This window comes from Nocardioides psychrotolerans (genome assembly GCF_900113685.1).
GTDB lineage: Bacteria > Actinomycetota > Actinomycetes > Propionibacteriales > Nocardioidaceae > Nocardioides > Nocardioides psychrotolerans.
Genome location: NZ_FOQG01000004.1, coordinates 56,833 through 110,468, shown reverse-complemented (window position 1 = coordinate 110,468; position 53,636 = coordinate 56,833). Strand labels below are relative to the sequence as shown.

General features: G+C 70.7%; 55 protein-coding genes and 1 pseudogene (1 of these 56 running past the window's edge). 29 read left to right on the top strand and 27 right to left on the bottom strand.

The features are described 5' to 3' along the window. The first annotated feature begins 100 nt into the window (after positions 1 to 100). On the top strand, positions 101 to 469 hold the full coding sequence (locus BM204_RS06540) for a hypothetical protein (protein WP_143099671.1): 369 nt from the start codon (positions 101 to 103) through the stop codon (positions 467 to 469). Positions 470 to 904: 435 nt separating this feature from the next. On the opposite strand, the gene BM204_RS23185 is transcribed toward BM204_RS06540, so the two are convergent. The 3 genes from BM204_RS23185 to BM204_RS06520 form a co-directional block, all read right to left on the bottom strand. Then, a complete protein-coding gene (locus tag BM204_RS23185) occupies positions 905 to 1,147 on the bottom strand; it encodes a toxin (protein WP_091111417.1) in 243 nt (80 codons plus the stop codon). Continuing rightward, complete coding sequence (locus BM204_RS06525; protein ID WP_246166362.1) at positions 1,144 to 1,377, bottom strand: ribbon-helix-helix protein, CopG family; 234 nt, start codon at positions 1,375 to 1,377, stop codon at positions 1,144 to 1,146. The genes BM204_RS23185 and BM204_RS06525 overlap by 4 nt, the downstream gene beginning before the upstream one ends. Positions 1,378 to 2,095: 718 nt before the next feature. Beyond that, complete coding sequence (locus tag BM204_RS06520; RefSeq protein ID WP_091111414.1) at positions 2,096 to 4,480, bottom strand: ATP-binding cassette domain-containing protein; 2,385 nt, start codon at positions 4,478 to 4,480, stop codon at positions 2,096 to 2,098. 144 nt (positions 4,481 to 4,624) lie between these two features. Here BM204_RS06520 and BM204_RS06515 point away from each other — a divergent pair, with 144 nt between their 5' ends. After that, positions 4,625 to 5,050: an ATP-binding protein gene (locus BM204_RS06515; RefSeq protein ID WP_091111412.1), complete on the top strand. Its 426-nt coding sequence runs from the start codon at positions 4,625 to 4,627 to the stop codon at positions 5,048 to 5,050. Between the two features lies 1 nt (position 5,051). After that, on the top strand, positions 5,052 to 5,870 hold the full coding sequence (locus BM204_RS06510; protein ID WP_091111411.1) for an RNA polymerase sigma factor SigF: 819 nt from the start codon (positions 5,052 to 5,054) through the stop codon (positions 5,868 to 5,870). Between the two features lie 11 nt (positions 5,871 to 5,881). Here BM204_RS06510 and BM204_RS06505 read toward each other — a convergent pair whose 3' ends face one another. After that, positions 5,882 to 6,310, bottom strand: coding sequence for a hypothetical protein (locus BM204_RS06505; protein ID WP_091111409.1), 429 nt, complete (start codon positions 6,308 to 6,310; stop codon positions 5,882 to 5,884). 203 nt (positions 6,311 to 6,513) lie between these two features. Here BM204_RS06505 and BM204_RS06500 point away from each other — a divergent pair, with 203 nt between their 5' ends. After that, positions 6,514 to 6,765, top strand: coding sequence for a WhiB family transcriptional regulator (locus tag BM204_RS06500; protein ID WP_091111408.1), 252 nt, complete (start codon positions 6,514 to 6,516; stop codon positions 6,763 to 6,765). Positions 6,766 to 6,768: 3 nt separating this feature from the next. On the opposite strand, the gene BM204_RS06495 is transcribed toward BM204_RS06500, so the two are convergent. Then, positions 6,769 to 8,244: a sensor histidine kinase gene (locus BM204_RS06495; RefSeq protein ID WP_091111406.1), complete on the bottom strand. Its 1,476-nt coding sequence runs from the start codon at positions 8,242 to 8,244 to the stop codon at positions 6,769 to 6,771. A gap of 43 nt (positions 8,245 to 8,287) precedes the next feature. Between BM204_RS06495 and BM204_RS06490 the strand changes: the two genes are divergently transcribed. From BM204_RS06490 to BM204_RS22555, 7 genes are all read left to right on the top strand, one after another. Beyond that, positions 8,288 to 9,181 (top strand): DUF2785 domain-containing protein, encoded by an 894-nt coding sequence (locus BM204_RS06490; protein ID WP_307725913.1) that lies wholly within the window; start codon positions 8,288 to 8,290, stop codon positions 9,179 to 9,181. A 13-nt stretch (positions 9,182 to 9,194) separates the two neighbouring features. After that, a complete protein-coding gene (locus tag BM204_RS06485; protein ID WP_091111405.1) occupies positions 9,195 to 10,865 on the top strand; it encodes an acetolactate synthase in 1,671 nt (556 codons plus the stop codon). After that, a complete protein-coding gene (locus BM204_RS06480) occupies positions 10,865 to 11,368 on the top strand; it encodes a GNAT family N-acetyltransferase (protein ID WP_091111403.1) in 504 nt (167 codons plus the stop codon). The genes BM204_RS06485 and BM204_RS06480 overlap by 1 nt, the downstream gene beginning before the upstream one ends. Beyond that, positions 11,368 to 11,763: a thioesterase family protein gene (locus BM204_RS06475; protein WP_091111402.1), complete on the top strand. Its 396-nt coding sequence runs from the start codon at positions 11,368 to 11,370 to the stop codon at positions 11,761 to 11,763. The genes BM204_RS06480 and BM204_RS06475 overlap by 1 nt, the downstream gene beginning before the upstream one ends. A gap of 62 nt (positions 11,764 to 11,825) precedes the next feature. Next, positions 11,826 to 11,900, top strand: coding sequence for a 50S ribosomal protein bL37 (locus BM204_RS23635; protein WP_371863162.1), 75 nt, complete (start codon positions 11,826 to 11,828; stop codon positions 11,898 to 11,900). Positions 11,901 to 12,021: 121 nt separating this feature from the next. Continuing rightward, positions 12,022 to 12,465, top strand: coding sequence for an NUDIX domain-containing protein (locus tag BM204_RS06470; protein ID WP_177223715.1), 444 nt, complete (start codon positions 12,022 to 12,024; stop codon positions 12,463 to 12,465). 114 nt (positions 12,466 to 12,579) lie between these two features. Further along, positions 12,580 to 12,750, top strand: coding sequence for a hypothetical protein (locus tag BM204_RS22555; RefSeq protein ID WP_170259212.1), 171 nt, complete (start codon positions 12,580 to 12,582; stop codon positions 12,748 to 12,750). A gap of 98 nt (positions 12,751 to 12,848) precedes the next feature. On the opposite strand, the gene rsrA is transcribed toward BM204_RS22555, so the two are convergent. The 4 genes from rsrA to BM204_RS06450 form a co-directional block, all read right to left on the bottom strand. Continuing rightward, positions 12,849 to 13,145 carry a mycothiol system anti-sigma-R factor gene (gene rsrA / locus BM204_RS06465; RefSeq protein ID WP_091111398.1) on the bottom strand — a complete coding sequence of 99 codons (297 nt, stop codon included), beginning with the start codon at positions 13,143 to 13,145 and terminating at the stop codon, positions 12,849 to 12,851. Further along, positions 13,142 to 13,807, bottom strand: a complete 666-nt coding sequence (locus BM204_RS06460) for a sigma-70 family RNA polymerase sigma factor (protein ID WP_246166365.1) — start codon at positions 13,805 to 13,807, stop codon at positions 13,142 to 13,144. Before BM204_RS06460 ends, rsrA begins: the two co-directional genes overlap by 4 nt. Before the next feature lie 72 nt (positions 13,808 to 13,879). Continuing rightward, positions 13,880 to 14,527 carry an alpha/beta hydrolase family protein gene (locus BM204_RS06455; RefSeq protein WP_091111397.1) on the bottom strand — a complete coding sequence of 216 codons (648 nt, stop codon included), beginning with the start codon at positions 14,525 to 14,527 and terminating at the stop codon, positions 13,880 to 13,882. Next, complete coding sequence (locus BM204_RS06450) at positions 14,524 to 15,288, bottom strand: SOS response-associated peptidase (protein WP_091111396.1); 765 nt, start codon at positions 15,286 to 15,288, stop codon at positions 14,524 to 14,526. The genes BM204_RS06455 and BM204_RS06450 overlap by 4 nt, the downstream gene beginning before the upstream one ends. A gap of 99 nt (positions 15,289 to 15,387) precedes the next feature. Between BM204_RS06450 and BM204_RS06445 the strand changes: the two genes are divergently transcribed. Genes BM204_RS06445 through rsgA form a run of 3 tightly spaced genes read left to right on the top strand, consistent with a single transcriptional unit; the run spans position 15,388 to position 18,255 of the window. After that, positions 15,388 to 15,918, top strand: a complete 531-nt coding sequence (locus BM204_RS06445) for a DoxX family protein (protein ID WP_091111394.1) — start codon at positions 15,388 to 15,390, stop codon at positions 15,916 to 15,918. Between the two features lie 20 nt (positions 15,919 to 15,938). Further along, entirely contained in the window at positions 15,939 to 17,207 is a 1,269-nt protein-coding gene (aroA, locus tag BM204_RS06440) for a 3-phosphoshikimate 1-carboxyvinyltransferase (protein WP_091111392.1), read from the top strand. A 52-nt stretch (positions 17,208 to 17,259) separates the two neighbouring features. After that, positions 17,260 to 18,255 (top strand): ribosome small subunit-dependent GTPase A, encoded by a 996-nt coding sequence (gene rsgA, locus BM204_RS06435; RefSeq protein WP_091111390.1) that lies wholly within the window; start codon positions 17,260 to 17,262, stop codon positions 18,253 to 18,255. Positions 18,256 to 18,260: 5 nt separating this feature from the next. On the opposite strand, the gene BM204_RS06430 is transcribed toward rsgA, so the two are convergent. Continuing rightward, positions 18,261 to 18,710, bottom strand: coding sequence for a DUF2231 domain-containing protein (locus tag BM204_RS06430; protein WP_091111389.1), 450 nt, complete (start codon positions 18,708 to 18,710; stop codon positions 18,261 to 18,263). A gap of 36 nt (positions 18,711 to 18,746) precedes the next feature. Between BM204_RS06430 and BM204_RS06425 the strand changes: the two genes are divergently transcribed. The 4 genes from BM204_RS06425 (at position 18,747) to BM204_RS06410 (ending at position 21,364) form a co-directional block, all read left to right on the top strand. Next, positions 18,747 to 19,646 (top strand): inositol monophosphatase family protein, encoded by a 900-nt coding sequence (locus BM204_RS06425; RefSeq protein ID WP_307725914.1) that lies wholly within the window; start codon positions 18,747 to 18,749, stop codon positions 19,644 to 19,646. 74 nt (positions 19,647 to 19,720) lie between these two features. Next, a complete protein-coding gene (locus tag BM204_RS06420) occupies positions 19,721 to 20,152 on the top strand; it encodes a CBS domain-containing protein (protein WP_091111386.1) in 432 nt (143 codons plus the stop codon). A gap of 119 nt (positions 20,153 to 20,271) precedes the next feature. Then, complete coding sequence (locus tag BM204_RS06415; protein WP_091111384.1) at positions 20,272 to 20,937, top strand: SDR family NAD(P)-dependent oxidoreductase; 666 nt, start codon at positions 20,272 to 20,274, stop codon at positions 20,935 to 20,937. Between the two features lie 58 nt (positions 20,938 to 20,995). Continuing rightward, positions 20,996 to 21,364: an FKBP-type peptidyl-prolyl cis-trans isomerase gene (locus tag BM204_RS06410; protein ID WP_091111383.1), complete on the top strand. Its 369-nt coding sequence runs from the start codon at positions 20,996 to 20,998 to the stop codon at positions 21,362 to 21,364. Positions 21,365 to 21,448: 84 nt separating this feature from the next. On the opposite strand, the gene BM204_RS06405 is transcribed toward BM204_RS06410, so the two are convergent. After that, positions 21,449 to 21,694, bottom strand: coding sequence for an RNA-binding S4 domain-containing protein (locus tag BM204_RS06405; protein ID WP_091111381.1), 246 nt, complete (start codon positions 21,692 to 21,694; stop codon positions 21,449 to 21,451). Between the two features lie 5 nt (positions 21,695 to 21,699). Next, positions 21,700 to 22,989 carry a DUF445 domain-containing protein gene (locus tag BM204_RS06400; RefSeq protein ID WP_091111380.1) on the bottom strand — a complete coding sequence of 430 codons (1,290 nt, stop codon included), beginning with the start codon at positions 22,987 to 22,989 and terminating at the stop codon, positions 21,700 to 21,702. Between the two features lie 68 nt (positions 22,990 to 23,057). Between BM204_RS06400 and BM204_RS06395 the strand changes: the two genes are divergently transcribed. The 4 genes from BM204_RS06395 to BM204_RS06380 all read left to right on the top strand — a co-directional run bounded on the left by BM204_RS06395 (position 23,058) and on the right by BM204_RS06380 (position 26,724). Beyond that, entirely contained in the window at positions 23,058 to 23,468 is a 411-nt protein-coding gene (locus tag BM204_RS06395) for an FAD synthase family protein (RefSeq protein WP_091111378.1), read from the top strand. Between the two features lie 98 nt (positions 23,469 to 23,566). Then, the gene (locus tag BM204_RS06390) at positions 23,567 to 25,141 is read left to right on the top strand and encodes an MXAN_6640 family putative metalloprotease (protein ID WP_091111377.1); all 1,575 of its coding nucleotides are present in this window, start codon (positions 23,567 to 23,569) and stop codon (positions 25,139 to 25,141) included. A 128-nt stretch (positions 25,142 to 25,269) separates the two neighbouring features. Then, complete coding sequence (locus BM204_RS06385; RefSeq protein ID WP_143099670.1) at positions 25,270 to 25,851, top strand: hypothetical protein; 582 nt, start codon at positions 25,270 to 25,272, stop codon at positions 25,849 to 25,851. Between the two features lie 66 nt (positions 25,852 to 25,917). Beyond that, positions 25,918 to 26,724, top strand: coding sequence for a patatin-like phospholipase family protein (locus BM204_RS06380; protein WP_091111374.1), 807 nt, complete (start codon positions 25,918 to 25,920; stop codon positions 26,722 to 26,724). Positions 26,725 to 26,742: 18 nt separating this feature from the next. Here the strand turns inward: BM204_RS06380 and BM204_RS06375 are convergent, their stop codons facing one another. Next, positions 26,743 to 28,452, bottom strand: coding sequence for a hypothetical protein (locus BM204_RS06375; RefSeq protein WP_091111372.1), 1,710 nt, complete (start codon positions 28,450 to 28,452; stop codon positions 26,743 to 26,745). A gap of 97 nt (positions 28,453 to 28,549) precedes the next feature. On the opposite strand from BM204_RS06375, the gene BM204_RS23695 reads away from it, so the two are divergent. Further along, on the top strand, positions 28,550 to 28,852 hold the full coding sequence (locus BM204_RS23695) for a VOC family protein (RefSeq protein ID WP_501037382.1): 303 nt from the start codon (positions 28,550 to 28,552) through the stop codon (positions 28,850 to 28,852). A 113-nt stretch (positions 28,853 to 28,965) separates the two neighbouring features. Here the strand turns inward: BM204_RS23695 and BM204_RS06365 are convergent, their stop codons facing one another. Then, on the bottom strand, positions 28,966 to 30,837 hold the full coding sequence (locus tag BM204_RS06365; RefSeq protein WP_091111369.1) for a GMC family oxidoreductase: 1,872 nt from the start codon (positions 30,835 to 30,837) through the stop codon (positions 28,966 to 28,968). A 390-nt stretch (positions 30,838 to 31,227) separates the two neighbouring features. Between BM204_RS06365 and BM204_RS06360 the strand changes: the two genes are divergently transcribed. The 3 genes and pseudogenes from BM204_RS06360 to BM204_RS06350 form a co-directional block, all read left to right on the top strand. Beyond that, complete coding sequence (locus BM204_RS06360; protein WP_091111368.1) at positions 31,228 to 31,563, top strand: ArsR/SmtB family transcription factor; 336 nt, start codon at positions 31,228 to 31,230, stop codon at positions 31,561 to 31,563. Continuing rightward, on the top strand, positions 31,560 to 33,248 hold the full coding sequence (locus BM204_RS06355; RefSeq protein WP_218031274.1) for a SulP family inorganic anion transporter: 1,689 nt from the start codon (positions 31,560 to 31,562) through the stop codon (positions 33,246 to 33,248). The genes BM204_RS06360 and BM204_RS06355 overlap by 4 nt, the downstream gene beginning before the upstream one ends. Before the next feature lie 15 nt (positions 33,249 to 33,263). Continuing rightward, positions 33,264 to 33,377, top strand: a pseudogene (locus tag BM204_RS06350) (DUF1905 domain-containing protein); the annotation flags it as partial. Here BM204_RS06350 and serA read toward each other — a convergent pair. Next, positions 33,378 to 34,571 (bottom strand): phosphoglycerate dehydrogenase, encoded by a 1,194-nt coding sequence (serA, locus tag BM204_RS06345; RefSeq protein WP_091111364.1) that lies wholly within the window; start codon positions 34,569 to 34,571, stop codon positions 33,378 to 33,380. 275 nt (positions 34,572 to 34,846) lie between these two features. Here serA and BM204_RS06340 point away from each other — a divergent pair, with 275 nt between their 5' ends. After that, positions 34,847 to 35,890 (top strand): zinc-dependent alcohol dehydrogenase, encoded by a 1,044-nt coding sequence (locus BM204_RS06340; RefSeq protein ID WP_091111362.1) that lies wholly within the window; start codon positions 34,847 to 34,849, stop codon positions 35,888 to 35,890. Between the two features lie 226 nt (positions 35,891 to 36,116). Beyond that, positions 36,117 to 36,371 carry a hypothetical protein gene (locus BM204_RS06335; protein ID WP_091111361.1) on the top strand — a complete coding sequence of 85 codons (255 nt, stop codon included), beginning with the start codon at positions 36,117 to 36,119 and terminating at the stop codon, positions 36,369 to 36,371. 47 nt (positions 36,372 to 36,418) lie between these two features. Here the strand turns inward: BM204_RS06335 and BM204_RS06330 are convergent, their stop codons facing one another. The 11 genes from BM204_RS06330 to BM204_RS06285 form a co-directional block, all read right to left on the bottom strand. Beyond that, the gene (locus tag BM204_RS06330; RefSeq protein WP_091111359.1) at positions 36,419 to 36,934 is read right to left on the bottom strand and encodes a sarcosine oxidase subunit gamma; all 516 of its coding nucleotides are present in this window, start codon (positions 36,932 to 36,934) and stop codon (positions 36,419 to 36,421) included. Then, positions 36,927 to 39,668, bottom strand: coding sequence for a 2Fe-2S iron-sulfur cluster-binding protein (locus tag BM204_RS06325; protein WP_170259214.1), 2,742 nt, complete (start codon positions 39,666 to 39,668; stop codon positions 36,927 to 36,929). Before BM204_RS06325 ends, BM204_RS06330 begins: the two co-directional genes overlap by 8 nt. Then, complete coding sequence (locus BM204_RS22545) at positions 39,665 to 39,925, bottom strand: sarcosine oxidase subunit delta (RefSeq protein WP_170259215.1); 261 nt, start codon at positions 39,923 to 39,925, stop codon at positions 39,665 to 39,667. The genes BM204_RS06325 and BM204_RS22545 overlap by 4 nt, the downstream gene beginning before the upstream one ends. Positions 39,926 to 39,936: 11 nt before the next feature. Continuing rightward, positions 39,937 to 41,160, bottom strand: a complete 1,224-nt coding sequence (locus BM204_RS06320; RefSeq protein ID WP_091111358.1) for a sarcosine oxidase subunit beta family protein — start codon at positions 41,158 to 41,160, stop codon at positions 39,937 to 39,939. A gap of 8 nt (positions 41,161 to 41,168) precedes the next feature. Continuing rightward, the gene (locus tag BM204_RS06315) at positions 41,169 to 43,622 is read right to left on the bottom strand and encodes a GcvT family protein (RefSeq protein WP_218031276.1); all 2,454 of its coding nucleotides are present in this window, start codon (positions 43,620 to 43,622) and stop codon (positions 41,169 to 41,171) included. 135 nt (positions 43,623 to 43,757) lie between these two features. Next, positions 43,758 to 44,741 carry an ABC transporter substrate-binding protein gene (locus BM204_RS06310; protein ID WP_091111355.1) on the bottom strand — a complete coding sequence of 328 codons (984 nt, stop codon included), beginning with the start codon at positions 44,739 to 44,741 and terminating at the stop codon, positions 43,758 to 43,760. A gap of 35 nt (positions 44,742 to 44,776) precedes the next feature. Next, positions 44,777 to 46,855: an ABC transporter permease gene (locus BM204_RS06305; RefSeq protein ID WP_091111353.1), complete on the bottom strand. Its 2,079-nt coding sequence runs from the start codon at positions 46,853 to 46,855 to the stop codon at positions 44,777 to 44,779. Then, on the bottom strand, positions 46,852 to 47,913 hold the full coding sequence (locus BM204_RS06300; protein WP_091111352.1) for a quaternary amine ABC transporter ATP-binding protein: 1,062 nt from the start codon (positions 47,911 to 47,913) through the stop codon (positions 46,852 to 46,854). Before BM204_RS06300 ends, BM204_RS06305 begins: the two co-directional genes overlap by 4 nt. After that, the gene (gene betA / locus BM204_RS06295; RefSeq protein ID WP_091111350.1) at positions 47,910 to 49,640 is read right to left on the bottom strand and encodes a choline dehydrogenase; all 1,731 of its coding nucleotides are present in this window, start codon (positions 49,638 to 49,640) and stop codon (positions 47,910 to 47,912) included. Before betA ends, BM204_RS06300 begins: the two co-directional genes overlap by 4 nt. Next, positions 49,640 to 51,136 (bottom strand): aldehyde dehydrogenase family protein, encoded by a 1,497-nt coding sequence (locus BM204_RS06290; RefSeq protein ID WP_091111348.1) that lies wholly within the window; start codon positions 51,134 to 51,136, stop codon positions 49,640 to 49,642. Before BM204_RS06290 ends, betA begins: the two co-directional genes overlap by 1 nt. A 115-nt stretch (positions 51,137 to 51,251) precedes the next feature. After that, positions 51,252 to 52,010, bottom strand: coding sequence for an IclR family transcriptional regulator (locus tag BM204_RS06285; protein ID WP_091111347.1), 759 nt, complete (start codon positions 52,008 to 52,010; stop codon positions 51,252 to 51,254). A 77-nt stretch (positions 52,011 to 52,087) separates the two neighbouring features. Between BM204_RS06285 and purU the strand changes: the two genes are divergently transcribed. Next, the gene (purU, locus tag BM204_RS06280; protein ID WP_091111345.1) at positions 52,088 to 52,948 is read left to right on the top strand and encodes a formyltetrahydrofolate deformylase; all 861 of its coding nucleotides are present in this window, start codon (positions 52,088 to 52,090) and stop codon (positions 52,946 to 52,948) included. A 24-nt stretch (positions 52,949 to 52,972) separates the two neighbouring features. Here purU and BM204_RS06275 read toward each other — a convergent pair whose 3' ends face one another. After that, on the bottom strand, positions 52,973 to 53,636 hold the 3' portion of the coding sequence (locus tag BM204_RS06275) for an aromatic ring-hydroxylating oxygenase subunit alpha (protein ID WP_218031277.1). 506 nt of this gene lie beyond the right edge of the window; 664 of the gene's 1,170 nt are visible here — the last part of the coding sequence; its start codon lies beyond the right edge, outside the window; the stop codon is at positions 52,973 to 52,975.

The window sequence follows — 53,636 nt, the reverse complement described above, 5'->3', positions numbered from 1 at the left end:
CTGCCGCGTAGCGTGCGCTCGAAGACGCACGCTTCTGCCGCGTAGCGTGCGCTCCGGTCGATCTGCGGCCAGGGAACTGGGAGCTAGTAGCGTGCGTCTCATGGTCATGGCAGCGGTCATCCGAATCTCCGTCCTAGCGGCCGCCTCGTTGACTCTTTCCGCGTGCACCAGCGCCAGCACCACAGTGCGGGACGGCGGCGACGGGGGCTGTGTGAGCGGTTACGTCCACGTCGTCGAGGCAGCAAACTGGCGTGGTCTTTCGGAAGCGATGTTGACCTCCACCGAGTGGGGCTCCGTGGCGTCTGTGCGGACCCAAGCGCAGGGGGGCGAAATCGGCTCTGGTGACGTCGATGTGCTTCGAGTGGTTGACCTCCTCGACAAGCGCGAGCGACGCCTGGTGCAAGTGGACGTTTGGCGCACGGAAGAGGGAACGTGGCGTTTCGGCGACTGGGGTCAGTGCATCGACTAGCAACGTGGTCGACGCTCGCTCATGCCGCGAGCTGCGCGGTCGCACCCAGAGTCGCGCACGCGGGCAGCGGCCCGGCATCATGGGCAGATGTCCAAGAAGCGTCAGTCGGCGTGGCGCGTCGCCGTTCGCCGCTCCGACGGTTCGACCCTGTACTACGCCGAGCGGACGTCACGACAGGGTCAGTCGGAGTGGACGCCACGCGTGAACCAAGCCCACGTCTTTGCCACGGAGAACGAGGCAGCTGCGTTCGCTGGCTCGTGCTCAACCAACGCGGACGCCATCGAGTACCTGGTGCAGCGAGTCTGACCAGGTCCGCCCGACCCTGCCGCGATCCGGGCGGCGTCTCACAACCGGCGGCATCGGCCCTCGGGTCTGTTGCACGGTCAGGCGATGAACCTTGGGTGTTCAGTCCGGCGCGGATGAATGCCAGCACTACTAGGGCAGGAGGTCCAGGTACTTCTTGCGAGCTGGCATGGCGTGGATGACGATCACATCGCCGCTGTCGAAGACCAGAACAACCGTCTCCAGGAGCCGGGTCCTGGTGTCGAAACCCAGGCGCAACTCCCGGCGTGGTGGGCCGCCTTCGTCGAGGGGCTCGATCCACAGCGACCACTCTGCCGCCTGGGTTGCGTCCTCCGATGAGACTCCGTGCCTGAGCGCGCTCGGGTGGACCTTCACGCAGCGAAGTGGGCCAGCGCAGCCCGGATCGCCTCGGACCTGCTCATGTCGCTCTTAGCTGCGGCCAGGTCAAGAGCGTCGAGTTCCTCGACGGTCAGCCGCACCGCCACAACTTGCATCGGTTCAGCCCCACGACCAGGACGCCCACGACCCTGACGCTGCAGCTCCTCAACGTCGTATCCCGCTTCGGCCTCGTCGGCCCACTTCTGGATCTGTTCCTCGCTCACCATGCGCATATCGTATAACGAAAATGAGGGCGGTTCCAGAGGCCGAGCTATGTCGATCTGATGGCCGGTGCGGACGCCCTGGTACTACTGATCTGGGGCCACCCTCCCGGCGGGTAAGAGTCCCGGGACGTGGTGGGGTTGGGGTAGGTCGGCGGGGACTCTGCCTCACGCTCCCTGCTGGACACGTCCTTCGTTCCGTCCGCGCCCGGTCGAACCGCTGGTGGCAACAGATTGGCAACACCAGAGCTGTAAACAGCCCGATCGAGCCAACATCGCCCCATCACGAAAAGCGTGTGTGCTCTGCGGTTTCGTCGATTTCCAACTACTTCCGATCGTCGTCAGATGGCTCTCCGAGTGCGGGGTTCAGGAGTGACTCGGTGACTCAATGGTCTGGGGTCATGCTGTCCGCAGAGAGTCCGCAGGACGTCCGTCAGCGGCCATCGGCGGATCACGACCACCAACGCATCAGCGCAGGTCAGCCCGCATGTGCCAACATCTGTCATCTACAGTCGTTGAGCCTGACCTACAAGGAGACCAAGAAGTGAGCCCGAGGGGCGAGCTTGCTCGTCCCCTCGCGGCGAACGCCGCAGGTGCTGGCGCGCAGCGTCAGCAGACCAAGAAGTGAGCCCGAGGGGCGAGCTTGCTCGTCCCTCGGCAGGTCGCTGACCTTCTGATCGTCCCTCGCCCCCGGCCCCGCAAGGAGCCGGGGGCGAGGTGCGTCTCAGCCGGAGACGTAGGCGGCGAGGTGCTGCCCGGTGAGCGTCGAGCCGTCGGCGACGAGAGCCGCCGGCGGGCCCCCGAAGACGATCGTGCCGCCGTCGTGGCCGGCGCCGGGTCCGAGGTCGATGATCCAGTCGGCGTGGGCCATCACGGCCTGGTGGTGCTCGATGACGATCACCGACAGCCCCGACTCCACCAGCCGGTCGAGCAGACCGAGCAGCTGCTCGACGTCGGCGAGGTGGAGGCCGGTGGTCGGCTCGTCGAGGACGTAGACCTCACCCTTCTCCGCCATCTGCGTGGCCAGCTTGAGCCGCTGCCGCTCGCCGCCCGAGAGCGTCGTGAGCGGCTGCCCGAGGCTGAGGTAGCCCAGCCCGACGTCGGAGAGCGTGTCGAGGATCTTGTGGGCCGCCGACACCTTGGCATCGCCCTCGGCGAAGAACACGGTGGCCTCGCTGACCGACATCCTCAGCACCTGGCTGATGTTCTTGCCCCCGAACGTGTAGTCCAGCACCGACGCCTGGAACCGCCGCCCCTCGCACTCCTCGCAGGGCGACTCCACCGTGGCCATGACGCCGAGCTCGGTGAAGATCACCCCGGCGCCGTTGCAGGTCGAGCAGGCACCTTCGGAGTTGGAGCTGAACAGCGCCGGCTTGACCCCGTTGGCCTTCGCGAAAGCCTTGCGGATCGGCTCCAGCAGACCGGTGTACGTCGCCGGGTTGCTGCGCCGCGATCCCTTGATGGCGCTCTGGTCGACCGACACGACACCGTCTCGACCCAGCACGGAGCCGGTCACCAGCGAGCTCTTGCCCGACCCAGCGACACCGGTCAGGACGCAGAGCACGCCGAGGGGGATGTCGACGTCCACACCCCTCAGGTTGTGGGCCGTCGCTCCCCGGACCTCGAGCACACCCGCGGGCGTCCGGACGTCGTCCTTGAGCCGTGCACGGTCGTCGAGGTGCCGACCGGTGGTCGTGTCGCTGGACCGAAGGCCCTCGACCGTGCCCTCGAAGCAGATGGTGCCCCCGCCGGTGCCCGCACCCGGGCCGATGTCGACGACGTGGTCCGCGATCGCGATCGTCTCCGGCTTGTGTTCCACGACCAGGACGGTGTTGCCCTTGTCGCGCAGCTGGAGCAGCAGCTGGTTCATCCGCTCGATGTCGTGCGGGTGGAGACCGATGGTGGGCTCGTCGAAGACGTAGGTGACGTCGGTGAGCGAGGACCCGAGGTGGCGGATCATCTTGGTCCGCTGGGCCTCACCGCCGGACAGGGTCCCGGAGGGACGGTCCAGCGAGAGGTAGCCCAGGCCGATCTCGGTGAACGAGTCGAGCAGGTGCTGGAGCCCGGCCAGCAGGGGGGCGACCGACGGCTCCTCCAGCTCGCGCACCCAGTCGGCCAGGTCGCTGATCTGCATCGCGCAGAGGTCCGCGATGTTCCGGCCCCGGATCTTCGACGACAGTGCCTCCTGAGTCAGCCGGGTCCCGCCGCAGTCGGGGCAGCGCTGGAAGGTGACCGCCCGCTCAACGAAGCGGCGTACGTGCGGCTGCATGGCCTCGGGGTCCTTGGACAGCATCGACTTCTGGATCTTGGGGATGATCCCGTCGAAGGTCAGGTTGATGCCTTCGACCTTGATCTTGGTCGGCTGCGCGTAGAGCATCGTGGCGAGCTGCTTCTTCGTGAACGACGAGATCGGCTTGTCCATGGGCAGCCCTACGCCCTCGAACAGCCGGCCGTACCAGCCGTCCATGGAGTAGCCCGGGATGGTCAGCGCGCCGTCGCTCAGGGACAAGGTGTCGTCGTAGAGGGCGGTGAGGTCGATGTCGCTCACGTTGCCCGTGCCTTCGCACCGCGGGCACATGCCACCGAGGTAGACGGCGTCCTTCACGACGCTCTTCTCGACGCGACCACCCTTGTCGGTCGACATCACCCCGCTCGCCGTGCGCGTCGGGACGTTGAAGGAGAACGCCGTCTGCGGCCCGATGTGGGGATCGCCGAGGCGGCTGAACAGGATCCGCAGCATCGCACTGGCGTCGGTCGCGGTGCCGACCGTCGAGCGTGGGTTGGCCCCGAGCCGCTCCTGGTCGACGATGATCGCGGTCGTCAACCCCTCGAGGAGGTCGACCTCAGGACGCGCCAGCGACGGCATGAACCCCTGCACGAACGCGCTGTAGGTCTCGTTGATCATCCGCTGCGACTCCGCGGCGATGGTGCCGAAGACCAACGAGCTCTTGCCGGAGCCCGAGACGCCGGTGAAGACGGTGAGCCGTCGCTTCGGGATCTCGACGTCGACGTCGCGCAGGTTGTTCACCCGAGCGCCGTGCACCCGGATCAGGTCGTGGCTGTCAGCCACGTGCCGTATCTCCGACGGATCTGCGCTCTGCTGCGTCATGGCGAGGACGCTACCGGCGTTTGTGCGGACCGGTCACCGGGTACAGCCCGGACGTCTCCTGCGGGCTCACCTCGTTCCCCCCACCCACGGCGGCGACCGGCAGTAGGGTCAGCCGACCGCTTCGCACCAACGAAGGACGTAGACATGTCTGTGACGGGCACCGCTCACCCGGGCGGCCACCAGAGCGATCGAGCCGACGTCGAGCTGCGCCTCCCCGCCGACAGCGCCTACGCGTCGGTGCTGCGCACCACCGCGGCGGGACTCGCGGCCCGGCTCGACTTCACCATCGACGACATCGAGGACCTGCGCATCGCGGTGGGCGAGGCCAACGCGATGGTGCTGCCCGAGGCGGACCCGGGCTCGGACCTCACGTGCCGCTTCTACCTCGCGCCCGGCACGCTCACGATCGCGGTGAGCGTGGCGTCGCTCGGCGCGGCGGCACCCGACCGCGACAGCTTCGCCTGGCAGGTGCTGACCACGTTGGCCACCAGCGCGACGGCCGAGTCGGTCGACGACCAGTTCGTGGTGACGTTGACGATGCACTCCTCCATCGCCGGAGTCGGCCTCTGACATGGACCTTCACCCCCCTCGGGACGAACTCCCGGACGATGAGGAACAGCTGACCGGGGTCGAGCTCACCCGCAAGCGCAGTGCCGCGCTCTTCGTCGTCTTCCACGACGAGGGCGAGTCACAGGCCAAGCGCGACGGCGCCCGCGACGGGCTGGTGCACCTGCACCTGCCCCTGGTCGAGCACTGCGCACGACGCTTCCGCAACCGCGGGGAGCCCTTCGAGGACCTGGTCCAGGTCGGCACCATCGGTCTCATCAAGTCGATCGACCGGTTCGACTCCTTCCGCGGCGTGGAGTTCTCCACCTACGCCACCCCCACGATCATCGGTGAGATCAAGCGCTACTTCCGGGACAAGGGCTGGGCGATCCGGGTGCCGCGGCGGCTCCAGGAGCTGCGGATGCAGATCGGCGCCGCGACCGCCGAGCTCACCCAGTCGCTGGGGCGCTCCCCCACGGTGCGCGAGCTCGCCGAGAACATCGGCTGCAGCGTCGAGGAGATCGTCGAGGGCATCGAGTCCAGCAACGCCTACTCCACGCTCTCCCTCGACGCCTCGGACGACTCCGACGACTCGGCTGCGTCCATGCTCGACGCCATCGGCGTCCATGACGCCGGGCTCGAGCACGTAGAGATCCGCGAGTCGCTCAAGCCGTTGCTCGACCGCCTGGAGCCGCGGGAGAAGAAGATCCTGCTGCTGCGCTTCTTCAAGAACATGACGCAGTCGCAGATCGCCGAGGAGATCGGCGTGTCCCAGATGCACGTGTCCCGCCTGCTGACGCGCACGCTCGAGCAGCTCCGTACGTCGCTGGAGCAGCAGGACTGAGCCGCTGGCCGTCACTCCTCCGTGGCGCCGCGCTCCCCGGTCGGGTCGTCGGCCAGCACGTCGGTGGTGGCGGGGTGGACCATCCCCGCGATCACGACCAGTGCCGTTGCCGCCATCACGATCGCGACCGGCCAGAACTCCCGCAGGTTCCACGCCAGCCCCAGCTGGATGAGCTGGGTCAGCAGGACCGGCCCGCGGGCCCACCCCTGTCGGCGGGTGAGCGCCAGGGCGCAGCCCACCATGGCGACGCCGTAGACACCGAAGAACACGCTGGTGGTGACGCCCATCGACATGCGTTGCGAGGACAGGTGGGCGATCTCCAGCAGGGCCAGCAGCACCAGGAGTCCACCCTGCACAGCGGTCAGCGAGGCCGCCACCGTGAGCGGGGGCGGGTTGCCGGGCCGGTGGTCGGGGCCCTCGAGGGGAGCAGGTGTCGACACCCTGGCAGCGTACGGGGCATCCCAGGGCCGTGCCTCTGACATCTCTGTGATCCAACGAACCACCCCAAAGGCTTGATCCGCGGGGCAAATGTTGCAATTCTGTTCAAGCGCTCGTGATCACCTTCACTAATGCGGCGTCCGGCGCGCCCGCAGGCCTGAGAACCCCTGCCTGCACTCACTGCGAAAGAGAGATCCACCACCCCATGGATTGGCGTCACCGTTCCGCGTGCCTCGATGAGGATCCGGAGCTGTTCTTTCCGATCGGCAACACCGGTCCGGCCATCCTCCAGATAGAGGAGGCCAAGCAGGTCTGCCGACGCTGCGACGTGCGCGAGCTCTGCCTCTCGTGGGCGATCGAAGCAGGCCAGGATCACGGCGTATGGGGTGGGCTGAGCGAGGATGAGCGCCGCGCGCTCAAGCGACGCAACGCCCGCTCGCGCGTCCGCACCGCCTGAGCGTCACTCCAGCGGTACGTCGATCCCCGCCCGGGTGCCTGCGCCGTCGGGGCGTGGGCCCAGCGTGAGCTGGCCGCCCAGCTCCGACTCCACCAGCGTCCGGACGATCGACAGACCCAGGTTGGTCGACCCGTCGAGGTCGAAGCCCTCGGGCAGACCACGGCCGTCATCGTCCACGGTCATCGTCAACCTCCCCACCAGGCGCTGCACCGTGACCGTGATCAGTCCGATGGTCGTGGCGTCCTCGGCGTCGTAGCCGTGCTCCACGGCATTCTGGAGCACCTCGGTGAGCACCATGGCCAGGGCGGTGGCGGACTCGGACGGCAGGACTCCGAACGACCCCTCGCGGCGCACCCGGACCCGGCCGCCGGACGAGCCGACGTCGGTCACCATGCTGCCCAGGCGGTCGGCGATCTCGTCGAACGCGACGGTCTCCTCGACTGCCTGGCTCAGCGTCTCGTGCACGATCGCGATCGAGCCGACCCGTCGTACGGCCTCCTCGAGGGCCAGCTTGGCCTCCTCGGAGTCGATCCGGCGTGCCTGGAGCCGCAGCAGCGCCGCGACCGTCTGCAGGTTGTTCTTCACGCGGTGATGGATCTCGCGGATGGTGGCGTCCTTGGTGATCAGCTCGCGGTCGCGACGGCGCAGGTCGGTGACGTCGCGGACCAGGATCAGGCCGCCGATGTGCTCCCCTTGCGGGCGCAGCGGGATCGCGCGGACGATCAGGGAGACCTGGTCGCTGCCGATCTCGGTGTCGCGGTGGGCCCGTCCCCCGAGCACGGCGCTCAGAGTCTCCTCGTCGGGGCGCCGCCGCGGTGGCACCAGCTGGCGGGTGAGGTCGGCCAGGCTGAGGCCGGTCAGGTCACCCGACAGGCCCAGCCGACGATAGACCGACAGGGCGTTGGGGCTCGCGTAGACGACCATCCCTGCGGCGTCCACCCGGAGGAAGCCGTCACCGACGCGGGGTGAGTCGGCATGGTCGCTGCGCTGCCCGACCTCGGGGAAGTGTCCGCCGGAGATCATCTGGGTGAGGTCGGCCGCCGTCTGGAGGTAGGACAGCTCGAGGCGGCTCGGGGTGCGCACGCCGAGCAGGTTGGTGTTGCGGGCGATCACGGCGATCACCCGGCCCGCGCGCCGCACCGGGATGGTCTCGACCCGGACCGGCACGTCGTCGCGCCACTCGGGGTCGCCCTCACGGACCAGCCGGCCGTGGGCCCACGCCTCGTCGAGCATCGGTCGACGCCCCACCGGCACGAACGTGCCGACGATGTCATCGATGTAGGCGGTCGGACCGGTCGTCGGACGCATCTGCGCCGCTGCCCAGAAGCCGTTTCCTCTCTGGTCGGGCAGCCAGAGCACCAGATCGGCGAACGAAAGGTCGGCGATGATCTGCCAGTCGGCCATGATCAGCTGCAGCCAGGTCACGTCCTCCTCGCCGAGGTCGGTGTGGCTGCGCACGAGCTCGATCATCGAAGGCACACCCCTGAGCGTAGGTGTTCACGACCCCGACATCCTCCCCGTCGTGACCTTTGGCAGGATGGACGTCATGTCGGCGGCGTACTGGAAGCAGGTTCACGACGACGACTTCGCCGTCCCCACCGACCGGTCGCTCTCGGACCTCACCGCGGAGCTGACCCGGCTGCTCGGGGACGCCGACCCCGACCTACGCGACGGCCTCGCGCTGCCGGCCCTCGCGACATGGGTGCAACGGGGCGTCTACGACGACCTGCTGCCCGGTCTCGGCGACGGCATGGCCGCCGGCCTGAGGGTCGGCCTCGGCGAGAGCGGCACCGACTCGGTCTTCCGCCGCAGCTTCTCCGTGCTGATCCTGGCGTGCTGCATCGAGCGCGACAACGACCGGCCGCTCGTCCCGGGCGGCAAGGTCCTCGAGTGGGGCGACCGGATCGCGACCTGGATGCTCACCGAGCAGGACCTGCGCGGCCACGTGCCCGGCAAGGGCTGGGCGCACGCCGTGGCCCATGGCGCAGATGCCCTCGGCGCCCTCGCCGCCTCGCCCCACGTCGGGGTCGGGGAGCTGACCGTGCTGCTCGACGTCATCGCCGAGCGACTGGTCGCACCGGTCGACGTCCTCTTCACCGCAGGTGAGTCCGACCGGCTGGCCGTGGCCGCCATGAGCGTGCTGCGTCGCAACCACGTGCCTCTCGACCTGATCGAGATCTGGGTCGACACGCTCTCCGCCGCCGCCCGTCACCAGCACGACGGCACCGATCGTGACCCCTACCTGCGCGCCGGCAACACCGAGGCCTTCCTGAGGGCTCTCTACCTCCAGCTGGCCCTCGGGCAGCGCCCCCCCGGCGTACGCGCGGACCTGCTGCTGCTCCTCGTGGAGGCGCTTCGCTCCACCAACCCGCACTACCTGGGCGCCAGGGTGGCTGCTCCGGCCGGGGAGTCCTGAGTAGCCTGCGGGCATGACTCAGGAAGAGACCACCGACGCCGTCCTCGACGGCCACTCCGGCGCGCTGGCCGTCGCCGTCGCCCGTGCCTACGGCGTGGAGACCATGTTCACGCTGTCGGGGGCCCATGTGTTCCCGATGTACGACGGAGCCGTCAAGGCCGACCCGCCCATGCGCCTGTTGGACGTGCGTCACGAGCAGACCGCGGCGTTCGCCGCGGAGGCAACCGGCAAGCTTACCCGCGTGCCCGGCCTCGCCGTGCTGACTGCCGGACCGGGCGTGACCAACGGCGTGAGCGCGATCGCCCAGGCGCAGTTCGCCGGCTCCCCGATGGTGGTCGTCGGTGGTCGCGCCCCGGCCAACCGCTGGGGCAGCGGCAGCCTCCAGGAGCTCGACCAGCCGCCCATCGTCGCCTCGGTCTCCAAGATGGCGACCACGCTCCACACCGCCGGCGACATCCTCGGCGGCATGGACCGGGCCTTCAACGCTGCCGGCTCCTCGCACCGCGGCCCGGTCTTCGTCGACGTCCCGATGGACGAGTTCTTCAACGCCTCCTCCGGCCCGGCCCCCGTGCGTTCCTCCACCCGTGGTGCGGAGCCCGACGGCGACGCCATCGCGAAGATCGCCGGGCTGCTGGCCTCGGCCGCGCGCCCCGTGCTGATCCTCGGCACCGACGTGTGGGCCGACGGCGCCGAGGTCGCCGCGCTGCGCTTCGTCGAGGCCATCGGCATCCCGACGATCACCAACGGCATGGGCCGCGGCGTGATCCCCGGAGGCCACCGCCTGCTGGCGACCAAGGCCCGCGGCCAGGCCCTGAGCGGTGCGGACCTGGTCGTCGTGGTCGGCACCCCGCTGGACTTCCGGCTCGGCTACGGCATCTTCGGCGGCAAGGACGGCACGGAGCCTGCCCAGGTCGTGCACGTCGCGGACTCCCCCGGCCAGGTCTCCGGCCACGCCACCCTCGCAACATCGGTCTCCGGCGACCTGACATCGGTCTTCGACGGCCTCCAGGCTGCGCTCGAGCGCGGCTCCAAGCCCGACTGGTCCACCTGGGTCTCCTCGCTGCAGGACACGGTGGCCGCCACCACCGCGCGCGACCTGGAGCTGCTGCGCGCCGAAGCCGACCCGATCCACCCCGCCCGCATCTACGGCGAGCTGGTCCCCCGGCTGGCCGAGGACGCCGTCGTCATCGGCGACGGCGGCGACTTCGTGTCCTTCGCCGGCAAGTTCGTCGAGCCGAAGCGCCCCGGCGGCTGGCTCGACCCCGGCCCCTACGGCTGCCTCGGCGCCGGACTGGGAGCGGCGATCGCGGCCCGCCTGGCCCGACCGTCCTCGCAGGTGGTGCTGCTGCTCGGCGACGGCGCCGCGGGCTTCTCGCTGATGGACGTCGACACCCTGGTCAGGCACAACCTGCCGGTCGTGATGATCATGGGCAACAACTCCGCCTGGGGCCTGGAGAAGGGCCCCATGCAGATGCTCTACGGCTATGACGTGATCGCCGATCTCGCGCCGCGAACGGCCTACGAGGAGGTCGTCAAGGCACTCGGCGGAGCCGGGGAGATGGTCACTGACCCGCGCCAGATCGGCCCGGCGATCGACCGTGCCTTCGCCTCCAACGTGCCCTACCTGGTCAACGTGATCACCGACGTGGACGCGGCCTACCCACGCTCCACGTTCGGGATCTGATGCTGCTGCGCCTCGCGACGCCCGAGGACCACGAGGTCGTCGGACGCGCTACGGTGGCCGCCTACTCCCCCTTCATCGGGGGCGAGCGGCCCGACACGGGCTACGTCGAGCAGCTCCGAGACGCCGCCCGCCGGGCCGAGGAGGCCGACCTGTGGGTGGCCTGCTCGGCCGACGGGGCGGTGCTCGGCTCCGTCACGATCTGCCCCGAGGGCTCGCCGTGGCGCGAGCTCGCCCGCCCGGGCGAGGGCGAGTTCCGGATGCTCGCGGTCGACCCGGCCGCACAGGGGCAGGGCGTCGGCCGGGCCCTGGTCGAGCACGCGCTGGCGCACTTTCGTGTGTCCGGGGCGTCGGGGGTCGTGCTGTGCAGCATGGCCGAGATGACCGCGGCCCACGCGCTCTACGGCCGGCTCGGGTTCGAACGGGAGCCCGCGCTCGACTGGTCGCCGGCCCCGGGCGTCGAGCTGTTGTCCTTCCGCCTCACCTTCGCGATGCAGGAGTCCTGATGAGCGATCCGTCGACGGCTGCCCTCACCTTCGTCGTGGGTGAGGAAGACACCGCGCTCGCCGTGGGGTCGGGCTCGCTGCCCGTCCTCGGCACCCCACGCCTCCTGGCCTGGCTGGAGGCGGCCACCTGTGCGGCGATCGAGCCCGCGCTCCCCGAGGGCTCGACCAGCGTGGGAACGCGCATGACGCTCGAACACCTCGTCGCGAGCCCCGTCGGCCAGGAGGTGGAGGTGACCGCCTCGTCGTCGTACGTCGACGGGCGGCTGCACCGCTTCACCGTCGCCGCACGGCACGTGAGCGGCGGGGCCGCCGGGAAGGTCGTCGGGACCGGCGAGGTGACGCGGGTGGTGGTCGACGCGGAGAAGTTCCTGGGGCGGATTTCGCCTCCGTCGTGAAGTTTGGGACACTGTTGCCTGAATGGCCCTCGATGGGTCGCATTGGATTCCAGGAGGACACCATGGGCAAGACCGGACGCAAGCGCCGCGCTCGCAAGAAGAAGGCCGCCAACCACGGCAAGCGCCCCAACGCCTGAGCACCTGCTCGGCAGTTGATGCACTGGACCCCCCGCCTCTCGGCCGGGGGTTCGTTGCATTTCGGGGTGCGGGTCGCCGTGCGGGGTGCGGGTCGCCGTGCGCCTAGGGCAGGCTGACGGCGTGACGTCCTCCACCTCCCCGCTGCCGGTCCGCGTCGCCGCCGGCGTGCTCGTGCGTCGCGACGACCTCCTGCTGCTGCAGCGACGGGGCGACGACGGCACTTGGGGCGTTCCGGGCGGCCCGCTCGAGCCCGGTGAGTCACTGGAGCAGACGGCCCGACGCGAACTGCTGGAGGAGACGGGCCTCTCGGCGGGGGCCCTGACCCTGCTGGACGTCTACTCCGGCCCGGAGTTCCGCGTGCGCTACCCCGACGGCTTCGAGGCCTACGTCGTCGGCGCGACGTTCGAGACCTCGGACGTCACCGGGGCCCTGGTGGCCGACGGCGAGGAGACGCGGGAGCTCGCGTGGTTCCCGGTCGAGTCGCTGCCCACACCCCTGAGCGCCTACACGCGGGCGCTGCTCGCGCAGGTGGACATCGTCACTGCCGGCACGATCCGCGACTAGCACGACGAGGACGGCTGGGGCGTCCTCGACTCCCCTGCCACGCCCGGAGGGTGCTGGTTCCACGTCTCGATCACCCTGCGCGACGGCGCGCTCCGCCCTCTCGTCGGTGACCAGGTGCACTTCACCTACGAGGCGGCGGACCAGGACGGGTGCTCGTGGCGAGCGTTGGTCGTCTGGCTACCCGGCGTCGACCTGGCGCGACGCCCGTCCGAGCCCCTGCCGCCCTCCGATGCCTACCGGAGCGCGCTGACGGTGACCTTCGACGGCCCTGGGCTCGTCGAGTGACGCAACGAGCATGCGCTGGGGCCCTCTTGACCTGCCGGATGCGTCACTCGACGCTCACCCGAGCCGCCGTACGACGTCGAACAGGACCCCTCAGCAGCTCAGCTCTCGGTGATCTGCACCTGGACCGCGCGGAGCTTGAAGAGCACGCGCTCACGCAGGTCGCTGGGTGCGGTCTCGGAGCACGAGCGGGCGACGACGGACTTCACTGTGCGCTGCAGGTCGTACTTGACCAGGCAGGGGTTGCAGGTGTCGAGGTGGAGCTGCACGGCGGCGCAGTCGGCCTCGTCGAGCTCCTTGTCGATGAAGTAGACGATGCGCTCGAGGTAGTCGACGCACTGCTCCTTCGACACCTCGTCGTGGGTGTGGTCCTGGCTGTGGTCCTGGTCGTGGCTCATGACGCGCCTCCGTCGGTGACGACCCGCAGCAGGTCGTTGGTGCGGACGTAGTCGGAGAGCATGTCGCGGAGCTGACGGCGACCGCGGTGCAGCCGCGACATCACCGTGCCGATGGGCGTTTCCATGATCTCGGCGATCTCCTTGTAGGCGAAGCCCTCGACGTCGGCGAGGTAGACCGCGAGGCGGAACTCCTCGGGCAGGCGCTGGAGCGCGTCCTTGACCTGCGAGTCCGGCAGGTGCTCGAGCGCCTCCATCTCGGCGGACTTGAGCCCGGTCGAGGTGTGCGACTCGGCGCGCGCGAGCTGCCAGTCCTCGACGTCCTCGGACATCGACTGCTGCGGCTGGCGCTGCTTCTTGCGATAGGTGTTGATGAAGGTGTTGGTGAGGATCCGGTAGAGCCACGCCTTGAGGTTGGTCCCGGGTCGGAACTGGTGAAACGAGGAGTAGGCCTTGGCGAACGTCTCCTGGACGAGGTCCTCTGCATCGGCGGGGTTGCGGGTCATCCGCATCGCCGCCGAGTAGAGCTGGTCGAGGAACGGCAGGGCGTCCCGCTCGAAGCGCGCGCTGCGGTTGGCCTCGGTCTCCGTGGCCACATCGATGTCGGCGTCCGGGGGGAGGTCTGCGGCGAGGTCGACGTCAGGGTCGACAGGAGTCTCAGTCATCGCCCCCCAGCCTAGCGGGGACGTGACCATGGTCGGTCGTTCCAGCAAGTCCATCACGCTCTACAGAACACGTCATCGCGCAGATGAATTCCCGGTGACCTGGCGGACGATCCACTCCAGCGTCGCCTCGACCACGATCCCCATCGCCTCCTCCTGGCTGATGTCGGCTCGCGCCGGGACCTTTAGGCCGTGGTCGGCAGCCGGCACGACGCACAGCTCGGTGCTGCCCGGGAACTCGTCGGGCCTGCCCATCGTGTCCCGCTCGCCCTGGATCACCAGGGTGGGCAGCCGCGAGCCGCGGAGCTCGTCGACCCGGCTCTTCTCAGGATGTCCAGGGGGGTGGAGGGGGAACGAGAGGGCCAGGCAGCCAACGGCCCCCAGCAGGCGCGCGGTGCGTACGGCGGAACGTGCGCCGGCAGATCGCCCTCCGACGATCAGGGGCACCCGTCCGCGCAGGTTGTCGGCTGCCGATCGCAGGCCGGCGTCCAGGGTGGCCGGTGGAGTGGCGATCTTGCGGCCGGCCCGGCGCCAGGGCTGCTCGAAGCGCACGACGGTGATGCCGTGACGGGGCAGGTGCCGCGCGAGCGCCTCGAGGTCACGCGACTCGACACCACCACCGGCACCGTGGCTCACCAGCAACGTGGCCAGCGTGTGGCGGGCCCGGTCGGTGACCAGGCGACCCTCGCCGTGGGGCGTGGGGATGATGCGTTCGGAGCTCACTCGACCACCTCGTCGATCGGCAGGTCGATCGGCAGAGGCTCGATCAGCTCAGGACCGTTGTTGCGGACGTCGGACACGAGCGTGGACACGGGGTAGGCCTCCAGGTTGCCGGGCGCTGCGGGCACGAGCAGGTCGAGCAGGGAGTCCTGCGGCGCGGCCGGGTCGAGCCACGCCGACCAGCGGTCGGGCTCGACCATCAGGGGCATCCGGTCGTGGATGTGGCCGACGGCGTCCTCGGCCTGCGTCGTGAGGACCGTGCACGTCCACCGGAAGCGCCCCGGGTCGTCGTCGGCGCGGGTCGGGTCGCGCCAGATCTCGTAGAGACCGGCCATGGCGAGCGTCGCGTGGTCCTGCGGCCGGATGAAGAAGGGCTGCTTGCGCGGCTTGCCGGCCGCGGTGAGCTGGGAGGTGGGGTACCACTCGAAGTAGCCGTCGGCCGGGAGCAGGCATCGACGCTTGGCGAAGGCGCGCTTGTAGGCCGGCTTCTCGGCCACGGTCTCCATGCGGGCGTTGATCATCTTGTTGCCGATGGAGGAGTCCTTGGCCCAGGAGGGCACCAGTCCCCAGCGCAGCACGCGCAGCTGGCGCTCCGCAGGCTCCTCGCTGTCCTTCGAGGGCGGCCGCTCCATCACCGCGTAGACCTCCTTGGTCGGAGCCACGTTGAAGTCCGGTGCCAGCGGCGTGTCCACCCGGCTCCGGACGATCTCGAACTCCTCGACCAGGTCCTCAGGTCGGCGGCTGGAGGCGTAGCGACCACACATGGCAGCAATCTAGTGCCCTCGTGCTCCCGCCCGGCAGAGCCTCGACGTCTCACCCCCTCAGGTGGGTGTGGGCGTCAGTGCGTCGGGTAGGAATGAGGCATGACCGTCAGCAGACTCATCGCCCGCCCCATGCTCGCCTCGATCTTCGTCGTCGGGGGCATCACCGCCCTCCGCAACGCCTCGGCCCTGGCCCCGAAGGCCGCACCAGTCACCGACAAGATCGTGCCCGCGGCCAAGAAGGCGGTGCCCTCCCTGCCCCTGACCGAGGACCCCGCCACCCTGGTGCGCATCAACGCGGTCGCCCAGCTGGTTGCCGCCGGGGCCCTCGCCACCGGCAGGGCGCCCCGGCTCTCCGCCGCGGTGCTCGCCGCCTCGCTGGTCCCCACGACCCTGGCCGGCCATCGCTTCTGGGAGGTCGACGACGCGCAGGCCCGCACCCAGCAGCAGCTGCACTTCTTCAAGAACGTCTCCCTCGTCGGTGGCCTCGTGATCGCCGCCGGTGACACCGACGGCAAGCCGGGCGTGGCCTGGCGAGCACGTCGCGTCGCCAAGGACGCCCGCCGCGAGGCCAAACACCTCGCGGGCTCTGCGCGCCGCGAGGCCAAGCTGGCCAAGGCACAGCTCACCTGACGACGCCCTAGAGTTCGGGTGTGACCGTCGCCGACCTGTGGCCTGCCCCGCGCTGCACCGAGCCCGTGGAGGCCGTCGTCTCCCTGCCCGGCAGCAAGTCGCTGACCAATCGCGCGCTCGTCCTCGCTGCGATCGCCGACCAGCCCTCCGTCGTACGACGGGCCCTGCGGTCGCGGGACACCTCACTGATGGCCTCGGCCCTGACCGCCCTCGGCTCGAGCGTCGACACCTCGGGCGAGGACTGGGTGGTCACCCCCGGGCCCTTCACCCGTGACGCGACCATCGACTGCGGGCTCGCAGGGACCGTGATGCGCTTCGTGCCGCCCGTGGCGGGGCTGGCGAGGGGGCGCGTCTCGTTCGACGGCGACCCCCACATGCGCAGGCGACCGGTCGGTGAGGTCCTGGGCGCCCTGTCCACGCTGGGGATCCGCGTCGAGGATGAGGGGCGCGGCTCCCTCCCCTTCACCCTCCACGGCGACGGTCACGTCAAGGGCGGGACCGTGGTGGTGGATGCCTCCGCGTCCTCGCAGTTCATCTCGGCGCTGCTGCTGGCCGGCGCCCGCTACGAGCACGGCGTCGACGTGCGCCACGACGGCAAGCCCGTGCCGTCCCTCCCCCACATCGACATGACGGTCGCGATGCTGCGCCAGCACGGTGTGGACGTCGACGACAGCGACGCCGACCGCTGGACGGTCGCCCCGGGCCCGGTGCGCGGCGTCGACCACCTGATCGAGCCCGACCTCTCCAACGCGGCGCCGTTCCTCGGGCTGGCCGCGCTCTCGGGCGGCTCGGTGACGGTCCGCGACTGGCCCCACGAGACCACCCAGGCCGGGGACGCACTGCGCGAGATCCTCACGCTGATGGGCTGCACGGTGACGTTCGTCGCCGACGGGGTCCGGGTCACTGGTCCCGACGAGCTCCAGGGCATCGACCACGACCTCCACGACGTCGGCGAGCTCGCGCCCGCGGTCGCCGCCCTGTGCGCCCTGGCCACCACGCCGTCGCACCTGCGCGGCATCGCGCACATCCGCGGCCACGAGACCGACCGCCTCGCCGCGCTCGCCACCGAGCTCAACGCCCTCGGCGCCGACGTCACCGAGCACCCCGACGGCTTGTCGATCACGCCGGCACCGCTCCACGGCGGGGTGTTCCACACCTACGCCGACCACCGGATGGCCCATGCCGGGGTGCTGGTCGCCGCAGCCGTCGACGGGGTCCTGGTCGAGGACGTCGCGACGACGAGCAAGACCTTTCCCGGCTTCGCCGACTTCTGGGCCGGGCTGCTGTGAGCACCGGACCGTGATGGGCCAGCGATGAGAGGCCAGCGATGAGGGGCCAGCCGTGAGCGTCCGGGGCCGCTACGACGAGAACGACCAGGAGCACTACGAACGACCCCGCCGCCGCACCCGCCCCCGCACCAAGGAGCGCCCGACCTACGACGACGCCGTCGAGGGGGTCGTGGTCACCGTCGACCGAGGTCGCTACACGCTGCTGGTCGACGGGCGCACCGTCATGGCGATGAAGGCCCGCCCCCTGGGCCGCAAGGGCGTCGTGGTGGGCGACCGGGTGCGGGTGGTCGGCGACGTCTCCGGCGACGACGGCTCGCTGAGCCGCATCGTCGAGGTGACCGAGCGCATCACCACGCTGCGCCGCACGGCCGACGACGACGACCCGGTCGAGCGCATCATCGTGGCCAACGCCGAGCAGCTGGTGATCGTCACGGCGCTCGCCGACCCGGAGCCCCAGCCGCGCCTGATCGACCGGGCGCTCGTGGCCGCCTTCGTGTCCGGCATGCAGCCGTTGCTCTGCCTGACCAAGTCGGACCTCGCCGATCCCGAGACGCTGCTCTCGACCTACCGCTCCCTGGGCGTGCACTGGGTCGTCACCCAACGCGGTGGCGAGCTCGATGCGGTGCGGGAGCGGCTCAGCGGCAAGACCAGCGTGATGATCGGCTCCAGCGGTGTCGGCAAGTCCACCCTGGTCAACGCCCTGGTGCCCGACGCCCACCGCGACGTCGGCGTCGTCAACGCGGTCACCGGGCGCGGTCGGCACACCTCGACGTCGGCCTACATGCTCGAGCTCCCCGGAGCCGACGGCTGGATCATCGACACCCCCGGCATCCGCTCCTTCGGCCTCGCCCACGTGCGGCCCGAGGACCTCATCGAGGCCTTCCCCGACCTCGACGAGATGACCGAGGAGTGCCCGCGCGGCTGCACGCACGGCACCGACGAGCCGGAGTGTGGTCTCGATGTGGCGGTCGCGGCGGGTAGCACCGACCCCGAGCGCGTGGAGTCGTTCCGACGACTGCTGACTGCGCGGAGCGTCTCGGACTACTGAGGCTCTCAGCCGTGGGTGCCGAACCACGCGATCTGCGCGCCCGCGTCACCCGTGAGCACGACGTAGGCGAGCGTGAGGATCGCGGTCGCACCGACCAGCAGGCTCAGGACGGTGCGCAGCACGCCGGTGCGGGCGTGCCACCACGCCGCGGCGAACGAGGCGATCGCGAAGGCGGTCATCGACAGGCGCAGGACCTCGGCGCGCTCCTCGTGCTCCTCGAGCAGCGGCTCCAGCGGACCGCCGTACGTGTTGGCCTCCGCGACCTGCTCCCCCGAGAGGTAGGCGACCCAGATGGACGCCAGGGCGACGGCCTCGAGGACCGCGAGCGGCCAGCGCAGCCAGTCGCGCCAGCGCGGCACAGTGGCGTAGAGGAGCCCGGTGGGGGCGGCGGGCGGCCCGAGCACGACGGCCGCGTGGACCACCAAGGCATGCAGGGGCAGACCGTTGATCTCCATGGCGAGACACCTAGGAGACGCGCAGGAACGTAGCCTGTGCCCGTGGCGACCGATTACACCGACGACCTCAGGCTCGCGCACGTGCTCGCTGACGATGCCGACTCCCTGACCACCGCTCGGTTCAAGGCACTCGACCTGCACGTGATGAGCAAGCCCGACCTGTCCCCGGTGACCGATGCCGACCAGGCCGTCGAGGAGGGCATCCGGCGCACCCTCTCGCGGGTCCGCTCGCGCGACGCGGTGACCGGTGAGGAGACCGGCTCGACCGGGCACAGCCAGCGTCGCTGGATCGTCGACCCCATCGACGGCACCAAGAACTTCGTGCGCGGCGTGCCCGTGTGGGCCACGCTCATCTCACTCGTCGTCGACGAGGAGGTCGTGCTCGGGGTCGTGTCGGCGCCGATGCTGCAGCGGCGGTGGTGGGCCTCGGTCGGCAACGGCGCCTGGACCGGCAGGTCGCTGCTCAAGGCGACAAGGTGCCAGGTCTCCGACGTACGACGCCTCGAGGACGCCTCGCTGTCCTATGCCTCGCTCCACGGCTGGGACGAGCGCGGACGGCTCGACGACTTCGTCTCGCTGATGCGGCGCTGCTGGCGCACGCGGGCCTATGGCGACTTCTGGTCCTACATGCTCCTCGCCGAGGGTGCCGTCGACCTGGCCGCCGAGCCAGAGCTGGAGGTCTACGACATGGCCGCGCTCGACATCATCGTGCGCGAGGCGGGCGGTCGCTTCACCTCGCTCGACGGCTCGGACGGCCCGTGGGGCGGCAACGTCGTCGCCTCCAACGGCCACCTGCACGACGCAGCCCTGTCGTTCCTCGGTGCCTCCGCCGGCGGCGGCGACGACGACCCCGACTGGCGCCAGGCCGGGTCGGCGTCGGTCTCCGACCTCAGCGCCCACCGCCGGCCCCGGCCGGACTCCCCCGGCTCCGACTGACCAGGTGGGACGGGGAACCACGCCTCAGACACGACCCCTGGCCAGGGTGTCGCACCGCGAGTAGCGTGACTCACATGCACATCGGCGACATCCTCCAGGCCAAGTCCTCCCAGGACGTCGTGACGATCGAGCCCGGGGCAGGGGTGCGAGAGCTGCTCGCCGCGCTCGCGGAGCACAACATCGGTGCCCTCATCGTGAGCGCCGACGGCGCCAGCCTCGACGGCATCGTCAGCGAGCGCGACGTCGTACGCCACCTGCACAGCGACGGCACGGTCATCAACAACACCGTCGCCGCGATCATGACCTCGGTCGTGGAGACGTGCTCCTCGGGCGACGACCTCGACCAGGTGATGCAGACCATGACCGAGCGTCGTTTCCGCCACATCCCGGTCGTCGACGACGGCGCCCTGGTCGGCATCATCAGCATCGGCGACGTCGTCAAGCACAAGATCGGTCAGCTCACCTTCGAGCGCGACCAGCTCGACCAGTACGTCCACCAGACCTGACGCTCACCATGACCGGCCGCTCCCTCGATGGCCGCGTCGTGCTGGTCAACGGCATCGTCCGCTGACGTGACAAGGCTCTCCCCTGGAACATCTGGTCCGCCAGAGCACTTGGACACTGCATGAATACCATCGCGATCATCGGAGCAGGAGCAGGTCTCGGCGCAGCAGTCGCCCGAAAGTTCGGCGCGGAGGGCTATGCCGTCGGCCTCCTCTCACGCAACCAGGCGCGCGTCGACGCGCTCGCCGACGAACTCGGCAGGGAGGGGTTCACCGCACGTGGCTTCGCCGCCGACGTGCGAGACCCTGAGTCCATCGCCGCGGCGCTGGAGCAGGTCACCGAGACCCTCGGGCCCATCGAGGTCCTTCAGTACAGCCCGCTGCCGCAGAAGGACTTCATGCGGCCCGTGCTCGAGACCACGCCCGCCGACCTCGTCGGACCCGTCGAGTTCTCCATCTACGGTCCTGTCGCGGCCGTGCACGCGGTCGTGCCGGGCATGCGCTTCCTCGGCGAGGACAAGGGCACGATCCTCTTCGTCAACGGCGGCTCCGCGGTCAAGCCCGGCCGCGACGTCACCGGCACGTCGGTCGCCTTCGCCGGCCAGGCGGCCTACGCCGAGCTGCTGCACGAGGTGCTCGGCGAGGAGGGGATCCAGGTCTCGCAGCTGATCATCGGCGGCCGGATCATCGAGGGCGACCCGGAGAAGGACCCAGCCGTGCTTGCCGGACACCTCTGGGACCTGCACACCAAGCGCGACCGCTTCCGCCACCAGGTCAGCGCCGACTGAGCCTTCGTTAGGCTCCACCGAACGCACCGCCCCAGCTACAGCTACCGAGAGGACCCCCATGGACAAGCCTGAGATCGACTTCTTCGACCCGGAGCCGCCGACCGACCTGGTCATCACCGACGTCACCGAGGGTGAGGGCGCCGAGGCCACCGCGGGCAACACCGTGTCCGTGCACTACGTCGGCGTGGCGCACTCGACGGGTGAGGAGTTCGACGCCTCCTACAACCGCGGGGAGCCGCTGCAGTTCCGCCTCGGCATCGGCCAGGTCATCTCTGGCTGGGACACCGGCGTGCAGGGCATGAAGGTCGGCGGCCGCCGCCAGCTCGTCATCCCGCCCCAGCTGGGTTATGGCGACCGTGGGGCCGGTGGCGCCATCAAGCCGGGCGAGACGCTGATCTTCGTCGTGGACCTGCTCGAGGTCCGCTGACCCCTGGGCACGACACCCCTGGGCACGACACCGCTGGGCACGACACCGCTGAGGCCGGTCCCCGCTGGGGCCGGCCTCGCCGTGTTACCAGGGCAGGTTGTCCGGCACGTCGCCGCTGGAGACGCGGGCGGCCTGGCCGCCGAGGGTGACCACGTCACCCTGCGCGAGCTGGCGGCCACGGCGTGTCTCGACGTCGCCGTTGACCTGCACCATGCCCGACACGATCAGCGGCTTGGCCTCGGCCCCGCTCTCCACGAGGTTGGCGAGCTTGAGGAACTGACCGAGGCGGATCGACTCGTCGCTGATCGGGACGTCCGTGGGCTCGCTCATGGCCTTTAGTGAACCAGCAGCGAGATCGCGTGGATCACGACCCCCACGAGACCACCGACGATCGTCCCGTTGATGCGGATGAACTGCAGGTCGCGTCCGACGTGCAGCTCGATCCGGTCCGCTGCCTCCTTGCCGTCCCAGCGCTCGATCGTGTGCGTGATGACCGCGGTGACCTCCTCGCCGTAGCGCTCGACGGCGAAGACCGCGATGTCGCTGGCCCGGGTGTCGATGCGCTCACGCAGGGTCGCGTCGGTGGAGAGCCGCTCGGCGAGCGAGGAGACCTCCAGCACCAGGCGTCGTCGTACGGCGCCCTCGGGGTCCTGCAGCGAGGCGGTCATGGCGCGCCGCAGGGCGTTCCACAGCGACACGCTGGAGGCGAGGACCGAGGGGTGGTCCAGGAGGCGGTCCTTGAGGCGCTCGGTGCGGGCCTGGGTGCTGGGGTTGTCGAGCAGGTCGCGGGCCAGCTGGGTGAGCATCGAGTCGAGCGCCCGGCGCGCGTGGTGGCGGGGGTCGGATCGGATGTCGCCCACCCACGTGACCATCTCGAGGTGGACGCGGGCGGTGACGCGAAGGTTGAGCCCGGGCGGCGCCCACCACGGCGCTCGCTCCCCCAGGACCTCCTGGACGGTGTCGGGGTTGTCCTCGAGCCAGGCGTGCAGCTCGGCGAGCGCCAGGTCGACCAGGCCGTGGTGCAGGTCGTCGTGGAGCGCCTCGGCGAGCAGTCCGCCCAGGAGCGGCGAGATCGGCTCCTCACGGAACCGCGGCACGAGCGCGTCGTGGACCAGGCTCTCGATGTGGTCGTCGCGCACCTTCGAGAGACCGATGGCAGCGACCTCGGCCACCTCGTCGACGACGCGGCGGGCATTGTCGGCGTCGGAGAGCCAGACCCCGACCCGCTCGGCGACCCGCGCCGAGTCGATGCGCTCGCGGATGATGTCCTCCTGGAGGAAGTTCTCCCCGACGAACTCCTCGAGGCCCCTGCCCAGCTCGTCCTTGCGTCTCGGGATCAGCGCGGTGTGCGGGATCGGGAGCCCCAGCGGGTGCCTGAAGAGCGCGGTCACGGCGAACCAGTCGGCGATCGCGCCGACCATGGAGGCCTCGGCCCCGGCGTTGACGAAACCCCAGAAGCCCTCCTCGCCGATCGTGAGGACGTAGACGGCAGCCGCGAAGAGCAACAGCGAGACCGCGACGGTCCGCATCCGTCGCAGCGCGCTGCGGCGCAGGGCATCAGCGGCGGGGTCGCCCGCAGCGAGGGCGGTAGGACGCGGGGTCGAGGGCGGCGCGGTCGTGGACATCGGGGCCATCCTTGCCTACCCGACCACGTGCGCGGCTCCCCCTCACGGGCGTGCGAGAATCTGGCCTCATGTCCACCGACGGGCCGCGCACGGTCATCACCTTCGGCACCTTCGACGTCTTCCACGTCGGACACCTACGCGTGATCGAGCGCGCTGCCGCGCTGGGTGACCGCCTCGTCGTCGGGGTCTCGGCCGACGAGCTCAACCTGCGCAAGAAGGGCCGCGAGCCCGTCTTCAGCCAGCGTGAGCGGCTCGAGATCGTGGCCGCGCTCAAGCCGGTCAGCGAGGTCTTCGTCGAGGAGAGCCTCGAGCTCAAGCGCCACTACATCCAGCACTACGCTGCCGACGTCCTCGTCATGGGGGACGACTGGGCCGGCAAGTTCGACGAGTTCGGCGACATCTGCGAGGTCGTCTACCTCACCCGCACTCCCGCCATCTCCACCACCGCCCTGATCGAGAAGATCTCCGCGGGCAGCTGAGAGGGCGTTTGTTCCCCCACCTGAGGGGGAGGCTCCGCACGAACCCGGTCCGCCGCTCCTGCGGTCGGGGCATCTCGAGATCGAGGGGAACCACCTCCATGCGTCGCACCATCGCCGCCGTCGTCGTGGCCATGAGCACGGCGGTCACCGTCCTGCCCGTGCTGTCCAGCCAGGCGGCCACGACCACCACCGCCGCCGCCACCACCACCGCCATCCGCGCCGTCGCGACGAGTGCCCCCGCGGCCGTCGACGACTCGCCAGGAGCGGTGCTCGACCGCGCCGTACGTGCCCTGCGTGGCAGCGGCACGGAGCGTGCCGCGTCGCCGCGCCCCGACGCCACGCTCGCGCTCACCGACCTCTACGCCGTCCGCTCGCGGCTCAGCGACGACGACCGGCTCCGCGCCGACGCGCTGCTCGCCCGACCCACCGACGGTGGGGGCGACCCCTTCGGCGACGGCTACAGCGCGCGCTCCACGCGGAAGTGCTCCCCCGTCGTGTGCCTCCACTGGGTGCGCTCCACGGCAGACGCCCCGCCCAGTGACCGGTGGGCGAAGAGGTCCCTCGCGATGATGAACAAGGTCTGGAGGTTCGAGGTCGGCAGGCTCGGCTACCGCCGCCCCGTCGCCGACCGCAGGATGGGAGGCAACAACACGTTCGACGTCTACCTCAAGGAGCTCGGCGGCCGCGGTGTCTACGGCTACTGCGCCCCGGAATACCGCGCACCGGGCAGCAAGTTCGTCGCCTCCGGCTTCTGCGTGCTCGACGACGACTTCGCCAAGGCCCAGTTCGGTGCCCCGCCGGCGCAGAGCCTGAAGGTCACCGCAGCCCACGAGTTCTTCCACGCGATCCAGTTCGCCTACGACTACCACGAGGACAAGTGGCTCCTGGAGTCCACCGCCACGTGGATGGAGGAGCGCTTCGCCGATGCGGTCAACGACAACCGTCAGTACCTCGGCGCCGGCCAGGTCCGCAACCCCGGCATCCCGCTCGACGTCTTCAACCCCGACGGTCTGACTCACTACGGCAACTGGGCCTTCTGGGAGTACCTCACCCAGCGCTACGGCAACGCCCTCGTCAAGAGCGTGTGGATCCAGGCCGGTGCCTTCAAGGGCGCCGGCAACCACTACTCCACGAAGGCCTTGAAGAAGGTGCTCGCCCGTCGAGGCGGCTTCACCGGGGTGTTCCGCTCCTACGCCGCCGCCAACGCGATCGCGGCCAAGGCCTACCCCGAGGGCAAGGCGTGGCCCTCGGCCCGGATCAAGAAGGCCTTCGTCCTCGGCAGGGCGTCGCGGCGCGGCGTCACCTCCACCCGCATCGACCACATGGCCGCCAGCCACGTGGTCTTCCGTCCTGGCTCCTCCCTCAAGGGCAAGCGGTGGAAGCTGCGGCTCGTCGTCGACGCCCCCAACCGCGCCACCGGCAGCGCCGCCTACCTCATCGTGAAGAAGCGCCAGGGCGCCTGGACCAAGAAGCCCATCGCGCTGACCCGCAAGGGCATCGGCTCGGCGAGCTTCACCTTCAGCCGCAACGCCGTCGAGAGCGTGATCGTGACGCTGGTCAACGCCAACAGCAGCTTCCGCTGCTTCAAGCGGCAGCCCTTCTTCTCCTGCCAGGGCGTCCCCACGGGCGACAACCGCAAGTTCGTCGTCAAGGGCCAGGTCCTTCGCCGCTGACGGCACACGAGAGGCGCCCGGGTCGCCGCTAGACCACCGCGAAGCCTGACCGTTCGTCCGATCGGTCAGGCTTCGCTGCTTTCCCCAACAGAGGGGTTGCGGGTCGGGTAACTTGCTGAGCTGTGATGATGATCCATCCGCCACGGAAGCGACCGCTCTCGCGCTACGAGCGCGACGCGCGCATCGGCTACAGCGCCATGGGCGTCAGTGCCGTCGCCTTCGTGATGGTGATGGTCGCCTCCTTCGTGGTCATCAAGGTGGCGCCCAACCTCGACCTCGGCGTGCCGGCCGCCCTCGCACCGACCCAGACAGTCGTCAAGCACCCCGTCCTGAGCCCGGTCGCCGCACGCACTCCCCCGAGCCGGGAGACCGGTCGCCCCGGCGCAGGCTCCGTCGCCAGCGCGGTCACGCCCCAGGCCCCGGGCACCGTGCCCGCGGGCACCACCGACCCCGACCCCGACCCGGTCGAGCCCGTGGATCCCGGCCCCGTCGAGCCGGAACCGGTCGACCCCGACCCCGTGGATCCCGAGCCGGGGCGTCCCGGCGTCGCGTCGGGCCTCGTGGACCCCGTGGTCGAGGGCGTCACCGGGACGCTCGACCAGCTCACGGGCGGCGCGACGGAGCCGGTCACCGGTCCGGTGGGCGGGGTGACCGACGACGTCACCGACACGGTCGACGGTCTCGTCGGCGGGCTGCTCGGCACCCCCTGACCCTCAGGTAGGCGGCGTTCCTGCCGATGAAGTCCTCACGGACCCATCAGCGTCGGGGAGGCACCCATGAGGCACCACAGCATCCCGCGACCAGTGGGGCTGGCACCCCTGGCCCCCCTCACCCCGTTGTCCATGGTCTACGGCGGAGGCGGCGTCTTCGGCATCAGCTACACGGCAGGCGTCGCGGCCGGCCTGGCCGCGGCCGGTGTGCCGGTCGCCACGGCTCCCGCCCTCGGCACCTCGGCCGGGTCCTGGACGGCCTCGGCGATCGCGCTCGGGCTGACCTACGACGACCTGGCCGCACTCGAGGTGCCGTCCCTGCCGACGCGGCGCCCGGGCGTCCTCGCCGACATCGCCCGCGAGGCCTTCGGGGAGGCCCGGCACCCGCTGGTGTCGGCCTCGGCCCTGTGCCTGCGCACTGCCCGCCGCCACATCCTCGACGGGGGCCGGCACGCCCTGGCCGACCTGGTCGCTGCCTCGTCAGCCGTGCCGGGACTGCTGCCACCGCACCGCGTCGACGGCCGGCTCTACCTCGACGGCGGGATGTGGTCCGCCACCTCCGTCGACGCCGCCGCCCGGGCCGCCCACGTCATCGTCGTGGCGCCCCTGTCCGGCGTCGTCCTCGGCCCGCTAGGACGTACGACGGGCTTCCTGCTGGAGCGCGAGCTGCGGCGTTGGCGGGTGCGTCACCCCGAGAGCGAGACCACCCTGATCCGTCCGTCGCGGGACATGGCCCGCATCGCCGGCATCCTGCCGACGGGCCTGTTCGACAAGGCCCGGGCGACCGACCTCTACCCGGTGGCGTTCGAGCAGGGGCTCCGGTGCGGGCACCTGCTGATGAACACGACCGCCGTGGCCCGCCCTGCCGCCTGACCACCGGCTGACCGGCGCTCAGCCCCCCGGAACCGGCCCCGGCTCACCGCCGGGCAGCCCCACGTCCACCCGGTCCGAGAGGCTGCACGTGGCCTCCACGTCGCACACGAGCGACGCATAGCCGGTCTGGAGGCCGGAGGTCACGTCGACGTACTGCAGGCGCACGGAGATCGGCTTGAGCGGCACCGAGACCGGCGTGCTGAAGCGGTTGAAGGTGGGAGCGTTCTCCACGCCGCCCGACGTGCCGAGCTGGTCGACGACCGTCCAGGTGACCTGGTCGCCGTCGGTGTTCCAGATGACCCACGGGCCGGCGGTCTCGTGCAGGTGACCGATGCTCAGCGTGCCGGGCAGCTGATCGGGGATGCCGTCGTCGACGGGCGTCGTGAGGCTCGGGGGCAGCTCCCGGACCGGGTCGAGGTCGTCGAGGCCGAGGAAGCCGGCAGCCGCGTCGGGCTGGTGCAGCAGCACCACGGACGGCTCGTCGCCCACGGCATCGCGCAGCTGGGCGCCGAGCTCCTCCTCGCTGATGCCGGCGGTGTTCTCCACCAGCGCCCCGAAGAGCGCCTTGTGCTCGCGGTCGTGGCCTCCCGCGAGCCGCAGCTCACCGATGTCGACGGTGTCGAGGTCGGGGGTCTCCATCCCCGCGTCCTCCATCTGCTGCCAGGTTGCCTCGGTGTCGTGGTCACCAGCCACCGCGACCACCGGCAGGTCACCTCCGGCCCGGGCCTCGGCCTCCACGAACGCCTCCTCGGCGACGGTGCCGTTGGAGGTGATGTCACCGGAGATGGTGCGCACGGTGACCGCCTCGGGACCGAGGAAGTCCAGCAGGTCGGCGTAGATCGCGGTCCGCGCCCGCGTGCCCACGAGGCTCCCCTGCGGGTCACCCTCGGCGATCACCAGTGTCTCGCCCTCCCGGGGTCGCAGCGTCTCACCCCTGATGTCGAGGGTGGAGGCGAAGGTCTCCTGGGCAGCGGCCACGAAGGCGGCTCCCCGCTGCTCGATGCGCTGGGTGTTCTTCTCGATGAAGGGCTGGACCTGCCGGGCCACCTCGAGGGTCTCCGGACTGTCGAAGCTGAGGCGGTCCACGCCCGGGAGCCTGAGGTCACCGGTCACCGGCTCGCTGCCTGACCAGGCGTCGAAACGCAGGACGGCGGCACCGGCCGACAGCCCGGTGGCGGCCACGGCCAGCACGCTCACCACCACGACGGTGCCGGTGTGCGAGGTGCGGCGCAAGCGACGCCAGGGGACGATCGCGAGCAGCACCCCACCGCCGAGCAACCCCGCCACGAGCTCGCCCTTGACGATCTCGTCCTGCAGGGTCGCGGCGAGCTGGGCGGCGTAGGCGTCGACCACCATGTCGGGGTCGTTGATCAGCGCGACATTGGTGCTGATGAAGCGGCTGTCGGCGTAGGACGCGAGGGTGCCGCCGGCCTCCGGCGGACCCGTGACGCGGGCCTGGGCGCCGATGCCGAAGGGGCCGGTCTCGCGCCAGTAGACCTTCCCGAAGATCCCGGTGTCGAGGGTCGACCGCCCGTTGTGGGTGAGCGACACCTCGACCGGCAGCGTGCCCAGCCGGTCCTCGAACCGCGTCGACTCGACGGCCCGGACGACGATCACAGGAGCCGCACCGATGGCGACCACCAGGCAGCAGGCCGTGTAGTGCCCGAGGAAGCGGCCCCAGCGTCGCCAGGGCACGCGCTGGAGGAGGTCGCGTCGCGGGCCGGGCATGTCACCGACGCTACAAGGGGGCTCAGCGCGACTCGCGGCACGTCCCGAGCTAACGGCAAGTAACTTACGCTAGTTACTCTACTGTCGGCCCCCGAGGATGATCCCGGGAGGAGGAGATGATGGCCGGACCCACGATCGACGTGCAGGAGCACCTGTGGCCTGTCGAGCTCGTCGACGGACGACTCGGGATCGGGGGCGGGGCTGGGTGTCGGTGGCGAAGCCTGGGGCCGGTCGCATGGCCGCCTTCTGGGCCGGTGTCACCGGCGGCACCCCGGCGACCGCGGGTGAGGTGGTCTTCCTCCCACCGGCAGGACCGGACGGCTTCGCGATGTTCTGCCAACCTCTGGAGAGGCCCCTGCCCGACCGACTCCCAGTCCACCTCGACCTGACGGTGCAGTGAGGCGCCCGGGTGGGCGAGGTCGATCGACAGTGGACGACGCTCGCCGACCCCGAGGGCAACCCCTTCTGGCGTCGCGGAGCACCCGCCGGCCTGAGACCGACGGGTGCGTCCGGTCAGCCGACCGTCGAGGCCAGGGTGAGCTGGTGGTCGCCGGCGATCATCTCGGCCGCCCGCTCGCCGATCATGATCGTCGCGGCGTTGGTGTTGCCGCTGACGACCGTCGGCATGACGCTCGCGTCCGCGACCCGGAGCCCGGCGACACCCATGACCCTCAGGTCGGCGTCGACCACGCTGCCCATCCGGCAGGTCGACGCCTCGTGGTAGACCGTCAGCGCGTAGTGCCGCGCCAGGTCCTCCAGCAGCGCGTCGCTGGGCGCCTCGCCCACCGTGTGGCCGTGGGCCTCGGCGAGCGCCGGCGGCACCATCAGCGGGCCGATGCCGGCGCCGGGCCAGTTGTCCACGATCTCCAGGGCCCTCCGCATCACCGCCACCATCACCGTCACGTCGTGCGGGTCGGCGAGGTAGTTGAGGTCGATCCGCGGCGCGTCGGCCACGTCGGAGCTGACCAGGCGCACCTCGCCCTCGGAGTGGGGCTGCACCGGGTTGGGCAGCACGACGATCGTCTCGGCATCGGCGGAGAGCGCGGTGTCGGGGTCGGCGAAGTAGTCGGCCGGCTCGACCCGGAAGAGGTGGCGCCAGATGTCGGGCGTGTACCCGCACGCCAGCAGCCCGATCTGGGCGTCGTGCGTGTGCAGGTCGCCCAGGCCCGTGGAGAAGAAGGCGACCGCGTCATAGAACGACGAGGAGGCCAGACCCTTGCCGGTCGTCGCCCACTCCGTGACGCGACGCTCGGCCTCGGCCTTGAGGGCGGCCAGCTCGGGCGGCAGGCCCGCGTCGTCGGCCGGGTCGGCGGGCAACGGACCCGCGGGAGCGCGCAGCGCGTCGGGACCGAGCGAGATGGCGATCTCGGTCATCGTCAGCGCCACGCCCGGCGCCGGGAAGGCCAGCGGCACGTGCAGGTGGTCCTTGAGGTGCTTGCCGACGTGGGGGTTGTCGAGGCGGCACTCCACGCCGACCTCGGCCAGCTCCGCGCTGGGACCGATCCCGGAGAGCAGCAGGAGCTGCGGCGACCCGATCGCCCCGGCACTGACCACGACCTCACGGTCGGCGTGCAGGGTCGTCGTACGGCCGTCGGCGCGGTAGCGCACACCGGTGGCACGCAGTCCGGCGCCGTCGACCTCGAGCAGCACCTGCTCGACCTGGGCGTGGGTGATGATCGTGAGGTTGGGGCGGTCCAGTGCCGGCACCAGGAACGCGTGGTACGTCGAGGACCGTTTGCCCTCGCGGGTCGTGGTCTGGAAGAGCGACGCGCACCCGACCGGGCCGCCACGGTCGCGACCGTTGTAGTCACCCATGGGGATGCCGGTCGCCTCGGCGGCCTGGACGAACTGCTCCGCGGCGACGGTGCGCGGCGAGCGCACCGAGACCCCGAGCGGGCCCCCCGTGCCGTGGGCGTCGTCGTCGATGACGACCCCATCAGGCGGTTCGGGCGCGGCGAGGTCCTCGCTCTTCACGAAGTAGGGCAGCACGTCGTCGTAGGACCAGCCCTTGCCGCCGTCGGCGGCCCAGCCGTCGAAGTCACCGGGGTGACCGCGCACGTAGGCCATGTAGTTGAGGCCCGACGAACCGCCGAGCATCTTGCCGCGCGGGACCATCATCCGATGATCCGTGAGGCCCTTGCCCGCGCCGCCGGGGTCGCCGGTGTACATCCAGTCGACCTCGGGGTCGAGCTGGAGCGAGGCGACCGCGGCCGGCATGGCTTCGTGGGGCGGAGGAGTCCCCCCGGCCTCGACGAGCGCGACGCGCACCGATGGATCCTCGGTGAGTCGCGCGGCGATCACCGCACCCGCGGACCCGCCCCCGACCACGATCACGTCGAACCGGTCGGTCGCTGGACTCTCGGGGCTCGTTGCTGCGTCGTTCATCGACGGCTCCTTCTTCCTGGGCTCTGGGGCGGCGGTGTGACACCTGCCACAGGCAGCCTGCCCCACCGAGGTTGGCGAACGGCTGCCCACTCACCGCCGTCAGGACAGGTCCGGAGCGCCCTCCCCCGTCGGCCGGCAGCCCCGGCACACCATGCGGATCGGCACTTCCGCCGACAGCACCGTCGGCTGGACCGACGCCCCGGACTGGTGGGGGAGGAGCACCGGCACCAGCCGCTCACCGCACGTCGGGCATGACGATGCCCACGAACCTTCCACCACTGCGCATCCCTCGTCATTCTCCCCACGCGATCGACCCTCCGGTGCCCACCGTGAGGCATCGCACACATCCACCGACATGAACACATCTTCATGTCATGTAGTATTCATGTCATGACGATGCCGCTGAACCAGGCCAAGGCCGAGCTCTTCAAGACCCTCGGCCATCCGGCCAGGATCCGCGTCCTCGAGCTGCTCTCGGAGCGAGACCATGCCGTCCACGAGCTCCTGGAGAAGATCGACATCGCGCCGAGCAACCTCTCCCAACAGCTGGCGATGCTGCGCCGCACGTCGCTGGTGGTGTCGCGGCGAGATGGTGGCAAGGTCGTTTACTCGGTCAGCGTGCCGGAGGTGCGCGACCTGCTGCTGGCCGCTCGCGGGATCTTGTCCGGGATCATCGCGGTGCAGGGCGAGCTGAGCTCCCAGCTGACCTCCGCCCAGCGCTCGTGAGGTCCACCGGCCGCGTCCTCGCGGCGCGCACGGCGCGGATGCTTCCCCGCGCGTCCGACTGGACCCACGGTCGCCCGCTGCGCGACCTCGTGGCCGGCGTGATGGTCGGGCTGGTCGCCCTCCCCCTGGCGCTGGGCTTCGGCGTCAGCTCGGGGATGGGCGCGACCGCCGGTCTGGTGACCGCGATCGTGGCCGGAGCCGTGGCCGCGGTCTTCGGCGGCAGCCGCTTCCAGGTCAGTGGACCGACCGGCGCCATGACCGTCGTCCTCGTGCCGATCGTCGCCAGCCACGGACCCGACGGAGTGCTCGTCGTCGGCCTGCTCGCCGGGCTCATGCTGGTCGGTCTCGGAGCAGCCGGGGCCGGACGGTTCATCCGCTACGTCCCGGTGCCCGTCGTGGAAGGCTTCACGCTCGGCATCGCCGCGATCATCGCGCTGCAGCAGCTCCCAGGCGCCCTCGGGGTCGACGTGCACGCCGAGAAGGTCCTGCTCCTCTCCTGGCGCGCCGTCGACGCCTTCGCGGCCGACCCCCAGTGGGTGCCGCTGGCGATCACCGTCGGCGTGACCGGACTCGTCCTCGCCCTGTCCCGGTCCCTCCCGCTGATCCCCGGCTCCCTCGTCGCCGTGGTCGCAGCGACCCTCGCGTGCTCCGTGCTCGGCGCAGATGCAGCCACCATCGGCCACATCCCCTCGAGCCTGCCGAGCCCGTCGCTCCCCCAGGTCCCCTGGGCCGACCTGGACACGCTGCTGCTGGCCGCCATCGCCGTCGCCGCGCTCGCGGCCCTGGAGAGCCTCCTCTCCGCCACGGTGGCCGACGCCATGAGCGTCGGACAGCGCCATGACTCCGACCGGGAGCTCGCCGGCCAGGGCCTGGCCAATCTGGTCGCCCCGCTCTTCGGCGGCATCCCCGCGACCGCGGCCATCGCGCGCACTGCCGTCAACGTCCGCTCCGGGGCCACGACCCGGCTCGCCGCGCTGATCCATGCGCTGGTCCTGCTCGTCATCGTCCTGGTCGCCTCCCGATGGGTCGGGGAGATCCCGCGCGCAGCGCTCGCCGGTGTCCTCATCGCGACCGCGATCCAGATGGTGCGCGTCTCGAGCATGGCCGCTCTCCTGCGCTCCACGCGTGGCGACGCCGTGGTCCTGGCGATCACCACCGTCGCGACCATCACCTTCGACCTGGTCACCGCGGTCCTGGTCGGCCTCGTCCTGGCCGGGTTCTTCGCCGTGCGGGAGACCGCCAGGTCGGCTCGGCTCGAGGAGGTGCCGCTCGAGGACAGCGACCACGTCGACGAGGAGCTGGCGCTGCTGGACGAGCACATCGTGGCCTACCGGCTCGACGGACCGCTCTTCTTCGCCGCCGCCCACGACTTCCTGCTCGAGCTCACCGATGTGACCCGCGTGCGCGTGGTCGTGCTGCGGATGTCACGCGTCACCGCCATCGACGCGACCGGCGCCCACGTCCTCGCCGACACGATCAGCCGCCTCGAAGGCCGCCACGTCACCGTGCTGCTCTCCGGCGTCCGGCCCCAGCACGAGCAGGTGCTCCGCGAGCTCGGCGTCTATGACCGGCTGGCCCACCGTCGGCACCTGTTCGGCACCACGCCCGAGGCCATCGCCCACGCCCGCGAGCACGCCAGCCGCATCGCCCGGGAGGATCAGGCGGCCCACACCCCGGGATCCTGACCTACCTACCGCACCACGATCGGTGTGTCGGGTGGGCGCTACCTGGTGTCCTTCAACGCCGAGACGCGCAAGCAGACCGGCCGTGCGGCCGGTGACGAGGTCGAGATCGAGATCGACCCCGACCGCTGACTACCAGGTGCGCGCCCAGAGGCAGTGCTCGGAGGCGAACAGCTCCTCCATCGCGTGCCCGGACAGCGGGGCCGAGGCGTCGGTGACGACGTAGCCGAGGGCGTCCCGCGTGGACAGCTGCTGGCCCACGACGTTGTCGCCGTCCGCGGCGAAGAGCGCATTGAACCCGGCGAGGACCCCGGGGACGTTGTGGTGCAGGAAGCCCAACCGGTGGCCCTCGTTGAGGGCGGGGGTCACCACGGCCGGCAGGTTGACCGACAGGGCGGTGCTGCCCTCGAGCGCGAACCCGGTCAGCTTGCCCGCCACGAACCACCCGATCTCCGCCTGCGCCTCCTGCGTCGACCCCCCGATGTGGGGCGTGAGGATGACGTTGTCGAGCCCACGCAGGACGGACTCGAAGGTGTCGCCCTGCACCTTCGGCTCGACCGGGAAGACGTCCAGTGCCGCGCCGGCGATGTGGCCCGAGACGAGGTGGTCCCGCAGGGACTCGTTGTCGACCACCATGCCGCGAGAGGCGTTGATGAACATCGCCCGCGGCTTCATCAGCGCGAACTCACGGGCCCCGAAGAAGCCGGCATTGCCCGGCCGGCCGTCGACGTGCAGCGTGACGACGTCGGAGATCTCGAGGAGCTCGTCGAGCGACCGCATCCTGCGCGCGTTGCCGTGCGCCGGACGGTCGGCGGTGTCGAAGAAGACCACGCGCATCCCCATGGCCTCGGCGAGCGTCGAGAGCTGGGTGCCGATGTTGCCGTAGCCGACGATCCCCAGCGTCCGGCCCCGCACCTCGTGGCTCCCCCGCGCCGACTTGTCCCAGACCCCGTCGTGCATCCGCAAGGTCTTCTCGGGCAGCCGACGCGCGAGCGCGATGATCTCGCCGATGACCAGCTCCACGACGCTGCGCGTGTTGGAGTAGGGCGCGTTGAAGACCCCCACGCCCCGTGCCGACGCTGCGGTGAGGTCGACCTGGTTGGTGCCGATACAGAAGCAGCCGATCGCCAGCAGGTCCGGTGCCGACTCCAGCACGCGGGCGGTCACCGTCGTGTTGGAGCGGATCCCCAGCAGGCTCACGCCGTCGAGGGAGTCGATGAGCTCCGACTCCGACAGTGCGCCGGAGCGCAGGTCGACGTCGTAGCCCCTCCCCTCGAGCACCTCGACCGCCGTGGGGTGGATGTTCTCCAGAAACAGTGCCTTCATGGGACAACACCGTAGGGCCAGGATTGCCGCGCCCCACACTCCTGCCGTCGGCGTGGTCAGCGGTCCTTGACCGGAACGTCGCCGGTGCGATCCCACGAGGAGCGACTCGCCCTCGCTCCCGGGCCCCCGTGCCAAAGGTCCCCTCACGCGCGGACGACCGGCCCTGTCGCCGCTGCCTGGCTTCGGGCCACGGTGATCGTGGAGGCACCGCATGCCTGATCTCGTCCCTCCGAGGCGAGGCGTCACGCACGCCCTCCACACAGAGGGGCACCGCCATGAAGGCAGCCGTCGTCGTCTCGTTCTCCGCACCACTCCAGATCGTCGAGCGTGACGTCCCGACGCCCGCGGACGGTCAGGTCCTCGTCCGCCTCGAGACGTGCGGACTGTGCCACACCGACATCCACGCGGCCGGCGGGGACTGGCCCGTCCGCCCCTCGCTCCCGTTCGTTCCCGGCCACGAGGGCATCGGGATCGTGGAGCAGCTCGGCTCGGGCGTCACCAACCGCTCCGTCGGGGACCGGGTCGCGATCGCCTGGCTGGGCTCCGCCTGCGGCTCCTGCCGCTATTGCATCGATGGACGCGAGACGCTGTGCGAGAGCCAGGAGAACAGCGGCTACTCGATCGACGGCGCGTTCGCCGAGTACGCCGTCGCGAGTGCGGCCTACGTCGTGCCGGTGCCCGACGGCGTCAGCGCCGTCGATGCCGCCCCGCTCAGCTGCGCGGGCGTCACGACCTACAAGGCCATGAAGGTCGCCCAGATCCAACCGACGGAGAAGGTCGGCGTCTTCGGGATCGGCGGGCTGGGCCACCTCGCGGTCCAGTACGCCCAGATCATGGGCGGTTCCGTCGTCGCCATCGACGTCCACCAGGCCAAGCTCGACCTGGCCCTGGAGCTCGGCGCCCACCATGTCGTCGACGCCGGGACCACTGACCCAGTCGCAGCGCTCGAGGCGCTCGGCGGACTCGACGTGGCCGTCGTGCTGGCTACCTCCCCCCACGTGTTCGAGCAGGCCTTCGCCTCCTTGCGCCGTGGCGGGCGACTGGTGTGCGTGGCCCTGCCGGCGGACGGCGGCGCCATGGACATCCCCATCTTCGAGACCGTCATCAAGGGCATCTCGATCATCGGCTCCATCGTGGGCACCCGCCAGGACCTCGTCGAGGTCTTCGCGCTCCACGCCGCGGGCCGGACCCGGGTGATTGCCGAGACCCGGAGCCTCGACGACGTCAACGCGGCGATCGCCGACGTCCTGGCAGGGACGGTCGCAGCGCGACTGGTCTTCGAGTACGCCGCCGTGCCCGCCGCCGCTGGCATCGGCTGATCGGCGCGACCGGGCGCGATCGACGGCTCCTCGATGCCCGCGGCGACGTCCCGGTCGTGATCGGGCGGCGGAGCCTCCTGCGGTCGGCTGCTCTCGGTGCGGCGACCCTGCTGGTCGTGGGGGACGGTCTGATCGCCCACCGCGCCTACGACCAGGGCGTCCCGGCGAGCGCACACAACACCCAACCCTGGATCTTTGCGGTGGCCGAGACCCGCTGGAGAACCTCGTGCTGGGCGCCCAGGCCGACGGCTACGCGACCGAGGTCGCGCTGGACCCCGAGGGTGCCGTCGGTGCGGGCCGGGCTGCGCCCCGGGTCTCCTGGGGGCACCCTGGGGGCACCTCGGCCGTGCGCTACGGCGGAGATCTGCAGTCGATGCGCCGCGCGGTGAGCGAGCACTGGCCGGCCGTCCTGAGCGACCGTCGCGGTCCTCGCGCTGACCCTCCTGCCGGCTTCACGCCGTACGCCGCCGCCGACCGGTGAGCGCACGATCATCCTGAGTCTCACCCAGACCGTCGGTGGACCGGTGCTCAGAGGTCCTCGACAGCCGCGTCGGTGAGCCACGCGGCGAGGTGACGGGCGAAGGCAGGGCGCACGTAGACCCGGAACGCGTCGTCGCCGGTGCGGCCGATCGCGACCTGCGCACCGACCAGGAGCCCCTGCACGCAGCCGCCCACCGGGACCCGCGACAGGTCGATCGGACAGCCGTGGGCGAGCACCCGCTCGGCATTCTCGCCGGCGAGGACCACCGTGGTCCGCTGTGCTGAGACGTCCACCGCGCTCGCGCCCTCGTTGCCGGAGCGGACGACCCCGGCCAGCGGGACCTCCAGGCACGGCTCGGTCGCGGGCGCGCCGTCGACCAGCCACCAGGTCGGCCCCAGCTGCCAGCACCAGGTCGCGCCGACCCCGGCTGCCTCGGGACGAGCCTGCGAGCGGACCTCCACCAGCGAGCGGAACGGCTCCTCGGCCATCCTCAACCGCGGGCTGTCGACCCCGAAGCCGCGCCCGGCCAGCGGAGAGCGGCGCAGGTCAAGGACGTCACCCATCGCGGCGGGCTCCTTGCTCGTCGTAGGACACCGGCCCGGTGACCCGGACGGCGAGCGGCACCAGGTCGTCGACCGCGTCGAGGACCTCACCCACCCGGTCCCGGCCCCCGTCGAGCAGGGCGAGAGCGAACGGCCGCCCGTCGTGGCCGCTCGGGTAGGCACTGGTGACGTGCCCGGCCATGGCGACCGGGAACGCCGTCAGGTCGGCGCCGTGGGCGACCAGCTGGGCGCCCTCGACGATTCGTGAGCTGCCGTCGAGCGGCACCAGCCCGACCAGCTGGCGGCGATCCGGTCTCCGGGCGTCGGCGCGCGCCAACGAGCGCATCCCGATGAAGTCCGTCTTCTTGCGCGAGACCGCCCACGACATGCCCAGGTCGTGCGGCGTGACCGTGCCGTCGGTGTCCTGGCCGACGATCGGGAACCCCTTCTCGGCGCGCAGGACGTGCATGGTCTCGGTGCCGTAGGGCGTGATGCCGTGCGGCGCGCCGGCCTCCTCCACGGCATCCCAGAGCGCCGCGGCGTACCAGGAGGGGACGTGCAGCTCGAAGGCCAGCTCACCGGAGAACGAGATCCGCAGGACGCGCGCGGGGATGCCCGCGACCGGAGCCTCGCGCCAGTCCATGAAGCCGAACGCCTCGGCCGACCAGTCGTGCTGGGGCGCGAGCGTCGCCACGACGTCGCGCGAGCGAGGTCCGGCGACCGCGACGACGGCCCACTGGTCGGTGACCGAGGTCAGCGCGATGTCGAGTCCGGGCCACTCGGTCTGGTGCCACTCCTCGAGGGTGTCGAGGACGGCGGCGGCGTTGCCGGTCGTGGTCGTCATCAGCCAGTCGGTCCCGGAGAGCCGGGCGGTGGTGCCGTCGTCGACGACCATGCCGTCGGGCCCGCACATCACGCCGTACCTGACCTTGCCGACCTTGAGGGTCGAGAAGAGGTTCGTGTAGACGCGGTCCAGCAGCACGCCGACATCGGCGCCCTGGAGCAGGATCTTGCCGAGGGTGGAAGCGTCCATCATCCCGACGCCGGTGCGCACCGCCCGGACCTCACGCGCCACCGATGCGTCGAGGTCCTCCAGGCCGTCGGCGGTGGACCTGGGGAAGTACCACGGCCGCTTCCACTGCCCGACGTCCTCCATCGGGGCGTGCGCGACCCGGTCGTGCGCCTGGCTGACCCGGACCGGGTCGGAGAGCTCGCCGCGGTTGCGGCCCGCGAGGAGAGCGAAGGACAGCGGGACGTAGGGCGGGCGGTAGGTCGTGGTGCCGACCTCCTCGATCGGGCGGCCCAGCTCCTGGGCCAGGACGCCGACGGCCAGGACGCCGAAGCCCCGGCCCTGGTCGGCGCCGGTGCCGATCGTGGTGAAGCGCTTGACGTGCTCGACGCTGCTCAGCCCAGCGGCGTGCGCCCGCCGCAGGTCGGCCAGGGTGGCGTCGCGGTGCGGGTCGAGGAAGACCAGCTCCGGGTCGCCGGCGTCGGCGCGGAAGACCGTGGCGGGGGGCTGGAGGGTCTCGCGCCAGCCGGGCACCACGTCCTGGTCCCCGGCCGCGGCCCCCACGACGACCTCGCGGCCGACCTGGCCAGGGGCGGGGACGTCGGGAACGAACCCCGCGACCTCGTCTGACCAGCGGGTCCGACCGCCGGGGTGGCTGAACAGCTCGACGGCAGGGTTGGCTCCACCGCTGATCGCCAGCAGGTCGACGTCGAAACTCCCGACGGTGGTGTGCACCCGGATCAGCCGACCAGATTCGTCGTCGGACCCATCGGTGCCGGTGACCTCGGCGCCCAGGTGCAGCGCGATCCCGCGACCGGCCAGCGCGGCGGCCAGGGGGCCGGCCATGGTCTCGCGCACGTCAAGCACGGCGACGATCTCGGTGCCGGCGTCGGCCAGCTCGACGGCCGCGTGCAGACCGGCGTCGTGCGCGGTCCACACGACGGCCCGCTCGCCCGGCAGCACGGCGTACCTCGTGACGTAGTCGGCGGCCGCGCAGGCCAGCATCACGCCCGGCCGGTCGTTGTCGGCGAAGACGAGCGGCCGCTCGTGGCTGCCGGTCGCCAGCACCACCCCGACAGCCTGGACGTGGTGGAGGCGGCGCTTGGCGACGCCATGCGGACGTTGCTCGAGCGCGACGAGCCGGCCGTGACCGTGGGAGCCGGTCACGGTGGTCCGGGTGAGCACGGTGACCCCTTCGAGCCCGTCGAGCCGGGTGAGCAGGTCGCGCAGCTCCCGGCCGGCCGCAGAGTCGGCAGGCAGGTCGGCGGCTGCACCGCCGAGCGCGGGTCCGTCGTCGAGGATGAGCACACGGGCCCCGTCTGCGTCCTCGGCGGCCGCCACTGCAGCGCGCAGGCCGGCCAGTCCCCCACCGACGACGGCGATCTCGGCATGGCCGTAGAGGGTGTCGTAGCGGGTGGTGTCGTCGCCGGCCGGGAGCCGGCCACGCCCGGCGATCCGCTCGACCGCGAGCCCGTCGTGGACCTCCAGCGTCGTCGCGGCCACCATCGGCTCGCCCCCGCCGGACAGCACCTGCACGTAGGCACAGGCGTCCTCGACGCCCACCCCCATCACGCCCCGGGGGCGGCCGGAGTAGATGCCGCGGGAGAGCAGTGGGCGGTCGGCGGCGAGCAGCGCGGAGGCGACGGTGTCACCGTGGTAGGCCGCGACCTCGACACCGTCGACGGTGATCGTGACCGGCCGGCTGCGGTCGATGCGCGAGCCCCCGGTGGGCAGACGACGACTCATGCCGCGCCCTCCCGGACGGTCCTGACCTGGTCGGTCACGGTGTGCCGCTCGACGTGGAACCACAGCCGGCACCCGGCCGCGTGGAACCAGCGCTCGCGGAACCAGCCTCGCGGGTTCGCTCGCACGAAGAGGTACGCCGCCCACTCACCGTCGGTGAGCGCCGCCGGGTCGGTCGGGTAGTCGACGCCGGCGGCAGCACCGTAGTGGAACTCGGTCGCGTCGCGCTCGCCACAGTGGGGGCAGGGGATCCTCAGCATCGGTGGGCTCCTCAGTGGGCCACGGCGGCGGCGCCGTGCTCGTCGATCAGGCGGCCGGTGGTGAACCGGTCGAGGGCGAAGGGTGCGGCCAGGGGGTGCGGGCGCTCGTGGGCGACCGTGTCGGCATAGACCGAGCCGACGCCAGGGGTGGCCTTGAAGCCACCGGTGCCCCAGCCGCAGTTCACGTAGGCGTTCTCGAACGGCAGGTGCCCGATGATCGGCGAGGCGTCGGGGGTGACGTCGACGATGCCGGCCCAGGTGCGCAGCACGTGGGCGCGCGCGAAGATCGGGAACAGCTCGACCGCGGCGGCCATCTGCTCCTCGATCACGTGGAAGGAGCCGCGCTGTCCGTAGCCAACGTGCGCGTCGACCCCGGCCCCCATCACCAGCTCTCCCTTGTGGGCCTGACTGACGTAGACGTGCACGGCGTTGGACATCACGACCGTGTCCAGGACCTGCTCGAGGAGCTCGGAGACGAGCGCCTGCAGCGGGTGGCTCTGCAGGGGCAGCCGGACGCCCAGCTGACCGGCAAGGACGCCGGAGTGCCCGGCGGCCGACAGGGCGAGGCGGCCGAACGAGATGTCACCGCGGGTCGTGGAGACGCCCGTGACCCGGTCGCCAGAGGTCTGGAAGCCGGTGACCTCGCAGTGCTGGATGATGTCGACGCCGAGCGCCTGGGCGGCGCGCGCGAATCCCCAGGCGACGTAGTCGTGCTTGGCGATGCCGGCGCGGGGCTGGAAGGTGCCGCCGAGCACCGGGTGCCGCGGCCGGTCTGTCACGTCGAGGATCGGGACCAGCTTGCCGATCTCCTGGGCATCCAGCCACTGGGCGTCGAGACCGTTGAGCTGGTTGGCGTTGACGCGGCGCTTGCCCTCGCGGATGTCGGAGAGGTTGTGGGCGAGGTTGAGCACCCCGCGCTGGCTGAACATCACCTGCGTGTCGAGCTCCTCCTCGAGGCTCTCCCACAGCCGCAGCGAGTGCTCGTAGATCCCGGCGCTCTCGTCCCAGAGGTAGTTGGACCGGATGATGGTGGTGTTGCGGGCCATGTTGCCGCCGGCCAGCCAGCCCTTCTCGAGGACGGCGACGTTGGTGATGCCGTGGTTCTTGGCCAGGTAATAGGCAGTGGCGAGGCCGTGCCCGCCGCCGCCGACCACCACGACGTCGTACGACGCCTTCGGCTCGTCCTCGCGCCAGAGGAACTCGGGGTGGCCGGGAAGCCGTGCGGAGATCGTCATCGGTGACCTCAGCCCCGGAGCCGCGTCATGGCGGGGTCGAAGAGCGGCTCCTCGGTGACGACGTAGGGCAGCCGCTGGTCGAAGTAGCCGATCTCGACCTCGGTGCCCGGAGCGGCGAAGGCAGCCGGGACCCAGGCGTAGGCGATGGCGCGCCCGACGGTGTGGCCCCAGGCCGCGCTCGTGACGTAGCCGACCGGCGCTCCGTCGGCGAGGACCGGCTCCTTGCCCATCACCACGGCCAGCGGGTCGGTCGAGGTCAGGCAGACCAGCTTCTTGGCGACAGCCCCCGGATCGAGGTCGGCCAGCGCGGCCTTGCCGACGAAGTCGTCCTTGGCCATCTTGACCGCGAAGCCGACGCCGGCCTCGTAGGGGTCGTGGTCCCAGGTCATGTCGGCGCCGAAGGAGCGGTAGCCCTTCTCCAGACGCAGGCTGTTGAAGGCGGCGCGGCCGCCCGCGAGGACGCCGTGGTCCTGGCCGGCCCGCCACAGGGTGTCCCAGAGCTTCATGCCCAGGTCGGCGGTCGTGTAGAGCTCCCAGCCCAGCTCGCCGACGTAAGAGAGCCGCATCGCGGTCACCGGGACCATGCCGACGTGGGCCTCGACGGCCCGGAAGTACTTCACTCCTGCGTTGCTGAAGTCGTCGGTGGACACGCTCTGCACCAGGTCTCGGGCGGCCGGGCCCCACAGGCCGATGCAGCAGGTGCCGGCCGTGACGTCGTGGACGAAGACGTCGGCGGGCGCGAGTGCCTGGAGGTAGGCGAGATCCAGGTTGCCGTTGGCGCCGATCTGGTAGCGCTGCTGGCCGGGCGCGGCACTGAGCCGGGCCACCGTGACGTCGCTGCGGATCCGACCGCGCGGATCGAGCATCAGGCAGTAGGTCACGCTGCCGACCGAGGCGGCGACGTTGCCCGTGACCAAGGCCTGGAGGAAGGCCGTGGCGCCGCGACCGACGACCTCGATCCGCTTGAGGGCCGTCATGTCGTACATCGCGACCCGCTCCCGGGTCGCCCTCGCCTCGGCGCCCGCGATCGGTGACCAGTAGCGGGCTGCCCAGTCGCCGGGGACGGCGACGTCGTAGGTCTCGAGCAGGCCCACGTTGGCGTCGTACCACTGCGGCCGCTCCCAGCCGTTGGCCTCGAGGAAGTAGCCGCCCAGCTCGCCCTGGCGCTGGTGGAACGGCGGCAGCCGCAGTGGCCGCGGAGACTCCATCGGCTGGAGCGGGTGGAGCAGGTCGTAGACCTCGACGAAGTTCTGCTGGTCGCGCTCGAGGACGTAGGCAGGGCCGACCTGGTGCCGCTCGAAGCGGTCCAGCGCGGCCTCGTGCACGTCCGTGGTCGGGACACCGTCGACGAGCAGCTCGGCGACCGCCCGGCCGACACCGGCGGAGTGGGTGACCCACACGGCCTCGGCGACCCAGAAGCCCGCCACGTCCGGGCTCTCGCCGATCAACGGGCCGCCGTCGGTGGTGAACGAGAACATCCCGTTGATGCCCCACTCCACCTGCGTGTCCGCCAACGCGGGCAGCAGGATCTGCGAGTCCTTCCAGGGACCCTCGAAGTCGTCGGGCGTGAAGGGCCGCACGCTGGGCATGCCCTGGGCGTCCCCTGGCCGACCCCAGTCGTCGAAGTCCTCGACGGCCACAGGGATCGGTCGGTGCGCGTAGGAGCCGACGACCTGGTGGTCGAAGTCGTCGCGGTAGTAGAGGTCCTCGCCCTGGTGCCGCAGGATCGGACGAAGCGCCTCCTCGACCTGGCCGGCCTGGGCCGGCACCGCGGTGGTGCGGACGAGCTGGTGCTCGAGCGGGGTCAGCGGCAGGGTCAGGCCGACCATCCCCGCGACCTTCTGGCCCCAGATGCCGGCGCAGCACACGACGATGTCCGCCGGGATCTCACCACCGGTCGTCGCGACGCCGGTGACCCGGCCGTCGGCGACCAGGACGTCGGTGACCTCGGTGCCGGGCCGCAGGGTCGCCCCGTGCTGCTCGGCGCGACGAGTCTGCGCATCGACCGCGCGGACCGCCTTGGCCAGGCCGTCGGTGGGCGTGAACAGCCCACCGAGGACGAGCGTCGGGTCGAGCAGGTCGTGCAGCTCGACGCACTCGACCGCCGTGAGCACCCGGGCCTCGACGCCGCTGGCGGTGAGCCAGCCGGCCCGGCGGTGCAGGTCGGCCAGGCGGTCGGGGCTGGTGGCGACCTCCAGGCCGCCGACCTGGAGGAAGCAGGGGCCGTCGTCGGACGCCAGGGAGGCGAGCTTCTCCACCGTGTAGGTCGCCAGCTCGGTCATCATCCGCGACGGGCTGGCCTGGAAGACCAGTCCCGGCGCGTGCGTCGTAGAGCCCCCGGTGTGGGGGATCGGACCGGCGTCGACGACGGTCACGTCGGTCCAGCCCCGCTGCGTCAGCTCGTCGGCGAGCGCGGCGCCCACGACGCCCGCCCCGATCACGACCACCCGCGGTCCAGCCACGTCCGCCTCCCTCGTTGTTGCGCCTTGCGCAACTTATCTCGCACTGCGCAACAGTGTACGCCGATGCCTCGCCGACGTCGTACGACGATGGCGTCTCGCACCTCCCCCGTCGTACGACGCCCGCGAGGCGGTCGGTCAGGACATCCAGGCCTCGACCTTGTCGGGGTTCTCCTCGACCCAGGTGGCAGCGGCCTCCTCGGCCGACATGCCGTCCACGGAGATGTACTTGGCGACGAGGTTCTGGTCGTCGTTGGTCCACTGGAAGTTCGAGACCAGGTCGACGGCCGGGCTCCCCGACTCGGCGAACTCGGTGGCGACGATCTTCTGGAGCTGCGTCTCGGGATAGTCGCAGGCGACGTCCTGGGCGACGTCCTGGCAACCGTCGGTGAACTCCGGCAGGTTCACCTTGACCAGCGGCACCTCGGACATGAACCACTGCGGCTCGTAGAAGTAGCCGATGAGAGGGGTCTTGTTCGCCTCCGCCTTCTCGAAGGCCGCGATCGAGGCGGCCTCGCTGCCCGAGAACACCACCTGGAAGTCGAGGCCCAGGTTGGCCACGATCGCCTCGTCGAACTGGACGTAGGACGGGTCGGCGCCGAGGAACTGCCCCTTGCCGCCCGACTCCGGCGTCTCGAACATGTCGGCGTAGTCGTTGAGGTTCTCCCAGTCGGTGATGTCGGGGTACTCCTCGGCCATCCACGGCGCGACGTACCAGCCGATGATCCCGACGTTTCCGGTCGGCCCCATCTCCACGGCGCTGCCATCACCACCCTGGTCCTCGAAGTAGAGCTTCTCGAGGTCGGGGTGGCCCCAGTCCTCGATCACGACGTCCACCTCACCCGTGCCGAAGCCCTGCCAGGAGACCTCTTCCTTGAGGTCCTTGTAGTTGACCGTGCAGCCGAGCTCGGTCTCGGCCAGGTGACCGACCACGTAGGCGTCGGCCGCGAAGCCGACCCACGGGTTCACGGCCATGTTGAGCTCGCCGCAGTCGCCCGCCGCGGCAACCTGGCTCTCGTTCTCCTTCTCCTCCGCCGCGATGTCGCCACCGCCACAGGCGCTCAGGACGAGCGGGAGCGTGGCGAGCGACCCGGTGATGGCACTGGCTTTCCTCAGCTTCACAGGTGTTCTTCCTTCTCTCGGGTGGAACAATGCGGTCAGGACAGGTGGTGGGCTGGCGTGCGGGTGCGGAGCCTGGCCAGGAGGCCGGGTGCGCTGCGGTCGCGCTCGGCAGCACCCCGGGCGACACGGTCGACCATGATCCCGAGCAGGACGATCGCGATACCGGCAGAGACGCCCTTGCCGAAGAACTCGCCGCGCGAGAAGCCGAGGACCGAGTCGTAGCCCAGCGCCCCGCCTCCGACGAGGCCGCCGATCACGACCATGGCCAGCACGAAGAGCAGCCCCTGGTTGGCGGCCAGCACCAGGTTGCCGCGGGCCATCGGGAGCTGGACCTTGGTGATCAGCTGCCACGGTGTGGACCCGGCAGCCGTTGCCGCCTCGACGGTCGTCTCCGAGACCTGCCTGACCCCGTCGGCCACCAGCTTGGTCGCGACGGGCACGGCATAGATGAACGCAGCCACGATCGCAGTGAACCGGCCGGGGCCGAAGAGCGCCAGCACCGGGATCAGGTAGACGAAGGACGGCATCACCTGGGCCGCATCGAGCAGCGGGCGGAGCAGTCGGTCGACGAGCCGCCGCCGTGCCATCCAGACGCCCAGCACGACGGCCACAACCATCACGAAGAGCGTGGCCACGAGCACGCTGGTGAGCGTGACCATGGCGTCGTACCAGAGGTCGGTGACGTAGATCCCGGTCAGGCAGGCCAGGCTGCTGAGGGCTCCCCGCCACCCGGCGAGCAGCTGGGAGAGGACGATCAGTGCCAGCCCGGTGACGAACCACGGCGATCCGGCGACGAGGTCCTGGAGCGGGTTGATGAAGACCGTCGTCACGGTCTCCTGGACGCCCGTGGTCAGGCCGGAGAAGTGCGAGGTCGTCCAGTCGGTGGCCGACTGGACCGCCTCGGCGACCTTCGGGCCGACCTCGGTGTCCGGGAACTCGGCGAACGAGAAGTAGGTGCGCGAGACGTAGACCGAGACCAGCGCTGCAGCGCCGGCAACGGCGAGCACGATCCGGTGGGTGCGCCGGTTGCCGCCACCGCCTCGGGCGACCAGCTCGCTGCGCTCGCTGGCGGCAGTGGTGACCCGGTCGAGCATGATCGCGATGAACACGATCGACGCGCCGGCGATGAACGCGACGCCCACCTGGTTGGAGCCCGCGGTCAACGCGCGGAGAACGGGCTTGCCGAGCCCGGGACCGTTGACGAAGCCCGCGATGACGGAGATCGACAGCGCCGCCATCATCGTCTGGTTGACGCCGACGATGATCGAGGGTCGCGCCATGGGGAGCTGGACCTTGATCAGCCGCTGCCACCCGGTCTGCCCGAGCGACGTGGTGGCCTCGATCGTGGTCTCGGACACGCTGCGCAGGGCGTGGGCGGAGATCCGCACGACCGGCGGCAGCGCGTAGAGCACGGTGACGGCGACGGCGATCGCGGGCCCGAGACTGAAGAAGAGCGCCATGGGAGCCAGATAGACGAACGCCGGGAAGGTCTGCAGGACATCGAGCACGGGGGTGACGACAGCGTTCACGCGACGACTGGTGCCCATCCACACCGCCAGGGGCAGGCCGAGCGCCAAGGACACCGCGACCGAGAAGAAGGTGATGATCAGCGTGTCCATGCCGTCGACCCAGTAGCCCAGGAGCCCGACGGCGGCAAGCGACGCCATGGTCCCGAGGGCGTGGCGCCACCCGGCGATGGCCAGGCTCACCCAGCCGGCGATCCCGAGCACACCCAGCCAGCCGATCTGAGGGACCGGGCGCGGCAGGTCCGGGGTGGAGACGAGCCCCTGCAGTTGCTCGACCACCCCGTTGAAGGCGTCGGACACCGCGCCGACCACCTGCATCAGCACGTTGGTGTCGCGCCCCGCGATCAGGTCGGCCTTGAGGTCGGTGAAGCGGTCCTGGAAGTCGGTGGTCTCCTGCCCCGGCAGGTAGAGCACCGCCCTGCCGTCACCGATCCTCGATGCCACCCACCAGATCACGACGACGGCCACAAGCCAGCCCCACAGGGGTACGACGCGGCGCGGACGCGGAGCGACCCGTCCCGGCGCCTCCCCCGGGGTCTGCGGTGGCGAGGTCGTGAGGCCCGGCTCGGTCGTGGGGGCCGACGTCACACGGCCTGCTTCGTGGGTGCGGTCGGGACCGACTCCTCGGCCACGACGACGCGGAGGATGGCATCGTCATCGACGATCCCGACGAGCTTCCCGTCGCTGACGACCTGGACGGGGTGCGCAGAGGCCAGTGCCGCCTGCGCGGCCTGGCGCACGATCGTGTCCATCGACATGACCGGCCCCTCGCGGGAGTCCTCAGGAGTCGGCGCGCGCATGACGTACTCGAGGGTGAGCACGTGCGAGCGCGGGACGTCGCTGACGAAGTCGCGGACGTAGTCGTCGACCGGCCGGGCCACCACCTCGGCCGGCCTGCCGATCTGGACGATCTCGCCGTCGCGCATGATCAGGATCCGGTCACCGAGCTTGAGGGCTTCCTGCAGGTCATGGGTGACGAAGACCATCGTCTTCTTCAGCTCCGCCTGGAGACGGACGACCTCGTTCTGCATGTCGCGGCGGATCAGCGGGTCCAGCGCGGAGAACGGCTCGTCGAACAGCAGGATCGCGGGGTCGTTGGCCAGCGCCCGCGCGAGGCCGACCCGCTGCTGCATGCCGCCCGAGAGCTGGTCGGGGTAGGACTCGTCGTAGCCGGTGAGCCCCACCAGGTCGACGAGGTCCCCCGCCTGCTGGCGGCGCTGGGCCTTCTTGACGCCGCGGACCTCGAGGCCGTAGGCCACGTTGTCGATCACCTGGCGGTGCGGCAGCAGGCCGAAGTGCTGGAAGACCATGGAGACCTTGTGGCGGCGCAGCTCACGCAGCTGGGACTCCGAGGCCTTCGTGACGTCCTCGCCGTCGATCGTGATCTGTCCCGCCGTGGGCTCGATCAGCCGGGTGAGGCAGCGCACCAGCGTCGACTTCCCGGAGCCCGAGAGTCCCATCACCACGAACACCTCTCCCGGAGCGACGTCGAAGGACACGTCCTTGACCGCGGTGACGCAGCCGTTCTTGGCCTTCAGGTCGGCACGGGAGAGGAGGGCATCGGGCGTGCCGATCACCTTGTCGGCCCGCTGGCCGAAGATCTTCCAGAGGCCGTCGACCTGCAGCGCGGGGCTTGACTCGCTCATGGTGTCTCCTCGTTGGCCACCGGCGCGGCCGGGTTGCGGGGGTCCCCCGGGGGGAAGAGCGGCGAACCGTCACGGTAGCGGTAATACGGCGCATCCGACGGGGCCAACGGGGTATTGCCGGCGATCAGGTCGGCCGCCTTCTCGGCGAGCATCATCGTCGGTGCGTAGATGTTGCCGTTGGTGACGTAGGGCATGGAGGAGGCGTCCACGACCCGCAGCCCGTCCACCCCGCGCACCCGCATCGAGGCCGGGTCGAGCACGCTCAGCTCGTCGATGCCCATCCGCGCGGTGCACGACGGGTGCAGTGCGGTCTCGGCGTCCTCGGCGACCCAGTCCAGGATCTCCTGGTCGGTCTCGACCCGCGGGCCCGGCGAGATCTCGCCGTCGTTGAAGGCCGCGAACGCCGGCTGGTTCATGATCCGCCGCGCGGCCCGGATCATCTCGATCCACTCGCGGCGGTCGTTGTCGGTGGACAGGTAGTTGAACCGCAGCGCCGGGTGCTGGAAGGGGTCACGGCTCTTCAGCGTCAGGTTGCCCCGCACGTCGGAGTACATCGGCCCGACGTGGACCTGGTAGCCGTGCGCGGCGGCCGGCCGGGACCCGTCGTACCGGATCGCGATCGGCAGGAAGTGGAACATCTGGTTGGGGTAGTCGACCAGGTCGTTGCTGCGGATGAAGCCGCCGCCCTCGAAGTGGTTGGACGCGCCCACGCCGCGCCTCAGGAACAGCCACTCGGCGCCGATCCGCGGCTTGTGCCGGTGCTTGAGCCAGGGCCCGATCGAGACGGGTTGCTTCGAGGCGTACTGGAGGTAGACCTCGAGGTGGTCCTGGAGGTTGGCACCCACGCCGGGCAGGTCCGCGACCACCGGGATGCCGAGCTGCTCGAGGTCGGCCTTCGGGCCGATGCCGGAGAGCAGGAGCAGCTGGGGCGAGTTGATCGCGCCGCCGCAGAGGATGACCTCACCGGCGCGGACGCTGCGGCGGGCGCCGCGCCGACCGATGCCACGGGTGTAGTCGACGCCGGTGACCCTGGCGCCGTCCAGGGTGAGCCCGGTGACGTGGGCGAGGGTCTCGACCGTGAGGTTGGGCCGGCTGGCTACGGGGTGCAGGTAGGCACGGCTGGCCGAGAGCCGGCGCCCGCGGTGCAGGTTGCGGTCGAACGGCGCGAAGCCCTCCTGGCGGTAGCCGTTGACGTCGTCGGTGAGCGGGTAGCCGGCCTGCTGGGCGGCCTCGAAGAACGCGCCGAACAACGGGTTGGTCGCGGGCCCGCGCTCGAGGACCAGCGGGCCGGAGCCTCCGCGCCAGGCATCGGCACCAGCCAGGCAGTTCTCCATCCGCTTGAAGTAGGGCAGGCAGTGGGCGAAGTCCCACTCCTTCATGCCTGCATCGGCCGCCCAGCGCTCGAAGTCGAGCGGGTTGCCACGCTGGAAGATCATCCCGTTGATGCTGCTGGAGCCGCCGAGCACCTTGCCCCGGGCGTGGTAGACCCGGCGCCCGTTCATGTGCGGCTCCGGCTCGGACTCGTACTTCCAGTCGTAGAGCCGGTTGCCGATCGGGTAGGGCAGCGCGGCCGGCATGTGGATGAACGGGTCGAGCCGCGAGTCACTGCGGCCCGCCTCGAGGACCAGGACGCTGGTGGCGGGGTCGACACTGAGCCGGTTGGCGAGCACGGAGCCCGCTGATCCACCCCCGACGATGACGACGTCGAAGGACCGCGCGCCGGCCATCAGGTCTCACGCCCGTCGAACCAGCTCTGGACCGCAGGTCGCACGTTGTGCCAGATGTGCTTGGTCTCGCGATACTCCTCGAGCCCGGCCGCCCCGAGCTCGCGGCCGATGCCCGACTGCTTGTAGCCGCCCCACTCCGCCTGCGCGACATAGGGATGGAAGTCGTTGATCCACACGGTGCCCATCCTCAGCCGGGCCGCGACCCGCTCGGCGCGGCCGGCGTCACGGGTCCAGATCGCGCCGGCCAGGCCGTAGATGCTGTCGTTGGCCAGCCGCACCGCGTCGTCCTCGACCGCGTCCTCGGTGTCCCCGGCAAAGGTCTCGACCGTGAGCACCGGGCCGAAGGACTCCTCCTGCACGACCGTCATCGACGAGGTGCAGCCGTCCAGGATCGTCGGCAGGTAGAAGTACCCGGCGTCGTACGCCGCCCCCCGGGGCCGCTCGCCGCCCAGCAGCAGCGTGGCGCCCTCGGCGATCCCCCCGGCGACGTACGCCTCGACCTTCTCGCGGTGCGCAGCGCTGATGAGGGCACCGGTCTCCGCGTCGGGGTCGAACGGACCGCCGAGCCGGATCAGCGCCGCCCGCTCGACCAGCCGATCGACGAAGTCGTCGTGGATCGACTCCTCGACGAGCAGCCGCGCGCCGGCGGAGCAGACCTGCCCGGAGTGCAGGAAGACCGCGGTGAGCGCCATGTCGAGCGCGACCTCGAGGTCGGCGTCGGCGAAGACGATGTTGGGGTTCTTGCCGCCGAGCTCGAGGGCGATCTTCTTGACCGTGCCGGCGGCGGCCACCATCACCCGCTTGCCCGATGCGAGCCCACCGGTGAACGAGACCAGGTCGACGTCGGGGTGCTCGGTCATCGGGGCGCCGACGCGGAGGCCGTCGCCCAGCACCAGGTTGGCGACCCCGGCAGGAAGCCCAGCCTCGGTGAGCGCGTCCATCAGCCACAGCGCGGTCGAGGGAGTCAGCTCGCTCGGCTTGAGCACGAACGTGTTGCCGGTGGCCAGGCACGGCGCGACCTTCCAGGCGGTCTGCAGGAGGGGGTAGTTCCACGGGGTGATGAGGGCGCAGACACCGACCGGCTCGTGGACGACCCGGCTGACCACGTCGGCCCGACCGGTGTCGACGACCCGGCCGCCCTCGGCGCCGGCGAGTCCCGCGAAGTGGCGGAAGACGGAGGTGACGTCGGCGACGTCGTACTCGCTCTCGACCAGGCGCTTACCGGTGTCGAGCGACTCGCGCCGGGCGATCTCGGCGGTGTCGCGCTCGAGCAGGTCGGCGAGGCGGTGCAGCAGTGCGGCCCGGTCGGTGGACGACGTCCGCGGCCACGGACCGGAGTCGAAGGCGCGTCGGGCAGCAGCCACGGCCAGGTCGACGTCCGGGGCCGCGCCGTCGCTGACCGTGCGCACCGCGCTGTTGTCGGCGGGACAGCGGATCTCCCGGGTGCCCCCGCCCAGCGCCTCGCGCCAGGTCCCGTCGACGTACAGCTCCGCCATGTCCTGCTGCCCTTCTCTCCGTGTCTGCATGTTGCGGATGGCGCAACATGCGGCATTCTACGCAACTCTTCGTTTCTCGGGAATGACGAGTGGGAACGATCCCGACCCGCTTCCCTCAGGTCAGGTCGCGCCAGCCGAGGCGGCGCGAGACCTCGAGCGCGCAGCGCACCAGCTCGGCACCGGCGCGATCGACCAGCTCGGCGGTGAACCGGAAGGTCGGCCCGGAGACCGACATCGAGGCGATCACGTCACCGTGGATGTTGCGCACCGGAGCCGCCACGGCACTCAGCCCGTGCTCGAGCTCGTCGACCACGACGACGTAACCGTCGTGACGGACGCCGGCGAGCTGCGCGACCACCTCGCCCACGTCGGTGACCGTCCGCGTCGTGTAGGCCGGCAGCTCACCGGCGAGCACGGCGCGCACCTCGTCGTCACTCATCCCGGCGAGGAGCACCTTGCCGTTGGACGTGGCGTGCAGCGGGATCCGCTGACCGACCCAGTTGTGCGACTGCACGGCAGAGGTCGCCTCGACCTGGTCGACGTACAGCGCGGCACCCTCCGAGAGGACGGCCAGGTTGACGGTCTCCCCCGTGGCCGCGGCCAACGACCTGGACAGCGAGCGCGCCTCCTGCACCACGTCGAGCCGCGCGGTGGTGGCGCCGGCCAGACGCAGGATGCCGACCCCGAGGCGGTACTTGCCACGCGACTCGTTCTGCTCGACGAGGTCGCGCTCCGCGAGCGAGTCGATCAGTCGGGACACGGTGGACTTGTGGACGTCGAGCTGACCGGCGATCTCGGTCACCCCCCTCTCGCCGTCGCGTGCGAGGATCTCGAGGATCTGCAACGCCCGGTCGACCGACTGCACCGTGCCCATGACGTCCTCCGCTCCCTAGTTGTTGCTTATTATGCAACTACTTGCGTATGAAGCAACACGTGCCGCAGTCTTTTCCGATGACCCCGCGCTCCGGACACGTCTACGTGCTGACGCTCGCCTGCGACAACCACTTCGGCCTGGTGCACGCGGTGTCCACCTGGCTGGTCGCGCACCGGGGGAACATCACCGACTCGCAGCAGTTCGACGACCCAGCCACCCAACGCTTCTTCATGCGCGTCGAGTTCGAGGCGCCCGACGTCGCGCTCGAAGCGCTGAGGAGCTCGTTCGTGGGTGTCGCCCAGGCGCACGCGATGTCGTGGCAGCTCGTCGCGGCCACGGCGCCCTACCGGACCCTGATCCTGGTCTCCAAGTTCGGGCACTGCCTCAACGACCTGTTGTTCCGGCACAGCACCGGCGTGCTCAACATCGACATCGCGGGCGTCGTGTCCAACCACCGCGACTACGAGCGGCTCACCTCGACCTACGACGTGCCGTTCCACCACGTCCCGGTCACGGCGTCGACGAAGCCCGCGGCCGAGACCCGGCTGCTGTCCCTGGTGGAGACCGAGCGGGTCGACCTGGTCGTGCTGGCCCGCTACATGCAGGTGCTCTCCGACGAGACCTGCTCGAAGCTCGACGGCCGGATCATCAACATCCACCACTCGTTCCTGCCGAGCTTCAAGGGCGCCAGGCCCTACCACCAGGCGCACGACCGGGGCGTCAAGCTGATCGGCGCCACCGCCCACTACGTCACCCCGGCCCTGGACGAGGGTCCGATCATCGAGCAGGACGTCGTCCGCATCGACCACCGCACCACCCCCGACGAGATGGTCCAGGCCGGCCGGGACGTCGAGGCCCGGGTCCTCGCCCAGGCCGTGCGCTGGCACACCGAGTCGCGCCTGTTCCTCGACCGCTCGCGCGTCGTGGTCTTCGACTGATCGCGCGACCTGTGGCCACCTGGCTCAGCCGCCCTCCTGAGAGTCGGCCTTCTGAGAGTCGGTCCGGGCGGTGACCCAGGCGTGGAATTCGCCGATGTGGTGCTCGCTGGGGACGAGCACGCCGCCGTCGCGGTAGAGGCGCGAGGACATCGAGGGCTGGGTCCGCTCGCAAGCCTCGAAGTCCTGCTGGTTGACCCGGTGGAACAGCTCCACGGACGCGCTCACGTCGCGACCGGAGGTCACGACGTCGGGGGTGTAGAGCCAGTCGCACTCGACGATCGTGAGCTGCTCCGAGAGGGGATACATCCGGTGCCAGATCACGTGGTCGGGCACCAGGTTGACGAAGACCTGCGGCTTGATCGTGATCGCGTAGTACTTCCGGTCGCGGTACTCGTCGAGCCCGGGGAGCACCCCCAGGCCCTCGGAGCCGTCGATGGTGAAGCCCTTGATGTCCTCGCCGAACTCGGCGCCGTGATCGACGAAGTACTGCGCTGCCAGGCCGTCGGCGAACTCCGGCAACACCTCGGTGAGCTCGGGATGGATGGTCGCGCAGTGGTAGCACTCCATGAAGTTCTCGACGATCAGCTTCCAGTTGGCCTTCACCTCGTAGGTGATCCGCCGTCCGATGCTCAGCGAGGCGATGTCGTAGGTGGCGATGTTGTCGACGGTCCCGAGGCGGGCCACCACC

Excerpts from the sequence above, each read along its gene's own strand:
- BM204_RS06400 (WP_091111380.1), bottom strand. The coding sequence starts at position 22,989 with ATGTCCACGACCGCGCCGCCCTCGACCCCGCGTCCTACCGCCCTCGCT.
- BM204_RS06515 (WP_091111412.1), top strand. The coding sequence starts at position 4,625 with ATGTCTGTGACGGGCACCGCTCACCCGGGCGGCCACCAGAGCGATCGA.
- BM204_RS06540 (WP_143099671.1), top strand. The coding sequence starts at position 101 with ATGGTCATGGCAGCGGTCATCCGAATCTCCGTCCTAGCGGCCGCCTCG.
- BM204_RS06460 (WP_246166365.1), bottom strand. The coding sequence starts at position 13,807 with ATGACTGAGACTCCTGTCGACCCTGACGTCGACCTCGCCGCAGACCTC.
- BM204_RS06330 (WP_091111359.1), bottom strand. The coding sequence starts at position 36,934 with ATGGGTGACGTCCTTGACCTGCGCCGCTCTCCGCTGGCCGGGCGCGGC.
- BM204_RS06475 (WP_091111402.1), top strand. The coding sequence starts at position 11,368 with ATGAGCGATCCGTCGACGGCTGCCCTCACCTTCGTCGTGGGTGAGGAA.
- BM204_RS06450 (WP_091111396.1), bottom strand. The coding sequence starts at position 15,288 with ATGTGTGGTCGCTACGCCTCCAGCCGCCGACCTGAGGACCTGGTCGAG.
- BM204_RS06300 (WP_091111352.1), bottom strand. The coding sequence starts at position 47,913 with ATGAGCGAGTCAAGCCCCGCGCTGCAGGTCGACGGCCTCTGGAAGATC.
- BM204_RS06285 (WP_091111347.1), bottom strand. The coding sequence starts at position 52,010 with ATGGGCACGGTGCAGTCGGTCGACCGGGCGTTGCAGATCCTCGAGATC.
- BM204_RS06510 (WP_091111411.1), top strand. The coding sequence starts at position 5,052 with ATGGACCTTCACCCCCCTCGGGACGAACTCCCGGACGATGAGGAACAG.
- BM204_RS06360 (WP_091111368.1), top strand. The coding sequence starts at position 31,228 with ATGACGATGCCGCTGAACCAGGCCAAGGCCGAGCTCTTCAAGACCCTC.
- BM204_RS06405 (WP_091111381.1), bottom strand. The coding sequence starts at position 21,694 with ATGAGCGAGCCCACGGACGTCCCGATCAGCGACGAGTCGATCCGCCTC.
- BM204_RS06385 (WP_143099670.1), top strand. The coding sequence starts at position 25,270 with ATGATCCATCCGCCACGGAAGCGACCGCTCTCGCGCTACGAGCGCGAC.
- BM204_RS06445 (WP_091111394.1), top strand. The coding sequence starts at position 15,388 with ATGACCGTCAGCAGACTCATCGCCCGCCCCATGCTCGCCTCGATCTTC.
- BM204_RS06430 (WP_091111389.1), bottom strand. The coding sequence starts at position 18,710 with ATGGAGATCAACGGTCTGCCCCTGCATGCCTTGGTGGTCCACGCGGCC.
- BM204_RS06290 (WP_091111348.1), bottom strand. The coding sequence starts at position 51,136 with ATGGCGGAGCTGTACGTCGACGGGACCTGGCGCGAGGCGCTGGGCGGG.
- rsrA (WP_091111398.1), bottom strand. The coding sequence starts at position 13,145 with ATGAGCCACGACCAGGACCACAGCCAGGACCACACCCACGACGAGGTG.
- BM204_RS06340 (WP_091111362.1), top strand. The coding sequence starts at position 34,847 with ATGAAGGCAGCCGTCGTCGTCTCGTTCTCCGCACCACTCCAGATCGTC.
- BM204_RS06320 (WP_091111358.1), bottom strand. The coding sequence starts at position 41,160 with ATGACGATCTCCGCACGGCTTCCCGGCCACCCCGAGTTCCTCTGGCGC.
- BM204_RS22545 (WP_170259215.1), bottom strand. The coding sequence starts at position 39,925 with ATGCTGAGGATCCCCTGCCCCCACTGTGGCGAGCGCGACGCGACCGAG.
- BM204_RS06395 (WP_091111378.1), top strand. The coding sequence starts at position 23,058 with ATGTCCACCGACGGGCCGCGCACGGTCATCACCTTCGGCACCTTCGAC.
- BM204_RS06500 (WP_091111408.1), top strand. The coding sequence starts at position 6,514 with ATGGATTGGCGTCACCGTTCCGCGTGCCTCGATGAGGATCCGGAGCTG.
- purU (WP_091111345.1), top strand. The coding sequence starts at position 52,088 with ATGACCCCGCGCTCCGGACACGTCTACGTGCTGACGCTCGCCTGCGAC.
- BM204_RS06520 (WP_091111414.1), bottom strand. The coding sequence starts at position 4,480 with ATGACGCAGCAGAGCGCAGATCCGTCGGAGATACGGCACGTGGCTGAC.
- BM204_RS06525 (WP_246166362.1), bottom strand. The coding sequence starts at position 1,377 with ATGGTGAGCGAGGAACAGATCCAGAAGTGGGCCGACGAGGCCGAAGCG.
- BM204_RS06365 (WP_091111369.1), bottom strand. The coding sequence starts at position 30,837 with ATGAACGACGCAGCAACGAGCCCCGAGAGTCCAGCGACCGACCGGTTC.
- betA (WP_091111350.1), bottom strand. The coding sequence starts at position 49,640 with ATGGCCGGCGCGCGGTCCTTCGACGTCGTCATCGTCGGGGGTGGATCA.
- BM204_RS06325 (WP_170259214.1), bottom strand. The coding sequence starts at position 39,668 with ATGAGTCGTCGTCTGCCCACCGGGGGCTCGCGCATCGACCGCAGCCGG.
- BM204_RS06380 (WP_091111374.1), top strand. The coding sequence starts at position 25,918 with ATGAGGCACCACAGCATCCCGCGACCAGTGGGGCTGGCACCCCTGGCC.
- BM204_RS23695 (WP_501037382.1), top strand. The coding sequence starts at position 28,550 with ATGATCCCGGGAGGAGGAGATGATGGCCGGACCCACGATCGACGTGCA.
- BM204_RS06480 (WP_091111403.1), top strand. The coding sequence starts at position 10,865 with ATGCTGCTGCGCCTCGCGACGCCCGAGGACCACGAGGTCGTCGGACGC.
- BM204_RS06420 (WP_091111386.1), top strand. The coding sequence starts at position 19,721 with ATGCACATCGGCGACATCCTCCAGGCCAAGTCCTCCCAGGACGTCGTG.
- BM204_RS06415 (WP_091111384.1), top strand. The coding sequence starts at position 20,272 with ATGAATACCATCGCGATCATCGGAGCAGGAGCAGGTCTCGGCGCAGCA.
- BM204_RS06410 (WP_091111383.1), top strand. The coding sequence starts at position 20,996 with ATGGACAAGCCTGAGATCGACTTCTTCGACCCGGAGCCGCCGACCGAC.
- BM204_RS06485 (WP_091111405.1), top strand. The coding sequence starts at position 9,195 with ATGACTCAGGAAGAGACCACCGACGCCGTCCTCGACGGCCACTCCGGC.
- serA (WP_091111364.1), bottom strand. The coding sequence starts at position 34,571 with ATGAAGGCACTGTTTCTGGAGAACATCCACCCCACGGCGGTCGAGGTG.
- BM204_RS06375 (WP_091111372.1), bottom strand. The coding sequence starts at position 28,452 with ATGCCCGGCCCGCGACGCGACCTCCTCCAGCGCGTGCCCTGGCGACGC.
- BM204_RS06390 (WP_091111377.1), top strand. The coding sequence starts at position 23,567 with ATGCGTCGCACCATCGCCGCCGTCGTCGTGGCCATGAGCACGGCGGTC.